The organism is Fictibacillus fluitans (genome assembly GCF_030418125.1).
Lineage (GTDB): Bacteria > Bacillota > Bacilli > Bacillales > Fictibacillaceae > Fictibacillus_C > Fictibacillus_C fluitans.
Window position 1 is genome coordinate 171,882 of the sequence record NZ_JAUHTR010000004.1, and the last position, 57,194, is coordinate 229,075.

Genomic DNA, 57,194 nt, shown 5'->3' on the forward strand with positions numbered 1-57,194 from the left:
GCCGGACTGACATTTAAAATTGCTTCGGCACCTTTTCATATGTGGGCGCCGGATGTTTATCAGGGGTCACCGCTTCCGGTCACTGCTTTTTTGAGCGTGGTCTCCAAGACCGCCGGTTTCGCGCTGATCCTGCGTTTCTTCCTGCTCGTTTTCAACTCGGCACCGGGAATTAAGGGAGATCCGCTGCTGTTTCAGGTTCAGCCCTACCTTGCGTTCCTTGCAGGGGCAACCATGATTGTGGGAAATCTTGTTGCCCTCCGCCAGCGGAACATTAAGCGGCTGTTTGCTTATTCATCCGTCGCACAGGCAGGATATATTCTCGTTCCGTTTGTTTCGGTCTCAGCGATGCTTTTTGAAACCACCTGGTTTTACCTGCTGGCCTACCTGTTTATGAACATAGGTGCATTTGCGGTGATCCAGGAAGTGACCGCGCAAAGCAAAACCCAGGATATTTCAGGGTTTGCAGGGCTTTTCCAGCGGTCGCCATGGCTTGCGGTCGCCATGACCATTTTTATTCTTTCTTTGGCAGGGATACCGGCCACCGCCGGGTTCATCGGGAAATTCGGCATCTTCATGAACGCGCTTGGCGCCTCACAAAGCCATTATATTCTTGCCGCAATTCTTGTGGGGACCACCGTTATTTCTTATTTTTACTACTTCAACATTATTGGACAAATGTTCTTCCGGCCGAAGCATGATAAAGAAAAATTACATCATAAAAAAGGGCTGCTTCTTGTGACGGTAGTCTGTGCAGCGGCAACTGTCCTGCTGGGAATCCTTCCCGGGACGGCATTGCATTTCTTTTATGAACAGTTTCAGCTGAGCGATTTTTTCCAGACAATGGAACAAAAATAAGGGCCTGCCCAAGCGGCAAGTCCTTATTTTTTTATTAAGCGCTTACATTATTGTCAGATTTGGGAACACCTTCAAAAATAGGACTTTTGTCTGTTCCTTTGTGGTAGAATACAGTTTATGCTACGTTCTATTGGTGCATGTGCTATCATGGCGGTTAGCTCTTAACCCCCAAATGGCAAGGAGGAAACCAAATGTTTGAACAGTCCGGGCAGCAGGCGCTGCTTGATATTCTTGTTCACCTGCTTTTCATTGGGATTACCTGGTGGGCCATGCAGGCATTAAATTTCGACACATTTATCAGAAAAGGCAAAGTGATTCAGGCCAGGGTGCTGTTTGTCCTCGTCACGATTGCTCTTGCCAGCCTCGTAAGCAACTTCTTTCTCGCATATTTGAATTATTCCACACAGCTTAAGTATTTATTTTAATAAACACAAAACAACCATATAGAGCCTATTCGAAGCAAAAGATTGTGCAATGTTTAACAAAATGAGCTGCGGGATGATGTCGGAATATGACTTCAACTTCCATGAATAACCTAACCTCCTCTGGCAAGAATGAGAAATAGAGGAGAGGACGGGTGGAAGATATGAAGAAAAGCATTATTTTGTTTTTTGTTATTTTATTTTTGTTTCACTCTTACCAGGTCATTCATGCACAGGAAATGAAAAGCTATTCCAAGCTTGCAGAAATGAAGGATGCCCTGGATCGAAGCAATGTTACTGTTAAAAATTGGTCCCTGTATACAAAAGGGAGTATAGGTTTTACGGAAGATGTAAATGGGTATCGTCAACAAGTGGCCTTATTAAAGAATGCCGCTCAAGGTTTTAAATGGAGCAGGATGAAAAGTAATGAGCACTTCAAAATAACCGGGGTGCGATTTTCAGCGTCAGGTCACGTAAAAGAGAGGATAACGCTGGTAGCCTACCCCCAAAAAGGAAAGCTGGCAACGTATCTTGTTTATGCGGCAAAAGGAAAGGGCTGGAATGAAAACGTAGTCCTTCCATTTATCCGCACGTACCATGATAGGGTCGCAACCTATTTTGAGGGAAAAAGTTCAACTTTCTCTTGTATCTCCGGGATACATAATGGTACAATGAATTTTGGTTTGTATAAACAAGCGCTTGAAATCATGACAACGTTCTCTGCTGTTCCGGTTGAGCAACTCAAGGAAGAGACGTTTGTATCAATCTCGGCATATACTAAGCAGTGGGATGAGAAAATTAACACAGCTCATAAAGCAATGAATCTGCAGATTGCAATCAGAAATCAAGGAATGGGCGGCCAAACTGCCGTCACAATTGGAACACCAATAATTACGTCTGAATATTAATATAGAAATTGGACGCGGAGGGGAATATCGTTGGAAAAAATCATTGTCCGTGGTGGTAGGCGGTTAGAAGGCTCTGTGAAAGTTGAAGGAGCAAAGAATGCCGTACTGCCTGTCATCGCAGCATCCATTTTAGCCAGTAAAGGCACAAGCACGATTAAAGATGTGCCGACCCTTGCTGATGTATATACGATTAACGAGGTCTTGCGTTATTTAAATATTGAAGTTAAGTTTGAGAATGGCCAAATCAAAGTGGACGCTTCAGGTTCTCTTAAAACAGAAGCTCCTTTTGAATATGTCCGAAAAATGCGCGCTTCTTTCCTTGTCATGGGGCCACTTCTTGCCCGTGTCGGGATTGCCAGAATTGCACTTCCTGGCGGTTGCGCCATCGGATCTCGTCCGATCGATCAGCATTTAAAAGGCTTTGAAGCCATGGGAGCTAACGTCAAGATTGGTAACGGGTTTATCGAAGCCAGCATTGATGGCCGCCTGCAGGGCGCAAAAATTTATTTGGATTTCCCAAGTGTAGGAGCTACCGAGAACATCATCATGGCTGCTGCCCTTGCTGAGGGAACTACCATTATCGAAAACGTTGCGAAAGAGCCTGAAATTGTCTGCCTGGCGAACTACATTAACTCCATGGGAGGAAAAGTAGTTGGTGCAGGAACAGGAACCATTCGCATTGAAGGCGTGGAAGAACTAAACGGAGCCGAGCACGCGGTTGTTCCTGACCGTATCGAAGCGGGTACGTACATGGTGGCCGCTGCGATTACCGGAGGCAACGTATTGGTAGAAGGCGCGATTTCCGAACACCTTCGTCCATTGATCGCAAAAATGGAAGAAATGGGAATCGACATTAAAGAAGAAGACAATGGCCTTCGTGTCATTGGACCAAAAGAACTAAAGCCTGTGGACATCAAAACGATGCCGCATCCTGGGTTCCCGACGGATATGCAATCACAAATGATGTCATTGCTCCTTCGGGCGAACGGTACAAGTGTCATTACAGAAACCGTTTTTGAAAACCGCTTTATGCACGTGGAGGAATTCCGCCGCATGAACGGAGATATCAAAATTGAAGGACGCTCAGCCGTAATCAATGGCCCTGTTTCATTACAGGGAGCTGAAGTTGCTGCAACAGACCTTCGTGCAGGAGCAGCCCTTGTTCTTGCCGGATTAGTGGCAGAAGGCTATACACGAGTGACCGAGTTGAAACACATTGACCGCGGTTACGTCAGATTTACAGAAAAGCTTCGTGATTTGGGCGCTGATATTGAGCGTGTAAATGAGGAAGCACCAAAAGTTGAAACAGAAGAAAAATCGGTATCATTAAAATCTAATCTTGCATAATTCATATTGAAAGCTTCCCGCCATCATGGCGGGAAGCTTTTTTGTGTCTGTCAATAGTCACAAAAACATATCTATCCCCTTGGATCAATGAAGTAATTTAGACCTAAATCAAGAGAGGGGAAATAGCCGGATAGTACAATATAATCAAAGTTTTCAAAATGTTTTGAATTTAAAAATAAATAGTGTACTATTAGTAGGGCAAGGCAATCTATCAGGTGGAGCGCCTTGTCATTCTACTTAGAAAAAGGGGATACGATTATGAAGAAAAAGGCTCTGGCAGTAGGGTTATCTTTGGGTATGGCGGCTTCTGTACTTTCTCCGGTCAGCTCGCTGGCTGCACCGAAAAATGTATTTTCAAGCTATAAGGTCAGCCAGGAAAAAGGAACGCCGGAATTTGTTTCAGGAAGTCTGACAAAAGCCTCAGGGAACCAGGCAGAAGCGGTTGTACTGGGCTATCTGAATCAGCAAAAGAGCTCCTATAAGCTTGGGTCGCAAAAAGCTGAAGATTCTTTTACTGTAGCCTCCAAGCAGAAGGACAAGCTGGGCTCAACGGTATTGCGCCTTCAGCAAGTGTATAAAGGGGTTCCGGTCTTTGGTTCTACACAGGCCGCAGTAGTGGACAAGGATGGCGTTTTAAAGGCCGTTTCCGGGTCGGTGGTCCCAAACCTTGATCAAAAAAGCAGCCTGAAGAATACAAAAAAGATTTCTGCCAAGAAAGCGATCGCTAAGGCTGTAAGCGATTTGGGCTACACACCTGATTATGAAAAAGCACCGACTGCCGATCTGGTTGTTTATACATCCGGCAATGAAGCGGTATATGCGTACCTTGTCAATTTAAATTTCCTTTCTCCAAAACCGGGGAACTATAATTATTTTGTGGAAGCAGCGACTGGTAAAGTTATTAATAAATATAACAATATTGATGAAGTTAACGGGCAGAAGGCTGCCGGCAAGCCGGGCGGCACATTGACAGGAACGAATGTGACCGGGACAGGAAAAGGAGTATTGGGTGATTCCAAAACACTGAGGACCTTAATGTCCGGTTCTACGTATTACCTGCAGGATAACACGAGGGGAAGCGGGATCTTTACATATGATGCCAAGAACCGCCAGTCACTGCCAGGCTCCTTATGGGCCGATGCGGACAATGCCTACAACGCCGCATATGATGCGCCTGCTGTAGATGCTCACTATTATGCCGGCGTCACGTACGACTATTATAAGAATGTTTTCGGAAGAAATTCCTATGACAATAAAGGCGCCGTTTTAAAATCAACCGTTCACTACAGCCGCAATTACAATAACGCCTTCTGGAACGGAGCTCAAATGGTTTACGGAGACGGGGATGGAACGACGTTTGTACCTCTTTCCGGCGGAATTGATGTTGTCGCCCATGAATTGACCCATGCGGTAACAGACACCAGCTCTGATCTTGTGTACCAAAATGAGTCAGGTGCCTTGAATGAAGCCATCTCTGATATCTTTGGCACACTCGTTGAATATTACGACAACCGCAATCCGGATTATGAAATCGGTGAAGATATCTATACACCAAAGGTTGCAAACGATGCACTCCGCTCCATGAGTGATCCGGCAAAGTATGGTGATCCGGATCATTACTCCAAGCGGTACACTGGTACAAGCGACAATGGAGGCGTACACACGAACAGCGGAATCATCAATAAACAAGCCTACTTGCTGGCTGCGGGAGGAACACACTATGGTGTAACCGTACCAGGCATCGGAAACAGCAAGCTGGGTGCGCTGTACTATCGTGCCAATACGGTTTACCTGACAGCCAATGCGACATTCAGCCAGGCAAGAGCGGCTCTTGTTCAATCAGCGGCCGATCTTTACGGTGCCGGGTCAGCTGAAGTCAACGCGGTAAACAAATCCTTCGATGCTGTAGGTATCTATTAAAATGAATGAAAACCCTGCGATGGCCGCAGGGTTTTTTCTATGAATCCAGGCGATAGAGTTAAAAACAAGTTCTAATAGGCTGCCGCTCTCCATAAATTATAGAGACTAATCAAATCAGTGGAGGCCAGCCTGAATGTTCATACGACTGAAGCCGATCAGCTTCTTCCTCTCTATTTTTGTACTCGTTCTTGTCCTGATTCCAGCCCTCGTCGTGCTTCCCTACTCTTCCAAAGCACCGCAATTGCTAGAAGCGAAGCCAAAGAAAATGCAGCCGAAATCAGTAGAAACACTTTCCTCCACGCTGGCTGTTCCGGTTTACCGGACAGCGGAAGAAAAGGTGGAGAAGGTGCCGCTCGAAGATTATGTAAAAGGGGTTGTTGCGTCAGAGATGCCTGCCGATTTTGAAATGGAAGCGCTGAAGGCACAGGCACTTACAGCGAGAACCTATATCGCCCGTATGCTCGCAAACAAGAAGGATGCGAACCTTCCCGGCGGGGCAGCGGTAACAGACTCCATCCTCTACCAGGTCTATAAGAGCGATGAGGAGCTGAAGAAGCTTTGGGGCAGTGATTACCAGAAGAAGATGCAGAAAATCACCAGAGCGGTAGCAGCGACCCGTGGAGACATTCTGACCTACGACGGGCAGCCCATTTTCGCCAGCTTTTTCTCAACCAGCAATGGATATACCGAGAATAGTGAGGAGTATTGGGGTACAAAATATCCTTATCTCAAAAGTGTGAAAAGCCCATGGGACAAAAGCACCCCCAAGTTTACTGAGAAGCAGGAGATTCCTCTGACAGAAGCAGAAAGCAAATTGGGAGTCAGAATCAAAGGCAATGGACCCATTGGCAAGGTTACAAATAAAACGGAGGGCAACAGAATAGCCACGATCATCATTGGCGGTAAAACCTTTACAGGAAAAGACGTGCGTGAAAAGCTCGGACTCCGTTCATCCGATTTCACCCTGACCAAAAAGGGCAGTAAGGTATTTGCGGCTACGAAAGGCTTTGGCCATGGCGTAGGCATGAGCCAGTATGGCGCCAACGGAATGGCAAAGGACGGCAAGAATTATAAGCAGATCGTTAAGTATTATTATAAGGGTGTCGCCATCACAGCCTATCATCCAGATGAAGAACGTTCCACTGTGAAAAATAACTAAACCCGGTCCAGGCGGCCGGGTTTTTTGCTGTAGATCTCCTGGAACGGAAGTCAACCTCTCCTTAAATATAGGACATGAATAATTTTCTTCCTTTTGTCGAAAAATAAATTCCCAAAATTTTTTCAAGCCAAAGTATATATTTTCTGAATTCTGTTCAGAATGGTTGCTGAGGTGATGATAAATGAAAGACGAAGAAAAACAAACCCAAAAAACTATTCCTCTAAAAGGGAGGAGAATGGGGAAATTCATGAAAAAACGCTGGGTATATCCCGCAATCTATCTTGCATTTGCTGCTGTCGTTCTTGCTTCTGTGCTTTGGTATCAAAACGATGCTTCCAATTCTAAAGATACGCAAAATGGTGCTTTCCAAAATAATGATAAGGCAGTACCGGTAAGCGTCTCCAAGGAAGTTTTCAAAATGCCGGCCAAGGATGCAAAAAACGTAGTGGTCAAAAAAGAATTCTTTAATCCTGATGCATCGGCAAAAGAACAAGAAGCTGCTCTCGTATTTTATAATAATATCTACTACCAAAACAAAGGAATCGACCTGGCTGCTGAGAGCGGAAAAACGTTTGATGTCACTGCTGCTATGAGTGGTAATGTTACAAAATCCGTGAAAGACCCTGAGCTTGGATATGTGGTAGAGGTTGAACATGCAAACGGCTTAATCACTCACTACTCTTCGCTCGCTTCCGTTAAGGTTAAAGAAGGCGACATGGTAAACCAAGGTGAAGTTGTCGGTGCTGCAGGCCAAAACCTGTACGACAAAGATGCCAAGATCCATGCTCACTTTGAAATCCGCAAAGACGGAATCGCTGTCGATCCTGTATCGGCATGGAACCAGTCCGCTTCCCAAATCGAGAAGCAAGTGGACAAGCAAGAAAAAGCAAGCAAAGCAGATGAAAAAGCATCCGTTGAACAAGATAAGTCTGACGCTGTTAAAGACAGCAGCGCAGCTCCTGAGAAAAACAAGGGAAAAGAATCTTCTTCAACCAGCGAAAATACAAAAGAATCCTCAGCTAAAGATAATTGAGGAATCGGAAAGCAGCCTGCCTGGTGCAGGCTGTTTTTTTGTTGTTCGGGAGTCGATCATTTCAGTCTTTTTCATAAAAGCCTTCCAATGCTGACCGCCTCTAAACGCCTGCTTCAGCTTTTCTCCTTGTCCCAGTTGAGATTTTGGCATATATGTCCGTTTGTCTTAATAAGATGTTACAAAACCTACAATTCTTTTGAGGGTGAGCGGTGAGAAGACGTAGTATGGCTGCGGTGAGAAGGGGACGGGACACTCTAAACATCATGAAAACTACACACAAGGACAGGTCGCGTAGCTTGAACATAGAAGTCTCTATCGCATCTCTCACATCCAATTTGGGGAGGCGAGTGGTGTGCACGATTACATCAAAGAACGAACCATCAAGATAGGAAGGTATATCGTGGAGACAAGAAAAACCGTGCGTATGATCGCAAAAGAATTTGGTGTCTCGAAAAGCACCGTTCATAAAGATCTGACGGAACGATTACCTGAGATTAATCCGGATTTGGCAAACAACGTGAAAGAGATCCTGGAGTATCACAAGTCCATCAGACATTTACGGGGTGGTGAGGCAACACGCGTGAAATACAAAAAAGGAGCGGAGGAAGTCGTTCAATAGAGCTCACCCGAAAGCGGCATGCATCTTGCATGCCGCTGAGCTATGCACAAGAAAATGTTCTAAAAAATTAACATATTTTTTAGCGGTTCAACAAAAGTTATGATAGAATGGTTTATTGGATAGAAATTCGAAAATTGACGAATTTTGTAAGATGTAACGGTTGAAACATACAGGGAGGATTTATGAATGTTTTCAAGGGATGTTGGTATTGATCTCGGTACGGCCAATGTATTGATATATGTAAAGGGCAAAGGCATCGTACTGGATGAGCCGTCCGTGGTTGCGATCGACACAAACACGGGGAAAGTGCTGGCGGTAGGAGAGGAAGCCCGAAGAATGGTGGGACGGACTCCTGCCAACATCGTGGCCATCCGCCCGCTGAAAGATGGCGTAATTGCCGATTTTGAAGTAACAGAGCAAATGTTAAGGCATTTTATTAATAAGATAAATGTAAAGGGCATGTTCACCAAACCGAGAATACTTATCTGCACCCCTGCAAACATTACCTCTGTAGAACAAAAGGCCATTCGTGAAGCAGCCGAAAAATGCGGCGGAAAAGCCATTTATCTGGAAGAGGAGCCAAAAGTGGCGGCTGTCGGTGCCGGCATGGACATCTTCCAGCCAAGCGGCAACATGGTTGTTGATATTGGCGGAGGAACAACGGATGTAGCTGTTCTGTCCATGGGCGATATCGTCACCGCTTCTTCTTTAAAAATGGCTGGGGACAAGCTTGACGGCGAAATCCTTAATTATATAAAGAAAGAATATAAGCTTCTTATTGGTGAAAGAACATCAGAAAATATTAAATTAAATGTGGCTACTGTTTTCCCCGGAGCGCGAAATGAAGAAATGGATATCCGGGGCCGGGATATGGTTACAGGCCTCCCGCGAACGATCACCATACATTCAGAAGAAATTACGCAAGCGCTGCTCGAACCGGTCATGATGATGGTCCAGGCGGCAAAAAGCGTGCTCGAACGGACACCTCCTGAATTGTCAGCGGATATTATTGACCGCGGTATTATTCTTACGGGCGGCGGGGCTTTGCTGCACGGAATTGATCAATTATTTGCACAAGAGTTAAGGGTTCCGATTTTTGTGGCGGAAGAGCCGATGAAAGCCGTAGCCAATGGAACGGGGCTTATGCTCGATCACATGGACAAATTGCCGAAACGAAGATTTAAATAATGGAAGACAGGTAAAGCCCGCCCAAAAAGGTGGGCTTTTGATTTTTCCGTACAGAAATTTCTATTGGACAAAACAGCAATCTTTCGGTAACGTTAGGTAATGGAAGGATCATCAACCGCTGCAATCAGCGCCGGTTGAAACGGTCCACCCCGGCAGTTTTTCGCTGCGGGGCATAATTTTAGAATTCCGGCTGGTGTAAATGCCAATCAAGTGCTGCGGGCCTCATAATGGGCCGACACTGACTTAAAGCAGGGCGCCCTTGATATGTCCAATGTGAGTGCAGGAAATGATGTGACTGGTCAACGGAATTCGTTAACAGGTGATGAAAAGATGGCTAACGAGCTCAGCAGGGAAGAGTACCGTAAAAATAAAATGGCAGAATCCACACAGAAGGAGGCGGTAAAGAAAAAGAAACCGGATCCTCAAGAAAGCAAAAAGCAGGAGACGGAAACCGGAACAGCGAGAAGATCGCGCTTTCCGATTTGGCTCCGATTGATTGTAATTATTGTTTTAATGGTGGTTTGCCTTGTGGTTGGAGCAATCATCGGTTATTCCGTGGTAGGCGACGGAAAAGCCGGGGATGTTTTCAAGAAGGAAACATGGACACATATTTCCGATTTGATTAACCAAAGAAAGTAATAGATGACAGAAAGAAGAGAGGGGGCCTATGAGCCCTCTTTTTTCAGGCCATTGGATTAACCTTTTTCATTCATGTATAATGTGCAGAGATACATAGAAAGCTAAGTACGTCATTAGAGGAAAAGGAGTCATTTCCATGAAATTAAACATTGAACAAATTAAAGAAATCATTCCCCACCGTTATCCTTTTTTACTGCTGGATACAATCGAAGAACTGGAGCCGGGAAAACGGGCGGTTGGCAAGAAAAACATAACGGCCAATGAGGAAGTCTTTAATGGCCATTTTCCTGACTACAATATCTTTCCTGGCGTGATGACATTGGAAGCGTGCGCGCAGACGGGTGCGGTTGCTCTTCTTTCCATGGAAGAATACAAGGGTAAGATTGCCATGTTCGCCGGTGCAGATAAAGTAAGATGGAAGCGTCAGGTAAGACCGGGAGATACACTGTTAATGGAAGTGGAGCTGCTTCAAATCCGCAGAGGAATCGGCAAAGGCAAAGTGACAGCGACGGTTGACGGAGAACTTGCCATGGATGCTGAAATTACGTTTGCAGTAGGAAGATAAGAGAAGATGGGCCTGTGAATTGTTGCTAAACAGCGGTTTACGGCCTTTTTTGTCGTCTTTTTTTAAGGGAGTATCAATAACTTTAATCTACTGTAAAGCCTGTGTAAGGTATTGGTAAATCGGGTTTATACCTCGTTTTTTCTTGATATAGTAAGGATAGAACCGCTGGTGATCAGGTGTAGCGGGGCGGTTCCAATCTGAACTGATCGAAGGGAGAACGATGGGATGAATAAAAGCTTTTTAATGAAAATTGGGGCTTCTCTTTTGGCGATTATGTTAATGACAGCTTGTAACAGCAACAGCGACACCGAAAAACAGGATTCCAGCACAGGAACCGAACAGAAGGTAGATGACGAGAAAAAGGCAGACCAGACAAGCACGGACAGCGAAACAAAAGAAACAGGCACAGATACTGAAAAGTCTGATCAATAAATGTAAAAAAGGCACGCCCCGCGAGGGCGTGCCTTTTACTGTTATACAAGCTTGATATGATAATCCTTCAGCCAGGTGTTGACATGAATCAAGTATTCCATCAGCTTGGTGGCCTGTCCTCCGCTGATTCCTGTTTTCCCCTCGGCAATCGCTCTGATTTTTGAAGCATCAACCAGAGAATTGACAGGTGCGTTGCTGTCATTTACAATGTCCAGCAGCCAGTTCTTGATTCCTCCAAAATAAACCGGATCCTGTGCGGTTGGATACGCACTCTTGCGGCGGTTCCTCACATCATCCGGAAGGTAGCTCTTTAATGCACGGCGCAGAATTCCCTTCTCGATGTTATCCACGCTTTTGACCTCCCATGGAACATTCCAAAGGTACTCCACCAAACGGTAGTCGCAGAATGGCACACGAACCTCAAAGCCCACGGCCATGCTCATGCGGTCTTTGCGGTCGAGCATGAACGGAAGGAAGCGGGTAATAAACTGGTAGGACATCTGGCGCTGTTTGGCGCCAATTTCACTTTCACCCTCCAGGGCCGGAACTTCGGCCAGCGCCTCCTGATAACGGCGGTCTGCATAAGCATCCGGCTGGATGGAACGAGCGGCTTCTTCCGAAAGAATGTTGGAGAAATAGCCTCTGCTCTGTCGCCACGGGAACGTGGTGCCATTCAGGAATTCATCCTGGTGGAACCAGGGATATCCGCTGAAGACCTCATCAGCGGACTCACCGGATAAAGCGACCGTTGCATCCTTTTTCATCTCTCTGAACAGCAAGTAGAGAGAGGTCTCCATCTCGCCCAGCCCCGGCAGATCCCTTGCATACATGGGCTTCAAAAAGTTATCCAGCAGTTCATTTGCGCCAAGGACGGTAGAATGGTGTTCTGTTCCCACATGCTCGGACACCCGCTGAACCCATGGTGCATCAAGGCCGAGGTGAAGCAGGTCCGTTTGGAAATGCTCTGCGCTGTTGGCAAAATCAATGGAATAAGTGTGAAGAATTTTGCCTGCCTCTTTGAAGTCCTTTCCGGCCATAGCGGTCAAACCACTGGAATCCAGTCCGCCTGAAAGCATGGAAACGAGGGGCAAATCCGCAATTAATTGCCGCTTTACCGTATCTTCTAAGAGAGCCTGGATTTTTTCAGTGGTTTGCTCCACCGTATCGGTATGCTCCTTGCTTTCGAGTTTCCAATAGTGGCGCACGGCGGTTTTATTGCTTGTAAAGGTGACGCTGTGGCCCGCACGCACCTCTTTTACATCTTTAAAGACACCAACTCCAGGTGTACGCATGGGACCGAGCGCAAACACTTCTGCAAGTCCTTCCTGATCAACCTCCGGCTCGATGTCCGGGTGGGCAAGAAGCACTTTCAGCTCGGAACCGAAAACAATGGAATTTCCTCTTTGGGCATAAAAGAGAGGCTTCACGCCAAGGTGATCCCTGCCCAAAAACAGTTTCTGTCTTTTCTCATCCCAGATGGCAAACGCAAAAATACCATTGAGATGATCTACGCACTCTTCTCCCCACTCCATGTAGGAATGCAGGAGAACTTCTGTATCGGATTGGGTGCGGAATGCGTGTCCGCGGCCCTCCAGTTCTTTTCTCAGCTCAAGAAAATTGTAAATTTCACCGTTATAGGTTAACGCGAGTGTCTGATCACCTTGCTCATGAAGCATCGGCTGCAATCCGCCCTTTGGATCGATAACAATCAGGCGGCGGTGGCCGAAAACGGCACGGGGTGAAAACCAATAACCATTTGCGTCAGGTCCGCGATGCTCAATCGCTCCTGTCATATCCCGCAAAATGGATTGTTGTTGAGAAATATCTTCTGACCAGTTAACCCAGCCTGCAATACCACACATACTAACATCTCCCTGCATGATTTAATGATGCAAGAGCAATGGTAACATCTATTAACGTTTACGTGAACGTGAGATATGACCTATTTTTATACAGGAAACCCGTGTTTGCCATACTTATACCGCGGTCCGCAATAGTCCGTTGTGAGGATAATAAAAAAAACCGCTCCTTAAAGCGGTTAATCCTTGGAATACTTGGCCAGGATTTCTTCACGGGCGTCAGCGCCTTGCACGCCGGCTCGCATGGCTGATACCAGCTGGTCATACTCTTCCTTGGTGATCTCGGCAACCGAATTTTTGGGAAAGATGTAAGGCTTGCCGATGTCCTTCGTATCCAGATCGTTCAATAACTCGATTTCATCTTCCTTTTCCCGGCATTGATCGGGATCATAAATATAGACTCTGCCAAATTCATCCTTAAATTCTCTGTTCATGTTGACAAAATAACGCAAATTTTCTTCTCCTTCCTGAAGACAGCATTGTCTTACTAGTCATACCCGTTATTTCCATTTTGGAGACATTAAAAAACTATAAAACTTTTTTTGAAATCAGGGATAAAATACGAGATTTCGGGAATGATAGAAGTACCCCCTTTTTTATATATCTTTTTGTCCCCGCTTCCTTTAAGAGGCGGCTTTTTTTTGTCATTTTTTCGCTCTTCCTGGGTGATTTCCCCATATATTTACCTATTCTTCATATTAAATAGGACTAAAGAACCATGTAATAAAAACGTAATAATTTATACTAGGATTAGGAAATAAAAACATATTCAGGAGGAACGAATGAAGAAGATTTTATTAAGCATGCTGGCTGTTCTCTTAACCTTTTACTTTGTGCCTGCAAATGCATTCGCAGCGGTAAAGGATACTGATCTTACAGCCTATCTGGCAGAAATCAGCAAGGAACGCGGCTATGAAATTAGCAAAGAAGACTATGAGAACTATCTTTCGGATTATGCCGACAGCAGTTTGTCGGACTTTAACACAGTTGATGAAATGAAAGAATTCTTAGGGCCTGTGATCAAGAGCAACAACAGCAACCTTACTGAAATCTACAGTGAATATGATTTGAACGAACAGCAGCTAAAGGAACTTTTGGCGAAAAACGGAGAACAGATTGAGGATTACATATATGTAGAAGACCTTAGTTTTGCTGTATCCGATTTTATGTATGATGACTCTGAGGAATCGGATGACCTTCCGAGTGAAGAGGATTTTGCAGCCATCGAAAAGGAAATGCAGGATGCGCTGGCAGAGATTGACCTGACTCCACAAGAGATTGATAATTTGATGAACCATCTGCTTTCCCTTGAAAAGGAACTTAATAATCCGGCAACTGAAAAACAGTTGATGGATATTCTGAACCGCATGGAAGGCATAGACCCGGAGAATCCGACAAAGGCACAGATCCAGCAGGTTGGACAGGCGTTTGAAGATTTGCTCTCCATCTTCCAAATGAAAGCTAAGTTTTATATTGTTGACGGTAGCAAGAAAACACCTGTGACAGCAGCAGAACTTATGCAAATGACCGTGCTCGAAGGGGATTACCTTTTAATCGAGCTTTATGACCTGAAAGGCAACCTTTTGGCGGATTTGAAAATTACTTCAGATGAAATTGCCGGAAGCTCAGGAACAGTGGGCGAGGTAACAAAAACAGTAGAAAATGCAATGGGCGCAGCACCGCAAAAGCCGGTTAAAAAACCAAGCCCGAAAACACCGCGTACCGAAAACGGCGGGGAATTGCCGAAAACGGCTTCCAACAACCTGGATGGCGCGCTGGCAGGCGCAGCGATCATTGGAGCGGGATTATTTCTATACCGAAGAGCAAGGATGTCATAAATGGCAGAGCGAAGCCAAATGGAAAGAAGACGCCGCAAAAAAGGGCTTCTTCTTTCTTTTTCAATCATTGTGATTTTGCTGGGCGCCGTCATTTTTTCGAAAAATATCATGGAGTATTCCAGAGGGTTTTTTGCCGGCGAAAAGGTGGAACCCAAAGCGTTTGCCCAGCATAAGAAGGAACCAGCCAGGGATAAAGAACCGGCCAAGGAAAAGGACGAGAAACCCGCTGTGGCGGCAAAGAAAGATCCGGTCCCTGTTAAGAGTGAACCGCTATACAGTAAGCGGCCTGAAATTGGGGAGAAGATGGGCACTCTTTATATCCCGAAGCTCGGAGCCAGGCTTCCGATTTACCATGGAACAAACGAGGATGAACTGGCCAAGGGAGTGGGGCATTACAAGGGAAGTGTTCTTCCGGGAGAAAAAGATAATTCGGTTCTGTCCGGACACCGTGACACCGTCTTCCGCAGCCTGGGCAAGGTGGGCAAAGGGGATACGATGGAAGTGACAACGTCTGCCGGAACCTTTACCTATAAGGTAAGAAAGGTCAGGATTGTGGATAAAGACGACCGGACGATCATTGTACCGAAACCCCGCGCCATCCTGACAGTCAGCACCTGCTATCCGTTTGATTATATTGGTGCAGCGCCAAAGCGCTATATTTTGGAAGCTTTTTTAATCTCATCAAGAGTGAACAAATCGTAAGTCATGCGAAGGGGGGATCCCTTCGCTTTTTATTTTTTGTTAAAGTAATAGAGATGCAGAAGTTTTTACACAGGAGGATATACCATGGTACAAATTCGAGATGCCCATCTTGGCGATTTGCCCGCGTTGCTGGATATTTATAATGAAGCCATCCGGACATTGACGGCAACCTTTGATCTTGAGGAGCAAACATTGGCGCAGCGGAAAAAGTGGTTTGAAAAATACGGAGGAGCTTTCCCGCTGATCGTTGCCGAGGTGGATGGAAAGGCTGCCGGCTATGGCTCTCTCAGTCCGTTCAGGGACAAGGAAGCCTATGCCCGTACAACAGAAGTGTCGCTGTATATTTCGTCCGAATTCAGGGGCCGGGGAATAGGGAAGAAATTAATGAAGGAAATCCTTCAAAGAGCCAGGGATCTTGATTATCATACAGTAATCGGAAGCATTACAGGAGGAAACGAATCAAGCGTCTCCCTGCACAAAAGTTTTGGCTTTGAATTTGCCGGCTGCTTAAAAGAAGTTGGATTTAAATTTGGCCAGTGGCAGGATGTCCACTATTATCAGCTTATATTGGATAAAGAAAAAACGAAGGGATAGCACCCTTCGTTTTTTGTGTGTTTAGTATTTCAGTTTTCCGGCACGAATGTCGTCAGTCATTCCTTCGTATGGAGCTTGAGCTACCACGTTCTCATTGTTTACGCCGGCATTTTCAATAAAGGTAATATCCGCAAATTCAGGAACCACGTATTTTGGATAGGTTTCATACTTCTCTCGGGATTCATGCATAAGGTCAATGTGGTCGTTTTGGTAGCGGACCGTAATCTCGGGATGCTCATGAACCCATTTTGGAAAGAAGATCACGCCATGCATGCGTTTTTCCTTTGGCATGAAGTTCAACGAAACGTCTGTGCCTGTCGGCTCTGTCCATGACACTTTGTAGACATCCTCTGTTAATTTAACGATGTCAACTTCCTGATCGCGCACCCAGCGGCCGCCTACCATTCCGCTATGAATGCGGTAGTCGATCGTGTTTTCATTTTTTATATACATTTCATATTCCCACCCGTTTTCATACGTGTAGATCATATGACTTCCAATAAAGTTATCCATGTAATAGCACTCCTTTATCATGTTTTAATAAACATGTAACTATTTACATATTAAATATAACACTATGGTATAATAGTGTCAATCATTCAAGTGGAGGCTAATATGAGAGTGCTAAAATACGCCATATTGGGTTTGTTGGATAAAGGTCAGTTAAGCGGATATGACATTACGAGTAAGTTTAAAGAAGAAATTGGACATTTCTGGAGCGCCAAGCACAGCCAGATTTACCCTGAGTTAAAAAAGCTGACGGAAGAGGGCTTTGTAGAATATCAAATCGTCATCCAGGGAACCAAGCTGGAAAAGAAAGTGTATTCCATTACCGAACTTGGCAAGAAGGAATTGCATGAGTGGATGAACCGGTACAGCCCCATTCCTGATACGCAAAAAGATGAATTCATGCTCAAGGCTTATTTTGTGTCGTCGCTCTCACAGGAAGAGGCAAAACAGCTCTTCAAAGATCAATTGGAAAAGAGGGGCCAGGCGATAGCCTTCCTGGAAGAACGGCTTCAGGAATTGGAAGGGAAAGAGGAACCGGTATCCTTTTCTTCTCCCGATTTTGGCCATTACCTCGTTCTCAGCCGGGCGCTTGAACGGGAAAAAGGCTATATCTCCTGGCTTGAGCGGATGATCGCAAAAATTGGGGGGTGATGGCACGCAAAAAACGAAAGGCATAAGCGCCTTTCGTTTTTTTGCTACTGCTGATTCACGATGTCCTTCAGTTTGTTTTGCCATTTGTTATCATCCAAAATGATCTGGAAGGAGATCCGGCGGTTTTTTTTCAGGGCGGCAGGTGAATTGCCCTTGGCGATCGGTTTGTATTCGCTATAGCCCGTAGCTGCAAGATACTGGGCATAAGGAAGGCGTGAAAGCTTCGGGTTGGCTTTTGCCAGATATTTCACGACAGCGACAGCGCGTTCCGTAGAGAGGGACCAGTTGTCATAAGGAACGGAATCGGTATGGCCCTCTACGAGGATGATGTAAAGGTACTTGCTCATGTCCTTTTCATCGATCATTGCCGCGAGCGCATTAGCCAGGGGATTGAGCACTTTCTTCCCTTGATTGCTGACTTCTGCGCTTCCTGTATCAAAAAGAATATTACCCTCGACCGAAATCGTATTGTTCGGTCCCCGGATCACTTTGTCTTTACCGACATTTTTTTCAAGCTGTTTTTCGATCAGATCCGAAATGTGCTTTTTCACGTCTGCCACCTGATGCAGCTCCTGTTTGATCTGTGATTGATCATAGGCATTATAGATGCTCTGGACATAGGCAAGAATGGCGATGAAAATCATGATAAGCACCATCATGGCCATCATGTCGGTAAAGCTGGGCCAATAGATTTCCTCATGGTGCTGTTCAGCAAACACATCTTTTCGGGCACGGCGCATGCTTCATCACCGCCTTCTTGGTTCGTGCGAGCTGATGAGCCTTGCTTCATGTTCCCGGTTATCATAGGCTGCCTGATTCTCCACGGCTGCCTGATACATGCGCTGAAGCAGATGGTACATGTCTCCAAGCGTCCGGTTGCCCGCCGTGAAGTCGCGCGATAATCCATGGAAAAGGTTCTCCAGTGTCCGGGCAAGCTCCCGCATATCGTCGTTGCGCTCGGGTCTGGCTTGCTGGCTGAGCTGCCTTTCCCTTTCCAGTACGTGGCGGATCTGTTCCACAAAATCCCGTTTTATATGTTCAACCGCGTTATAAAATCCTTTTTCAAGCTGCTGGACGGACGAAGCAAAATCGGCGGCGGCCCTGCCGTATTCTCCCTGCTTTTCAGCATAGCGGTAGTGCCATTCTTCCTGCTTCTGGCCCAGCCTGTTTTCCAGGTTTTCATGCTGGCTGGCATAATGCTGAAGCTGCTCCTGCATCACTCTGATAAGATTGCCGGCAAACTCCTCCGAACGGCGCTGGGATTCGGCGAGCATTTTATCCGACCGCTGGATGAGCAGCTCGAATTTTTGCTGCCCGGCATTTTGGCGTTCGGCCCCTTTTTGGAACTGCTGTTCAAATGCTTTAATTTGCGAGGTAAGAACACCGATGCTTTGATCCACTGCTTGATGCATGCTGCCCTGTTTGTCTATGGTCTTTTGAAGCTGATGGCCGAATTGCTCCAGTGTGCCGGTGGATGCGGCAAACGACTCGCTGTGCAGCCGCTGCGCATGCAAAATCCCTTTTACATCCTCCATGGCCGTTTTCAGTCCTGCTGTAAATTCGGTCATGGAGCTGCCGAAATCCCCGACACTTTTTTGAAAGCTTTCTTCGATTTTCACCGCAAGGCGGTCGAGCAGCCGTTCAGCTGAATCCTGCGGCTTTTCCTGCAATAAAAGGCTGTTGAAGGCATGATCGAGGTAAACCTCACAGTCGGACATCACCTTTCCCTGAAGGTACGTAAGGGAAGAGCCACGGGAGAGAAAACCGGTTTGAAGGATATTGAGAACGAGAGCCCCGCCGATTCCTGCGATACTCGTAATAAAAGCAACGCTCATTCCCTCAAAGGGAGCCGTTAATGAGGAAATGATTGAGTTCATGGTCATGGACGGTCCATTGGCGGAGCTTCCCAGCCGGAAAAGCGTATCCTGCATGGAAAGCAGGGAAAGCGTGAGCCCAATAAAGGTACCCAGCACCCCGAGTATGATGGTAAACGCGGGAAGCTGTTGCATCACCTTTTGAATGTTGCCGACAGGAACACGCATCAATCCTAGCAGGGGAATGCGCTCCTGGAAAAGATGTTTTTCGATCAAGGCCTGTGTATTCAAGGAAGCTACGCCTGACAAATGATACTGCCTGTAATCAGAGCAAACTCGCTGGATCCAGCGGGAACGGGGCTGCACTGCAGTCTGGGTTTCGAGCTCCTGCAGCTCCCTGATCCACTTCTTCAGCCGGTACCCTGTCTGGGCGTAACCGATCAATCCGGTAAGAACCAAAATACCAATCAATCCAACAACGGCACTTGTTAACCAATCCATGCTGTCCACCCCTCCGTTTCCATACAAGCATATGAAGGGCAGGCCATGACTAGTACACATGAATACATGCAAAAGCCCGTTATCTTTGCTTGAAAGGTAACGGGCATTTTGCCATTTATTTTACAGAGAAAAGCTCCGAAAGCAGGAGGGAAACCGCGCCTAGAGCAGTGGCTTTATTTCCAAGACCCGAGAGCCGGATATCGGTTTGCTTTGCGCTTTCTGTCAGCGTCATTTTTGCGATGGTTTCTTTTACCCCGTCCAGCAGGAAATCACCGGCATTGGATACGCCACCGGCAATAATGATCCGTTCGGGGTTGAGAAGGTGGATCAGGTTCGTTAAGCCGATTCCGAGGTAAATGCCTGCTGAACGCAAAATGTCCCGGCTCAATTGGTCTCCCTCCAGCGCGGCTTTGTGAACGAGGCGGCCACTGATGTGTTCGAGATGTCCGCCCGACAGTTCAGTTAAGATGCTTTCTTTTCCGATAGCCACTTCTTTTTTTGCTCTTTCAGCAATGGCAGGGCCCGCAGCCAGTGTCTGCAAACAGCCGTAATTCCCGCAGCTGCACTGCTTTCCGCCAATATCTATGGTCATATGACCAATTTCTCCAGCAATAAAATGTTCCCCGTGAAACAATTGTCCATTTATGACGATTCCTGCGCCAATTCCGCTGCCCACATTAATAGCGACCACACTGGATGCACCGCTTCCGCTGCCGAACCAAACCTCACCGAGGGCGATCGCTTTTGCGTCATTTTCAACTTTTACAGGCAGTTTAAAAGACGCCTCCAGTTCCTCTTTTATAGGAATGTTTCTTAAATGAAGGTTCGGGGCATAGAGCGACATCCCGCGTTCAACATCCACCACACCGTGCATGGCAACACCGATGCCGATTATTTTATCTTCTTCCTCTTTGTACTGATCCAAAAGACCCTGTATCTCTGATTTCATCATTTTTAATAGATCATCTGCCGTCACAGGAAGCGAAAGGGGGCTTTCCCTGAAGTGGAGCACACCGCCATTTAAGTCAGTCAGTATGATTTTAATATCCTTTGGACCGGCATCAAGTCCGATGACATAAAAGCTTTTTTCATTGATTACCAGCATCGTCGGCTTTCGCCCGCCCTGTGAAGCGCCCTGAACGCTTTCTTTTATCAGACCGGAATCGATCAATTCTTTTACGATCGAACTGACCGTTGGAGGCGTCAGCTTTGTATCCTTGGCAATCTGCGCCCGTGAGATCGGTCCCTCCAAACGGATCCGGTTTAAAATAATGCTTCGATTCAATGATTTCATAAATTGAAACGTACCACGCTGCATGGTTATGACACCTCAAGTTAATTTAATTAATTAAGATATAGTATACCTTCTTTTTTTCAATATGGATAGAAAGAGATGTGTTTGATAGAATTCCCTTAACACCCTATTAATGAAATGGAGGGCTCAATTTGAACATTCAACGGCTGGATCATCTCGTTTTGACGGTAAAAGATATAGAGAAAACCTGCGATTTTTATTCCGAGGTTTTAGGCATGAAGGTGGAAACGTTTCGCCAGGGAAGAAAAGCGCTGAAGTTTGGAGATCAGAAAATCAATCTTCATCAGGCAGGCCATGAATTCGAACCGAAAGCAGCGATTCCTATACCCGGCTCTGCTGACTTGTGCTTCATTACGGATGTCCCTTTAAACCAGGTGGTAAAGCACCTGGAAAATCATAAAGTTCCGCTGCTCGAAGGACCTGTGGAACGAACGGGAGCACAAGGGCTAATCCTTTCCGTCTATATCCGCGATCCGGATGAGAACCTGATTGAAATCTCTAATTACATCGAAGATTGAACATGGGGTAGCTTTCCGGATGCATTTATTGTTAAAAATGGTGCGTCCGGGTATGCAAACCTTTTCACTTATGGTAATCTGGTATCAACTTAATAATTTAATTTAACAAAGTTTGTTAACTTGTACTTAATAAATGATCCTACAGGAGGAAATACAATGGCTGAGTTACGTTATAATCCTTTATTAAAAGACTGGACGATGGTAGCGGCAAGCAGGCAGAACCGCCCGCACATGCCGAAGGACTTTTGCCCGTTTTGCCCGGGTTCCGGAAAGGTTCCTGAGAATTACGACGTTCACTTGTATCACAATGATTTCCCGGTGCTGTCACCGAATCCTCCGCAGCCGGATGCCGTTGGGGGAAGCCTGTATCAAACAAAAGAAGCGTACGGAAAATGTGAAGTGGTTCTGTATTCACCCGGCCACTATGACACCATTCCGGATCTTTCCCGCGAGCATATGAAGAAGCTGATGGATCTGTGGGAGGAAACCTTTGTAAAGCTTGAACAGGATCCAAACCATGAATATGTTATGATTTTTGAAAACCGGGGAGAGGAAGTCGGGGTAACAATGCCTCACCCTCATGGACAGGTATATGCTTACCCTTTCATCCCGCTAAAGGTAAAAACTGAGCTCAATGCCTGTAAAGAGTATACTGAAGAGAACAAACGCAACATGTTCGACGATATGATCGCTGAGGAAAAAAGGTTCGGCGAGCGGGTCGTATTGGAAACCGAGCATTTTATCGCGTTCATTCCATTTTTTACAGACTATCCATATGGCGTGTATGTTGTCAGCAAAGATAAAAAGACTGCCATTACTGAGTTTTCCGAAGACGAAAAACTGGAACTTGGCGATTTGCTGCAGGAACTTGTTGGCGGCATGGATATGATTTACGATAAATTATTTCCATATATGATGGTGATGCACCAGAGGCCTTCTGACGGAAAGGATGACTATAACGATTTTTACCGGTTCCATATTGAATTTTATCCTCCGCTTCGTGCAAGTGATAAAATCAAATATAATTCTTCCTCAGAAACAGGGGGATGGGCAGCGGCCAATCCGACAAAAGTAGAAGACAACGCAGAGAATTTGCGGAAGTGTATCGAGCGATATCATGAAAAGAGGGGGAAATAAGAATGGAGCAACAGCTAAAAGAGAAATTTCTAAACTATTTTCCGGGAAATAACGACGAGGTTCGACTTTTCTTTGCCCCTGGACGGGTCAATTTGATTGGTGAGCATACCGATTACAATGGAGGATACGTTTTTCCGGCGGCATTGTCGATCGGCACATATATGGCCGTAAGAAAAAGACAGGACGGAATTTACCGGCTGAAGAGTGAGAATTTCCCGCTGGAAGTAACCGTGGATGCCAATGAGCCCATTGTATTTAGCGGTGACGATGACTGGGCCAACTATCCAAAGGGCATTCTTCTGCAGCTGCAGAAAAGCGGAATCTCTATTTCCGGGGCTGATGTATTATTTGACGGCAATATTCCAAATGGCGCGGGTCTTTCTTCTTCCGCCTCAATTGGAATGGTCAGTGCGTTTGCTTTTTCAGCCATTGAAAACAGGGAAGTGGAGATGCTTGAGCTTGCCAAGCTGTGCCAGCGCATGGAAAATGAGTTTATCGGGGTAAACAGCGGGATTATGGACCAGTTTGCCGTTGGATTTGGCAAAAGAAATGAAGCTGTATTCCTCAATTGCCAAACCTATGAATTTGAGATGATTCCGCTTGAAATAGAAGGTTACAAGCTGGTGATTACCAACACCAATAAACGCAGGGGGCTGGCCGATTCCAAGTATAACGAACGAAGAACCCAGTGCGAACAGGGATTGGGAGTCATTCAGCAGCATTTGAAAGATATAGAGATCCTTGGTGAGCTGACTCCTCTTCAATTCAAAAAAGTGGAACAGTACCTTGAGGATGAAACCATCAGGAGAAGAGTAAGACACGTGGTAACTGAAGACGACAGAGTGCAAAAGGCTGTCGCTGCGCTTGAAAACAGGGACATCACTGCCTTTGGCTTATATATGAAAGAATCCCACGTATCACTTAGAGATGATTATGAAGTGACAGGTACAGAGCTCGATACCCTTTTTGATCTTCAAAAAGAGCAGCCTGGCTGCATTGGAACAAGAATGACTGGAGCCGGATTCGGCGGCTGTACCATTTCGATTGTAAAAGAGGAAGAAGTTGAAAACTTCAAAGAAAACGTAGCGGGCCGATATACTGAACGTACAGGCTTGGTGGCTGATTTTTATGTGTGTGAAATTGGAGACGGAGTAAAAGAATTTAACGGGGTGAAACGATAATGGCAATTTTAGTCACAGGCGGTGCAGGCTACATCGGAAGTCATACGGTGCTGCATCTGCTGAATAAAGGGGAAAAAGTGGTTGTATTCGATAACCTGCAAAAAGGCCACCAGGAAGCGGTGATGGAAGGCGTTTCGTTTTATAAGGGAGACCTTCATGACAGTGATCTGCTTGACACTGTGTTTGCAGAAAATGAAATTGAAGCAGTCATCCATTTTGCAGCCAATTCACTGGTAGGAGAAAGTGTGGAAAACCCGATCTCTTACTATCAAAATAACGTGGCGGGATCTTTGAATCTGGTAGACCGCATGGTGGAAAATGGTGTGAAAAAGATCGTTTTTTCATCCACGGCAGCGGTTTACGGTGAACCTGAAACAGTTCCTATCTCGGAAAGTGACCGTACGGTTCCGGGAAATCCTTATGGTGAAACCAAGCTGGCCATTGAGAAACTTCTTTTTTGGGCAGACCAGGCGTATGGGCTGAAGTCTGTTGCCCTTCGTTATTTTAATGCCGCAGGAGCAGATCCAGAAGGCAGAATTGGTGAGGATCATACACCGGAATCCCATCTGATTCCGATCGTGCTGGAAGCCGCCCTCGGCAAGCGGCCGCATGTTTCAATTTTCGGAGAAGATTACAAGACAGAAGACGGGACATGCATCCGTGATTACATTCACGTGATGGATTTGGCGGAGGCTCATTATCTGGCCCTTGAAAAGCTCAAGCGCACAGAGGAGAGCGGAGTTTATAATCTTGGCAATGGTACAGGGTTTTCGGTGAAGGAAGTGATTGAAACGTGCCGTGAAGTGACCGGACGGGACATTCATGCGGTCGCATCCCCAAGAAGGGCAGGCGATCCGGCGGTCCTGATCGCGTCGTCACAAAAGGCCAAGGATGAACTGGGATGGATGCCTCAGTATCCGGACCTGAAGGAAATCGTCAAGCATGCATGGAATTGGCATGTGAACCACCCGGATGGTTATTCCGCTCAATAGGGGTTCATCGGACGCAAAACGGGTATTCTACAACTGAAGGAAGACAGACATTCAGGGGACATGAAAAAATCATGTCTCCTTTTTTAAAAAGGAGCGATTCAGCTTGTATTTAGGAGTGGATTATTACCCTGAACAATGGCCGAAATCCAGGTGGCCGGAAGACGTCAGGCTGATGAAGGAGCTTGGCGTTAATGTCGTGCGGATGGCGGAATACGGCTGGCATTTGATTGAGCCGGAAGAAGGAAGTTATGATTTCAGTGTTTTGGATGAAATCATTGACAGATTGACCGAAAATGGAATGAAGATTGTACTGGGCACACCGACAGCCGCACCTCCTTCCTGGATGGTGCAGAACTACCCGGATATCCTGCCGACGGACCGTGACGGCCATTCAATTTCGTTTGGGGGGCGCAGGCACTATACGGTAAACAGCGCAACCTTTCAAAGATTTACAGAAAAAGTGGTACGTAAGCTCGCAGAAAAATACGGAAATCATCCCAATATCATCGGTTGGCAGATTGATAATGAGTTTGGCCATGAGAAGTCAGACCGAAGTTATGGGAATGAGGATCATACCGCTTTTTTATTTTGGCTTCAAAACCGTTATGAAAGCCTCGATGCTGTAAACGAAGCGTGGGGAACGGCCTTTTGGGGCCAGACCTATACCGATTGGAAACAGATTCCCTTGCCGCTGAACGTGTATCAGCAGCATAACCCCGGATTGCTTCTTGATTTTGACCGGTTTTGTGCGGATGGCTATACGGACTACAGCAAACTGCAGGCTGACCTGTTGCGGGGGAATACTTCCGGCCATCAATTTATTACCCACAATTTCGTTTTTAATGAACAGGCCATCAACCAGCGGGATATTGCAGAAAATCTGGACTTTGTGTCCTATGGCAATTATCCGGTGTGGGGAAGCAGCACGGAACCGGCCACTCCGGCTGCCATCGCGCTTCAGCACGACATTTGCCGTTCAACAAAGGATGAAAAGGGCTTCTGGGTGATGGAAGAAATTACAGGCGCTCAAGGGTGGAATCATACCGGCTATCTTCCGCGTCCCGGGCAGATCAGGCTTTGGACGTATCAGGCGATTGCCCGCGGGGCCGAAGCGATTCTGTATTTTCAATGGCGCTCTTCCCGGTTTGGTACCGAACAGTTCAGCCAGGGTATTCTGGGCCATGACGGCAAACCAAAGCGGAAATTTGAAGAGGTTAAAGAAACCATTGCCGCGCTCAATACGTTTGGAGACGATTGGATCGCTTCCGAGTACATTCCGGAAGTAGGAATGTACTATGAGGTGGAAAATGCCTGGGCCTGGAGCATTCAGCCGCAAAGCAAGGCGTTTGATTACAAGCAGGAACTTCATCGGTTTTACTATGGTGCTTATCATCTCAACAGTACAACCTGCATCATTTCACCGGAAAGCTCGCTTGATGGCTTGAAAGTGGTAATTGTACCGATATACTTCCTGACTGATTCTGCATTTACGGAGAAATTGAAAAAATTTGCGGCCGATGGGGGAACAGTGATCCTTTCCTACCGCTCGGGTGTAAAAGAACCCAACAATGCATTGACAGAGCTGACGCTGCCCGGGGAACTCGCGGAACTTGCGGGCATTAATGTCGATGAGTTTGAGGCACTTCAGCCCGGCCAGCAAACGCGGGTACGGGGAACCACCGGAAATATTAAAGATGTGTTGTCCCCGGCAACCGTATGGTGTGACGTGATTAAGTGTGTATCGGCGGATGTAATCGGTGTCTACCGCGATGCGTATTATGAAGGCGAGCCGGCCATCACCAGGAACAGATATGGCAAAGGCGTTGTCTACTACATCGGCACTGCTGTTGAAGAATACTTTTTGATGCGCCTTTATAAAGATATTTTCAAAGAGGCGGGCGTGAAGATGCTTGAACTGCCGGATGATGTGGAAATGGTGCTCCGAACCGATGCTGGCGGCAGAAAGTATTTATGCTTATTGAATCATTCCACCACGGCGAGCCACAGGCTGACACTTCCTAAGGGCGACTGGAAGGATGTTATGACAGGGGACATTTTTAATGGAATGGTACGGCTGCCTTCACTGGGCTCCTATGTTCTGTTGCAATAGGATAAAACACAACTTTTCCTCCTTTTTGCAGGCTGTGCAAGAAGGGGGTTTTTTATTTGGAGAAGACCTGAAACTTCTGTTCCTGTTGACCCGTATTAGATAGTGTAATATGTTAGTATTTGGAAAAGTTGTAAAGACTGTAACAAAGCTAAAGGAGGAAGTATGGAAACTGTACATACCCTGGAGTTAAGAAATGTTACGAAAAAGATGAAAGGGAAAAACGTGGTGGACCACCTGTCCTTTGAAGTAAGGAAGGGGGAGATCTTCGGGCTTCTCGGACCAAATGGTGCAGGGAAAACAACCACCATCCGCATGATTGTGGGTTTGATCTCCATGAATGGCGGCGAAATTCTTGTAAACGGACTGGATATTCGCAAAAACTATGAAAAGGCAATGGAGCAGATTGGGGCTATTGTTGAAAACCCGCAGATGTACGATTATCTGACCGGCTACAAAAACCTCATGCAATATGCGCGTATCATGCCCGGCGTCACAAGGAAGCGGATTGATGAAGTCGTTAAGCTGGTGGAGCTGGAGCAGGCGATTCACAAAAAAGTGAAGACCTACTCTCTCGGCATGAGACAGCGGCTGGGTGTTGCGCAGGCTTTGCTCCATCGTCCCTCCCTCCTTATCCTGGATGAACCGACGAATGGACTGGATCCGCAGGGCATGCACGACCTCAGAAACTATATGCGTACACTTGCCGACCAGGGAACCTCTATCGTTGTCTCCAGCCATATTCTGGCCGAGATGGAGTTGATGTGTGACAGAGTGGCTGTTATTCAACATGGCAAGCTCATCCGCATTGACAATGTGACGAATGTGACAGATCAAGCGCAGGCAAGGGTGCACTTCCTGATTGAAGGCGGCCTGCCGGAAGCGAAACTCCTGCTTTCTGAATATGCTCCGGAAAAAGCAGTGGAGGTGTCGGGTAAAGAGCTGATCATAGAGGCAAGCACGTCTCAGGAGATCGCTGACATCAACAAAAGACTCATCGAAGCAGGGTTTTTAGTGTATGGAATCCAGCTGAAAAAGAAAACGCTGGAAGAGCGCTTCCTTGAAATGACCGGAAAGGGAGGTGGCGTGAATGAAGTTTCTATCGCTGGTCAGTAATGAATGGATCAAGATTTTCAGCAGAACCCGTACGTGGGTATTTATCGCGCTTCCTATTCTGATCGTATTGGGTGTGGCCATCTACGGAAAAGTGACGGCTGACGAGGATGTTAAATCCAATTGGAAGCAGGAAGTTACCGAGCAAAACAAAGAGTTAAAGAGTCAGATTGCCGAAGCCAAAAAGGACAATAGTCCAAAATTTGTCGCAGAATCGCTCGAAAACGAGTATAGACAAAATCAATATGCATTAAAAAATGAGATTTCACCCTATGAAACAACAAGCTGGAAATTCATGAAAGACATGGCTCCTATCTCCTCACTGCTCGGTTTGTTTGTCATCGTGGTGGCCAGTGATATTGTGGCAGGAGAATTTGCCAAAGGGACCATCAAGATGCTGCTCATCCGCCCGTACAGCAGGTGGAAGATTCTTCTTTCCAAGCTGATCGCCACATTGGCCTTCGCCTTTTTTCTCTGGGTGATCCTGGTCGCAGCCACATGGCTCTTTGGCAGCATTTTCTACGGCTTTGGCGGGATGGATCAGCCATATTTATCAGTAACTGATGGCAAAATTCATGAAAAGCTCATCTCGGAATATGTGCTTGCCAACATGGGATTGGAATTTATCGAGTTTGCGGTAACGGTATTTCTTGCCTTTATGGTTTCAACCCTTTTCTACAGCAGTTCTGTAGCTATTGGAATATCATTGTTTCTCACGTTTGCCGGAAATGCGCTCGTCCTCTTTATCAGCAGCAAATCCTGGGCGAAATACACGCTGTTTCCGAACATGGATCTTACCCAGTACCTGGATGAAGGGCTTCAAGTAGTAAAGGGAATGTCATTGTCCTTTTCACTTGGGATGCTTGCCATTTATTCCGCTCTCTTTTTGATCATTACCTTTGCCGTCTTTCAAAAGCGCGACGTCAAAGCGTAAACATAAAAGAGCCAGTCCCTTATGCTTTAGGGGTACTGGCTCTTTGCTGTTAATCAGCATTCTTCTTCCTCTTCATCCGGGTGAGCCAGATGATGAACGATGCCGCTGATCACCGCCTGATCAGAAAACTCCACTTCTTCGTACACCTCATCAGGCGATACCTCCTGCCGGTTACCTTCAGATGGCTGCCCAATTCCTTCTTTTCTCTCATCCATGGTCTACGCCTCCTTTTTCTTATCCTTTCCCTGAGTGGCACTTTTATTAAAGTGTTTTTTCTGAAGAAATTGGCTATCGGGAATTTTGTATAGTTCCTCTTTGGCAAGTTGATTGCAGTGCAAGGTGCGAGACTCCAGCGGGGAAAGCGGGACAGGTGAGACCCCGCAGGAACTTGCGACGAGGGGGCTCACGCCCGCCCGCGGAAAGCGAGCTACCTGAAACGAAAATCAACCCTCCGGAGCAACCAATAGTCAGTATCTTAAATCTTTTCAAATTATTCCATTTCTTATATAATGACCACCATATACAACAGAGGAAGTGACAAGTCATGAAGGAGTTATCCGCAGTGAAAGAAAGCAAAGAACTGAAGGATCAGGTCATCGAATGGCGACGGCATCTGCATAGAAATCCCGAGCTGTCATTCCACGAGGAACAGACTTCACAATTTATATACGAAACCCTTGAGTCATTTGGAAACATGGAGCTCTCACGCCCCACAAAAAACAGCGTCATGGCAAAATTGACCGGGAGCGAAAAGGGCCGGGTGCTTGCCATTCGGGCAGATATTGATGCACTGCCCATTACAGAGGAAAACGATTTTGATTTTATCTCCCAAAATTCAGGGGTGATGCACGCTTGCGGCCATGATGGCCATTCGGCGATGCTTTTAGGTGCGGCCAAAATTCTTTCGCAAAGAAAGGATGAGCTGAAAGGAGAAATCCGGTTTATCTTTCAGCATGCAGAGGAAGTTTTCCCCGGCGGTGCCGAAGAAATGGTACAGGCTGGTGTGATGGATGGAGTGGATGCGGTCATTGGAACCCATCTATGGTCACCGCTTGAGGTTGGCAAAATAGGAGTCGTATATGGGCCGATGATGGCTGCGCCGGATACCTTTTTCCTGACCATTACAGGAAAGGGGGGACATGCAGCGCTTCCGCATCAGACGATTGACAGCATCGCGGTCGCTTCACAGGTGGTCACCAACCTGCAGCACATTGTATCGCGCAACATTGATCCTCTCGAGCAACTGGTGGTATCCGTTACCAAGTTCCAGGGCGGAACCACTCATAATGTCATCCCGGGCGCTGTGGAACTGTGCGGCACCGTCAGAAGCTTTGATCCTGAAATCCGGGACCAGGCTCCCCTTCTTATGGAACGGGTCATTAAAGGAATTACAGAAGCACACGGCGCATCCTATGAATTTAACTATGAAAAAGGCTACCGTGCGGTCATCAATGAAGACTCGGTGACAAAGATGCTGCATGAAACGGCAGAAGAGCTTTACGGCGGTGAAAACGTGGAACAGATGAAACCGACAATGGTGGGAGAGGACTTCTCTGCCTTCCTGCAGCAAACCGACGGCTGCTTTTTCTTTACAGGTGCCAGAAATGAAGAGAAGGGCATTACTTATCCGCACCATCATGCCCGTTTTACTATTGATGAGGACGCCCTTGAGCGGGGAGTCGCCATGTTTGTCAGGACAGCGGAAAAGATGCTCGGCATGAAGAATGAAATAAACGTATAGAAAAATACACGGGCGGCAATGTAAACAGCATTGCTGCCTTTTTACGAGAAGGAGGAAAACCATGTTTGCATTTGATCACCTGGTATACTTTACCGGCAGGCAGCTGGAAGTCCACATGGAAGAATTAAAGAGTCAGAGTCTTCATCCGGTTCTCGGGGGAAGCCATGAGAGCTGGGGAACACATAATGCCTTATGTTATTTTGGATTGAGCTATGTTGAATACTTAGCGGTAAAAGAGGAAAAGGTGGCACAGCAGGCAACAGAAAATCCGTTGATCGGCCAGTTGGTACGTGACCTTCCGCATCAACCGGGCCCTGGCCAGTTTGCCATTCGCACGGACAGAATTGAAGAGGTGAAAAAGCAGTTTGAGGAACAAGGTTTAAAAACTCATCTGTTTCCCGGAAGCAGGAAGAGAGAGGACGGTTCTCTTCTGGAATGGAAGCTGCTTTTCTTGCAGCATGAGGCGGGAGATGGTACATTAGTTCCTCCCTTTTTCATAGATTGGCTGAAGCCTGATGAGGTGAGGGAAAAGGAACTGAGAAAGAGTGGAATGATTGGGAATCATCCTGCCGGGGAATTGACTATGGAGCATCTGAAAATTATTGTAGAGAACAGTAAGGCATCTTCTTCACTGTGGCAGGAGCGGCTTAACCAGCCTGTCGGGGAATCCTATTACGATTCTGATTTGAAAGCGGATTGCTGTGTACTGCAACTGAAGGGCTGCGAGCTTCACTTTTGTTCGCCCGCGTCTGCGGGTTCTGCACAGCGCTTGTTGGAAGAGAGGGGAGAGCGGCCCTGTCAGCTGGTGCTCTCTAACGGGCTGGCGATCTAAGGAAGGGGGGAGTCTCATGCGCAATGGCCCGGTTTTATTGTTTGACGGTGTGTGCAACTTCTGCAACAGCATCGTTAACTTTTTAATCAGACAGGATAAAAAGGGGAGCATATCGTATGGTTCATTGCAGTCAGAGGGCGGGCAGCAAATTCTGCACCAATTCCATCTTCCTGCCGAAAATTTCGAAAGCGTCGTTTATATAAAAAACGGACAATCCTACCAAAAGTCAGATGCCGCCCTGGAGATTGCAAAAGACCTCGGAGGACTGTGGAAGTTAGCAGTTCTTGCGAAGATCATCCCGTGCCGTGTCCGTGATGCGCTTTACGAATGGATCGCCAGGAACCGGTATAAATGGTTCGGAAAAAAAGACCAGTGCATGATTCCTTCACCTGAGGTGCGCCAGCGGTTTATCGATTAAAAAAGCTGCCCCAAACAAAGGGACAGCTTTAAGCGCATTTGTGAAGTTCGTTTAGTTTTTGGTCTAGCAGCTGGCTTAACTGTACAAGCAGCGGGTCTGCGAGGCTGGTTACCTTGGTGCTCATGACGTACATCGTTAAGCGGATGGCATCGATCTCAAGTTTTAACGTAACCGTGTTTTGCTGAGTCATATCCATTCCCCCTATACAGAAAAATGTTTTATAACTGCACACCCCAAGTATGTATCACTATATATTACCATTTTATACTAGATATAGAATGATGTCTATTTAATTTTCACAATATATAGTATATTTTTATGCTTTTTTCATAGTTTTTACGTAAAAATTCACGGTTTGATAGCTTTTGTAAAAAAATGTATGGTAATTCCTCGGGAAATACGCAATTTTTTATAAAAGCTAGATAAATAAACAAGCCTCTTTTCCATTCCGGAATATACTGTCAATAGCTATCGGAAAGGAGTGGTTGGATTGTTGTTAAAACATTTTTTATGCAGGCTAAAGGGCGACAATGAAGTTTCGCCTGTTCATACCCGGGCAACCGGCACTACCGAATTTGTCCTAAGCTCCAACGGCAATAAACTGCATTACCGGATTCAAATCAGCAATGTTAGAAAGCTGACCCAGGTGCGTATTCATATTGGGCCGGCTGGAAAAAATGGTCCAGTGGCTGCGTACTTATTTGGATATATCAAGCCGGGAATCAGCATCAATACCGGAATTGTCACAGGCAATATCACAAGCAAGGATTTAATTGGGCCACTTCAAGGTATGCCATTATCCAAACTTATTGAAGAGATCAACGCGGGAAACGCATATGTGAATGTATATTCCGAATTCTGCACTGGCGGGGAGCTGCGCGGCCAGATTGATCCAATTAAATAAAAATATCAACGGCGTAGCTACACTCGGCTAGGCTGTTTTATTTTTCCATATTTAGATTTTGTACATGATCTTATGTATAATAAACACCATGATAAGTTATAGTGACGGTGTGAAAGGAGCTGTTTCGATGGATCCCCGTTTTAAAGTATCCAATCGTGAAGCACTCATGGGCATTGGCCTTGCAGTTCTGAATTTTATCTGGTGGTACGCGTTTGCCTATGGACTGGGAGGAAAGCCCGTTAAAGAATATCAGTACATATGGGGATTGCCTGCATGGTTTTTCTACAGCTGTGTGGCCGGTTTCGTGGTCTTTTCCATTCTTGTATACGTTATGGTAAAGGTTTTCTTTAAAGAGGTTCCTTTTGAAGAAGATCACTTTCAAGAGACAAAGGGGGAGGAAAAATGAGCTGGGATGTACTCCTCCCCTTGCTTGGGTTTTTGCTGCTCATGTTTTTGGCAGGAATTTATACCGCACGCCAGGTGAATGAAGGCCCTGGATTTCTTAAGGATTACTTTTTAGGAGGCCGCCAATTGGGCGGATTTGTTCTGGCGCTGACGATGGTCGCTACCTATGGAAGTGCCAGCAGCTTTATCGGCGGGCCGGGCATCGCATACAATATGGGCCTTGGCTGGGTGCTTCTTTCCATGGCCCAGCTGGTTACGGGGTATTTTACCCTTGCTGTTCTCGGTAAGAAGTTTGCGATTGTGGCCCGCAAAATCGATGCGGTCACTCTGATCGACTTTTTGAAAGCCCGCTATGAAAATAAATGGGTGGTGATTTTTGCCGCTGCAAGCATCAGCATCTTTTTATTTTCAGCGACTGCTGCGCAGTGGGTAGGCGGCGGCCGGCTGATTGAATCATTTACAGGTGTATCCTATCCAACAGCTTTAATTATCTTTTCGTTCTCGGTTCTTGTATATGTGGTTGCCGGGGGATTCAGGGCTGTCGTAATTACCGATACGCTGATGGGGATCGTTATGTTCATCGGGACATTGATCATTCTTGCGGCAACGATTATGGCCGGCGGTGGTGTTCCGCATATTATTTCAACGCTTTCAGCTGAGAACCCGAATTTAATAACGCCGTTTGGAGCTGACCGATCGTTAACGCCACTGTACGTTTCTTCCTTCTGGCTTCTGGTCGGGGTCGGAGTTGTCGGACTGCCGCAAATCACGGTCAGGGCAATGTCCTACCGGAATTCGAAAGCGATGCATCAGGCCATGATCATTGGCACGTTCGTCGTAGGATTTATTATGCTCGGCATGCATTTGACGGGGGTATTCGCACGCGTTGTCATCCCAGGTATTAAGGTTGGCGACACAGTCATGCCGCTTCTGGCATTGAAAGTCCTGCCCGGGTGGCTCGCGGGCGTTGTGCTGGCGGCACCGCTCGCGGCAGTTATGTCCACGGTGAATTCGATTCTGTTGATCGTCAGTTCTTCCATCGTGAAGGATGTATATATCAATTACATTAAACCGGATGCCAGCCAGCAATCCGTAAAGCGTCTCAGTTTTTCCGTGACGACCATTATCGGAGTGCTTGTCTTTTTGATGGCCCTTCATCCGCCTGATCTTCTGATTTGGCTGAACCTGTTTTCATTCGGAGGACTCGAAGCGGCCTTTATCTGGCCTGTGGTTCTTGGACTTTATTGGAAAAAAGGAAATGCCGCCGGTGCCGGTGGATCGATTGTCGGCGGTGTTGTGTCCTACATTCTTCTCGACCAGCTTGCTCCCAACTTGTGGGGAATGCATACGGTCGTTTTGCCGGTGGCAATATCACTGGCTGCCTATATCGTGCTTAGTCTGCTGTTCCAGAAAAATACGGAAAACGAGCTTTCCAGGCAAAATATTATCTAGTTTTTGTTGGCAGTGCCTCAGAGAGGTACTGCTTTTTTTCTCGATATTTATGAAAATGACGTGATATGCAACTATTCTTTGTCGAACCGCAATTAAATCGTGTCGAACCGCAAGTAAATCACAGGAAAGCGCAACTATTTCATGTCGAACCGCAAGTATTTGCCCCCATACCGCAAGTAAATGTTTTTTACACCTTTTCCCATTAGTATTTTCGCTGCTTTCCAGCAAGCTAATAGATATATCATGTTAGCTTTCGGGAGGTTTTCCATTGAATCGTTACAAAATCCTTTTAATCGTTGGTATGTTCTTGATCAGCATAGTGGTGCTGGTGGACCGTCCGTTTGAAAAAGCGGCGGCATCCCCGGTTTTCCAGATCCCTTTTCCGCCGGGACAAGCGTGGATCGGCCAGACACGGATGAACCATAATCCCCAGAATGCGGTGGATTTGAATCGCCTTTATGACGAAGGGGACGAGGTGATTGCGTCGGCACCTGGAAAAGTCGTAAAAGTCAGGAACCTCGGAAATCGAAGCTACGGAAAGTATGTTGTGATTTCGCACGGCGGCAGGTGGGAGACGCTCTATGCCCATTTGAGCAACGTCCAGGTTAAGATCGGGCAGCAGGTAAGAAGAGGCGAGAGAATAGGAGCCGTGGGGAGCAGCGGGGCAAGCACAGGGGCGCATCTTCATTACGAACAGCGGTACAACGGCAAAGCCCAGCAGATCAGGTGGAAGGGACGCAGCATCTTTTACTGGGGAAGCAGGACGTACCGAAGCTAAAGAAATATTCCTTGTTAAGCAAAATTTTTGAAATTTTGCCACAAAAGATTCTGTTGTTCACGGTTTCACTATCTTATGGTAATAAGGTAAAATAGAAGCTGTATCTTTTGTATTGGATGAAAACAATGAGGGGATGTTGGTATGTACGCGGAACCAATTTTTTTGCAGCCTGTATTCAAAGACCGGATTTGGGGAGGAACGAAGCTGAGAGATGTTTTCGGCTATGATATTCCATCAGAAACTACTGGGGAGTGCTGGGGAATTTCAGCCCATCCAAACGGTCCAAGCACGATACTTAATGGTCCGCTTCAAGGGATGACACTTGACGAAGCATGGCAAAAGCACAGAGGGCTTTTTGCGGGACAGGAAGGAAACGACTTTCCATTGCTTGTTAAAATCCTGGATGCCAAGACCAATCTGTCTGTTCAGGTTCACCCTGATGATGACTATGCCCAACAGGAAGAGGACGAACCATTTGGAAAAACCGAATGCTGGTATGTTATAGATTGCGAGGAGGGTGCTGAACTCGTATACGGACACCATGCGAAGTCAAAAAGTGAATTTCAGCGCATGGTTGATGACGGAGAATGGGACAAGCTTCTCCGTAAAGTGAAAATTCAGCCCGGGGATTTTGTGTATGTTCCAAACGGCACCATTCATGCGATTGGTGCGGGGACGATGATCCTGGAAACTCAGCAGAGCTCGGACGTTACGTACCGTGTCTACGATTATGACCGCAAGGATGATCAGGGCAATACGAGGGAGCTTCATATTAAGCAGTCCATTGAGGTTGCGATGATTCCTCACCAGGATGCCGATTTTCAGCCGGTTGAACATAAACAGGACGGCTTGGAAATTCAGAAGCTGATCAAGGAATCCTATTTTACCGTCTACCACTGGAACCTGAACGGAAAAGCAGAAAACCTGGAAAACTCCATGTATCTTCTGGTGAGCGTTCTTGACGGTGAAGGCGAAATTGAAACGCAAAGCGGTGCGTCATCATTCAAAAAGGGAGATCATTTCATTATCCCGTCCACGGTAAAGAAGTTTTCTTTAACTGGAAAGGCATCCTTCATTGCCTCACACAGCACCAAATAAATGATGCAGTCTCTTTTAGGGGGACTGCATTTTTTTTATTGTGAAAAAGTACCATTGGCAGGCGGCGAATATGGTACATTAAACAAGAAAAGAACTGAATGCGAGGAGGAACTTGGCGTGAAGCTTGGGGCAATAGAAGCAGGAGGAACAAAATTTATTTGCGGCATTGGAGATGAGGACGGTCAGGTACTGGAGCGGATCAGTATACCGACGACTACACCGGATGAAACGATCGGACAGGTAGTGGAGTTTTTCCGCGGCAAAGAAATCAGCGCAATGGGAATCGGTTCGTTTGGACCTGTGGATTTGGATAAAAACAGCGACACATACGGATATATTACGAGCACGCCAAAGCCGCACTGGGCGCAGTGCAACCTGGTGGGAGAAATCCAAAAGCACATTCATGTGCCGGTTGCTTTTGATACAGATGTAAATGCTGCCGCGCTCGGGGAAATGGAATGGGGAGCGGCGAAAGGGCTTGAGAGCTGTATCTATATGACAGTCGGAACAGGAATCGGCGTAGGAGCGATCACCGAAGGCAAATTGCTGCATGGCTTAACGCATCCGGAAATGGGCCATATTCTTGTCAGACGCCATCCCCAGGACAGCTTTGAAGGAAACTGCCCGTACCATAAAGACTGCCTTGAGGGCATGGCAGCCGGCCCGGCACTAGAAAAGCGCTGGGGGCAGAAGGGGATTGAGCTTGCAGACAAACCCGAAGTCTGGGAAATGCAGGCGTACTATCTGGCTCAGGCTCTGGTCAATTATATTCTCATCCTGTCACCGAAAAAAATGGTGATTGGCGGAGGGGTCATGAAACAGGAACACCTTTTCCCGATGGTACGCAGGCAGGTGCTCAGCCAGCTGAACGGCTATGTGCAGCACAGCCAGCTGACTGAAGAAAACATCGCGAATTACATTGTCCCTCCGGGTCTTGGAGACAATGCAGGCCTGTGCGGTGCACTGGCTCTTGCCAAAACGCTCAAACACTAAAAAATTATTGGGGCTGTCCGGGAAGTCAATTTTACTGACTTTCTGGCCAGCCCCTTTTTTTGATTTTGCTATCGTTGGATCCGTTCGGCCAGCGACAGGATCGAGTGGTTCAATGTATCGAGTTTGCCTTCGATGCGGTGCAGCAGATACAGCGTTACCACAACCGGAAAGCCGACATCGCTTACAAAAGAGAGCCATGTTTCCATTTTCGCTTCCTCCTTTATAAAAAGGGCTGCTGACAAATGAAGGTCAACAGCCCTTTTGGATGTTATTTTTTATTACAGAAGGACAATGTCACTGCTGGAGCGCTCTGTGATGCGTGCTCCTTTTTTGCTTACAAAATCACCGCCTGAGGAAATAAAGATGTTCTGGGCGATTACAGCGTCCATTGCCGCTTTAACCGCTGCTGCGTTCACCGGTTCTGCCGGAGCATCAAGGGAGATGGTGACCGTTTTGTCCTGCTCATTAATAAACTGCAGTTCCAACGTTTTTGCCATGGGTAGGGACCTCCTTTCGTTTTAAATTTTGGCATTGTGGATTAGGCATAGATGCTGTAGGAATCGTTGCGCTCCACCGAGAGCAAAGACAGCTGCTGCAGAGGAGCGAGCGCATTGGCTACCGCATAAAGCTGTTCAGCGGTTGCGCCTGTTTTTACATTGGAGAAATTTTTGTTTTTGTAAATCTGCTTGTCGCCATCCATTCCTCCGTCAAAAACCAATCGAAGCTGTGTATTCAGAATTGCTGTTGTGGCCATGTTGTTCACCTCCTTTCACTATATAAGTAGGATTTTTCGTGTAAAAGGAGGCGTCCTGGCAAAAAAAAGATTCCTTTTTTATTTTTTCTTTGCCAGCAGGCGGTCATAACTCATGTTTCATGGAGTGAAAACGAGTTTTCAGGGGGCATTGATCCCTTTGTTTTCCGGTTTTGGCGAAATGACAAGTCCTTTATCAGCCAGTAGCTTTAAGGTACCGGCGGAATAAAAGCAAGGCACGTGTTTTGATAAGGGATTAATGGAAGATGCACATTCAGTTTGAAGAATTGGCTCGTCAGTTTGAGCCGCTGATCAAGTCGCAGATCAATGCACTGGGGGTGTACAGCCATTTTGATGAGTACTATCAGGCAGGTTTGATTGGCCTGTGGGAAGCAAGTCTGAGGTTTGAGGAGGGCAAGGGTGAATTTGCTCCCTTTGCCTATAGAACGGTGCGGGGAAGAATGCTGGAACAATTGAAAAAAGAAATGAAATTCAAGACCGTCCATGTCGGCTTCTCTTTGGAACTGGTGGAAACCATCCCCTATGAAGGCGGTGTTCTGCCTCTTGAACAGGAAGTATTGGATATCTATCTGTCTCACCTTACCGCAAAGCAGAAAATATGGGTGGTGAAGAAACTGTTTTATCAAATGAAAGAGACCGAAATTGCGGATGAGGAAGGGGTAAGCCTCACCGCCGTTAAATCCTGGAGGAGGCAGGCACTGGCAAAGCTCCGTATGCTGCAAGCAGAGAATATTTTTTAATCTTGCCTGAGCCGAGAAAGAAAAAACCATGAAAAAAAGGGATGCGTCCACTGCATCCCTTTTTGGTTTCTATTATTAAGCTGTCTTTCGTTCCAACGCCCGGCTCCATGCGGTTAGCAGAACAGCGCCGACGACCATCAGGCCGCCCACCCATGGGGTGTGAATTAAGCCAATGGAGTCTACGACAAGTCCGCCTACATAAGCGCCGATCGCAATCCCTACATTAAATGCGGCAATATTGATGGCCGAAGCGACATCAACCGCGGAGGGCACGTATTTTTCAGCAAGCTGAACGACATACACCTGAAGTCCCGGAACGTTCATAAAGGCAAACAGCCCCATGATCACAATTGTGATTGTACCCATTGCTTTCATAGGAGCAGTAAAGTAAAGGATGAAAAGGACGATCGCCTGAACCACGAACATCCAGAACAACGCCTTGATCGGGTTTTTGTTGGCTGCTTTTCCCCCAATGGTGTTGCCGATCGCAATCGCAGCTCCATACACAAGCAGAATGATGCTGACGGTCTTAGGCTGGTACCCGGTAATGTTCTCCAGTATCGGTGCCAGGAAGGTGAAGGCGACAAACGTTCCGCCATAGCCAAGAGCAGTAATCGCAAAGGCAAGAAGCAGTCTGCCGTTTGTCACAAGTTTCACCTGGTCACGGAAGGAAGACTTTGCTCCCATTTTTAAGTTGTTTGGTATGAGAAACAGGCTGGCGAAAAAGGCGATAACGCCCAATAAGGCCACTGCTGCAAACGTCGCTCTCCAGCCGAAGGTCTGTCCGACAAATGTTCCAAGAGGCACACCGGTGACAGTTGCGACGGTAAGGCCGGTAAACATAATGGCAATCGCACTCGCTCTTTTGTTTTCAGGCACGAGATCAGCAGCGATTGTTGATCCAATGGAAAAGAAAACACCATGGGAAAAGGCGGTGATTACGCGTGCGACCAGCAGCAAGGCAAAGCTGTGGCTAAGCGATGCGACCGTGTTTCCGACGATAAAAACAATCATTAGAAGCAATAATAGCGTTTTTCGGTTCAGCCGGCTTGTGAGTGCTGTTAGCACGGGTGCACCAAAAGCAACACCAAGCGCGTAGCCTGAAATAAGCAGGCCGGCAAGGGTAATGGAAACCGATAAGTCATCTGCCAAAGAGGAGAGGAGGCCGACCGGAACAAATTCTGTCGTGCCGATGCCAAATGCACTGATCGCCAGTGCCAGGAGGGCAAGCGTTCCTTTCTTCTCTGCAGGTTTTGTTTGTTTTGCAAATGTATGTGAAGACATAAGAATTCTCCTTTCAAAGTGGGTATTTCAGAATAGATCAGCTCAATCAGCACATGGGCCCGGATATCTGTGCTGCTGACTAGGGTTATTATGGGACACAACAGACGCCTTGAGAAGTACGTACTTTAAAGTGCTGCAGACACTCCCGGGTTCTATAGGAACCGCCAAGTGCAATAGGTACTTTAAAGTGCCTGTCTCCCTGATATTGAAACAACGCGGATCTTATGGTATGATGTGTTAGGTTTTATACGGTTGTTAAAAATATATAGAGTCGATATTGATATATAGGTACTAAAAAGTAACTGTAAGGGGGAAACAAAGTGAAGAAGTACAATATTCCTGTAGAGGCTGCGTTGGAAGTCATCGGCGGAAAGTGGAAAGTCGTAATTTTATGCCATCTTATTAAAGGAACGAAAAGAACAAGCGAGCTAAAGCGCTCCATGCCTACGATTACACAGAAAATGCTGACCCAGCAGCTTCGAGAGCTTGAGGCGGACGGCGTAATCGAACGCAAGATCTATCAGCAGATTCCTCCAAAAGTGGAATACTCGCTTACCGATTATGGCTGGTCGCTTAAAGAAATTCTTGATTCTCTCTGTGCATGGGGAGAAAAACACATCGAACGGAATTATGAAGATAAATCCCTTGTTTTGATGGAGGGATAAAAAACGGCAGACGTTTCAGGTTAAACAAGCCTGGTGAGTCTGCCGTTTTTTTATTAATATTTTGTATCCAGCCATCAGGAAATTATTGGTCCTCCTCTGTGATGGGGGTGTTATAATGAATGCAACTATTATATAGAGGATGAAGACCATGGAATTGCTGGGGATATTGCTGCCGGTTTTTTTTATTTTCGGCATCGGGTTTGTCGGGCAGAAAACGCTTGGGCTGGATCCCAAGTCCCTGTCCAAAGTGTCGGTGTATTTACTGTCGCCCTTTCTTGTATTTCGGACATTTTATGAAACGCATTTTACCCATACACATGCCTATATGTTCATCTTTACCTTCGCCTTGTGCTTTGCGTTGATCGGCGCGGCTTATCTTGTCAGTTTTATCCGCGGATACAGCCAGTGCCAGGCGTGTGGAATGATTCTCGCATCGGCGTTTATGAACAATGGAAACTACGGTACTCCGGTTGCACTGTTTGCCTTTGGTGCAGCGGGGCTGGACTATGCGATTGTGCTCATGGTCGCCCAGCAGCTCGTTATGTGTACAGTAGGGGTCTATTTTGCGGCTAAAGGAAGCCCGGACAGTGACGGGTTCCGCTCTGCGTTAAGGGCTGTCGTCCGTTTGCCGATTGTGTATGGAGCACTTGCCGGTTTCATCCTGCAATCGCTGCCTTTTTCATTAAGTAAAACGATGTCAGATGCAATTGATCTTGTGGCGAATGCCACGATTCCTATGATCATGATTGTTCTCGGCATGACACTGGCCAACATTTCGATTAAAAAGCTGCCGATGGAAAAAATCTCGCTGTCGATTATCATCAAGCTCGGATTGTCGCCGCTTGTTGCGTTTTTGATCACCCTTGCTCTTCCCGTTGACAATCTGCTGAAATCAATCATGATTCTGATGGCTGCCATGCCGACAGCTGCCAACACGACCATCTATGCGCTTCAATATGGCACCGAACCCGAATTTGTTTCGAGTGCCACCCTCGTCAGCACGCTTTTAAGCCTTGTCACCCTGCCGTTTTTTCTGTATTTCATGATTTAGCCAACCTGTTGGGGGATGGTCCGGTTATAACCTCCATCGGATTTAAGCTATACTAAACATACGAATTTAAAAACAGCGGGTGTAACCTAATGAAAATCAAAACTCTGTTTGTGGCTCCGTATGCCACCATGAAAAATTTAATAGAAAGCTGTGCCGGCGAGCAGGGTGAGCTGGATGTACGTATTGAAATCGGGAACCTGCAAGAAGGTGTGGAAATCGCCAGGAAGGCGGAAAAGGAAGGCTTTGAGGTGATCATCAGCCGTGGAGGCACGGCGAAACTGATTCAGGATCAAGTAGGGATTCCTGTCATTGATGTTCATGTTTCCGGTTATGACATGCTTCGCGTGTTAACGCTGGCCAATGATTTTAACGGTAAAAAAGCCATCGTCGGCTTCCCTAACATTACGCTTGGTGCCCGGGCAATCACGGATGTACTGGATATTTCGATTGAAGTATTCACCATTGAAACGGAAAAGGAGACCATCCCTCTTGTGCAGAAGCTGAAGCGGGAAGGCTATGAGCTTATTATGGGGGACGTAGTAACAGTGGATGCGGCTTCACATAACGGAATAACCGGGATTCTGATCCAGTCGGGTAAGGAAGCCATCATAGATGCTTTCGGACGGGCCGGCACGATGCATCACGTGCTGCAGAACAAAATAAAGGAAACAAAGCTGCAGCGGGAAATTCTTAGACTGGCCGCTCCAGATTCAATGGTCCTCTCAAGAGAAGGCGACGTCTTATATGAAAACTGGGAAACATTTTCTGGCCGCCCGCTGAGCGATCAGCAGCTTGAAAACCTGCAGGCGCCAGAATATTCCCCGGGGAAAACATATCATCATATGATCGGTCATGATCAGCTGCATGTTTCGGTACATTCCATATCGATCGAAGAGGAAGAATACCTTCTCTTTTTGATGAAACGGACAAAGCATGCGGGTGATCAAAACGAGCTGGAGGTTCAAACCGTTGCACAACGTCCTTTCCTCATTCATCAAAGCCAGATGATGAAAGAATGTGTGGATCAAGCCTCTTCCTATACTTCTTCCCATCCCCTTCTGCTGCTTGGGGAAAGAGGAACGGGCAAGAGGCTGCTGGCCCGGTATGTCCATTACCGGCAGTTTGGTTCTCATGGATTGTTTGCTTCCATTTCGGCAAGTGATGTTTTGAATACCCAGGATTTTTCGCTGGACCAGGCCATAACAACTCTCTATATCCATTCTCTTCATACTCTTGATGAAAAACAGTCTGAAGCTTTTGTCCAAAAGATCATGGAGGTCAGCAAATCAGGGGTTCTTGTTATTGCTTCCCTGGCTGCGAATGAAGATCGATGGAGCAGCCTGCTGTATCATGAAAGCATCAACAGAATAAGGGTGCCTGCCTTAATGGAACGCAGAGAGGATATACCGGAGCTCGTTTCCTATTTTATGGCCCGTTTCCACCAGAGAATGGGTACGACAGCCATCAGAATCAAAGAAGATGCCCTCTCTCAGCTGGTGCACTATGACTGGCCGGGAAATGTGGCACAGCTTAAAGCGCTGATCAAGGATGCGGCTGTTAAAGAAAAAGGCTACAGTCTGGAAAAGCAGGCAGTTATCGGACTGATGAAGCAAAATGAAGCTAGTATAGAAAAGGATATATCCCATCTCCTGCAGGGAACACTGAATGAAATTGAAGAGAAGATTATTCATCTCGTTTTAAAAGAAGAAGAATATAACCAGACACGGGCAGCCAAGCGTCTTGGAATTACCCGTGCCACCTTATGGAGGAAGCTGAAGAAATAGTTCAGCTTCTTTTTTATGTTTAAAATTTAAACTATTTACACTAAATTCAAACTTTTATATTGCGTTATTTAATACATAAGGTTTATTATCATAGGTGAAAACGTTTTCTGTAAATAATAAGTGTTTAATATTTAAACATAAAAAGGCGGGTTACAACATGAAGATAAAACAAACGATTGAACGCATTCCCGGCGGCATGATGTTGATTCCATTGCTGATTGGTGCCTTGATAAAAACATTTTTCCCGGAACTGTTCGATTTGCCGGAATTCAAAAGCTCCTTTACGGGCGGGTTGTTAACCGGAACTTCGGCATTGCTGGCAGCATTTTATGTGTGTCTCGGTTCGACCATTCGATTTGAGGCCACTGGCTATATATTGAAAAAGGGAGTTTCCTTATGGGTTGGTAAAATTGGAACCGCTCTTATTGTAGCGCTGCTGATCAAAGCCCTTGCTCCCGATCAAAATCATTTAATTCTTGGACTTTCCGCGCTTGCGGTTGTAGCCGCTTTCTCGGATACAAATGGCGGACTGTACATGGCACTGATGGGACAGCTCGGCAAGAAAAATGAAGACGTCGCAGCCTATTCCATTATGTCACTGGAGTCAGGACCATTTTTTACAATGTTGATTCTTGGGGTGGCAGGCCTTGCCAGCTTCCCGTTACTGGCTTTTGTCTTTGCGATCCTTCCGTTGATTCTCGGTATGATCCTTGGAAACCTGGACGAAGACATGCGCGCATTCTTAAGCAAGGCCTCAGATGTTATCATTCCGCTGTTTGCCCTTGCACTGGGTGCGGGTATTGATTTAACCAAGGTTGTTCAAGCTGGGGCTTCCGGAATCATCCTTGGGCTGGGTGTCGTTCTTATCACAGGAATTGTCCTTTTCACGGCAGACCGTCTGACTGGAGGCGACGGTGTCGCAGGAGTGGCAGCCGCATCCACAGCCGGAAACGCTTCTGCGGTGCCATTGGCAGTGGCAGCTGTTTTTACAGGTTATAAAGAGGTCGCAGCGGTAGCGACATTGCAGGTGACGGCAGCGGTAGTAGTGACAGCTATTCTTACGCCGATCCTCACCGCATGGCTGGCCAAACGAACACAAAAGAAAAACACCCGTGGAGAAGTCAACGTCTCACATTAACGATTAAAAAGTTTATAAAAAGGGGTTTTCTTACATGCAATTATTTATACTGGCGGATGATCTTACGGGCGCAAATGATTCCGGTGTGCAATTGTCCAAACAGGGCTTTCGCTCCAACGTTTGGTTTGACGCCTCCCGGGGAGAAGAGGAAGCTGCTGATGTCGTCATTTATGATACAGACAGCCGGGCTGCACAAGAAGAAACAGCGTATGAACGGGCCCGGCAGGCGGTTTCCTTTCTTGAAAACAGGGCGGATGTTCACCTTTATAAAAAGATGGATTCTACCCTCCGGGGGAACATCGGTAGCGAGCTGAGGGCCGCAAGTGACGGCTACAGGCCAGAACTGGTAGTTGTTTCTCCGGCCTTTCCAAAGCTCAAAAGACAGACCATCAACGGAACACTCTTTGTTGACAGACAGCCTGTGGAACAGACGGAATTTGGGAGAGACCCAAAAACGCCGGTGACCGAGAGCCATATTCCCACCCTTCTTAAGGGGCATGCTGCTGGTCAAATTCAAACAGTCGATACCCATCTGCTTTCCCTCTCCATGCCGGAAGTCAAAGCGGCTGTCGCTCAAGCGCTGGATGAGGGGAAAACATGGTTTGTCTGTGATGCCGAAACGGAAGAGCATCTCAGGAAAACGGCTGCTGTCTTTTCATCACTCCATAAAAGAACGCTGTGGGCAGGCTCGGCAGGATTGATTGAATACCTGCCGGATGCGCTTGGCCTTAAGCCTCCAAAGGAAACAGAGGAAGAGCGAAGGGAAATCAGGCAAACCCTGACCGTATCTGCAAGCCTGTCCGGTACAACCAAAAAACAGCTTGCGAGGGTAAAGGAAATGAACGATGTCTGCATGCTTGAAATGGATCCCGCCGATCTTATCCAAAAAACGTATAATGTACAGGATATTCTTGATGAGGTGAAGCAAAAGAAGGATCAAAAGCATTTTCTTCTTTACGTGGACAGCTGCGAGGAAAACAGAAAAGCGGCAGAAAAGCTCAGTGTTCAGCTCAACCTGGACAAAAACCAGATCGGTGAGTCCATCTCCCGGGAGCTTGGCTCCATTGCCCGAAGCCTTTTAGGTGAGTTTCCTGATATACAGGGACTCGTTTTGACCGGAGGAGATACGGCCAAGGCGGTATGCTCTGAGCTGGGCATGGACAGGATGGAGCTCCGGTCCGAAATAGAGACAGGATTGCCCATCGGAAAATTAAGCAATGAAAACAGTGAATATTGGGCGGTCACCAAGGCGGGCGGTTTCGGAAATGAACAGTCGCTGGTGAACGCATTGAACTACATGACAGGAGAGGTGCTGGAATATGAGTCAAAATCATAAAAGTATTGTCGGAATTACCATGGGAGACGCTGCCGGGGTTGGACCTGAGATTATCTTAAAAAGTCTCGCCCATCAGGAAATCTATGATCTTTGTGCACCGTTCGTGATCGGTGATGCAAAAATACTGGAGCGTGCAAAAAGCTATGTGAACAGCGAGCTTGCCGTTCAGACGATCACAGAGGAAGAGCTGGACAACCCTGAATTTAAGTTTGGGACCGTCTATTGCCTTGATCTGAATCTTGTACCTGAAGATCTTCCGGTAGGAGAGGTTTCATCCATCGCGGGACATGCGGCGTTCGAATATTTAAGCAAGGCGATTGATCTTGCCAACCAAAAGAGAATCGATGCCATCTGTACCGCTCCTCTTAATAAAGAGGCATTGCACAAGGGCGGCCACAAGTATCCCGGCCACACGGAAATCCTCGCCGAATTAACCAACACCGACGAGTTTTCCATGATGCTTTCTGCACCCAATTTAAAAGTGATTCATGTCACCACCCATGTTGGGATTATAGACGCGGTGAAGATGATTAATCCTGAACGAGTGTATCGTGTCATCAAACTGGCTCATGAAACATTGAAAAAGTCAGGAATTGAAACACCAAGAATTGCCGTCTGCGGCATTAACCCACACGCCGGTGAAAATGGATTGTTCGGCTATGGAGAAGAAGAGGAAAAAGTAATCCCAGGCGTCCGAAAAGCACAGGAAGAAGGCATTAAAGTGGTTGGCCCGCTTCCTGCTGACACCCTGTTTTTCCGCACCGTACGCGGTGACTTTGATATCGTTGTCGCCATGTACCATGACCAGGGCCACGGACCCGTTAAGGTGCTCGGACTTGATGCCGGCGTGAACATTACCGTCGGACTTCCAATTATCCGCACAAGCGTGGACCACGGAACCGCGTTCGACATCGCCGGAAAAGGCATTGCCGAAGAAAAAAGTATGACCGAGGCGCTTCGCCAGGCCGTTGAGCTTGCTCCAAAAAGAGTTTAATCAAATGATGAAAGAGAAGGCTTCGTGGCCTTCTCTTTTTTTTATGAAAATGACGTGATATGCAACTATTCTTTGTCGAACCGCAAGTAAATCGTGTCGAAGCGCAACTAAATGAGCCAACGCCGCAAGTAAATCGTGTCGAACCGCAACTAAATCCCTTCCACGCCGCAACTAACCGCCCACCCTGGTTCCAACTTACCATGCTAACCTGCAACCTCACTCCTTACCACCTCAGAACACCCACGACCTTTTCCTCATTTTGGAAAAATTAAGTCTATATGATTGAATTTTCAGAATACCACCCATACAATGAACGCAAAGTTAGGAATCTTTACTAACCAACCCATTTTATTATCCCCACTTTTATTCCACACCAAGAAGCTTCATCATCCCATTTATAAAAAGAAAACGAAATAAAAGGAGAGAAGTGATGAAATCCAATCACAAGGGCGGGATTGCCTTTATGAAGGAAAAAAACAAACGATGTGTTCTTCGATGTGTAAAAGAAGAAGGACCGATCTCCCGCTCTGAAGTTGCCGATCAGCTCCAGCTGTCCAAACCGACCGTTTCTGCCCTTGTGGAGGAGCTTCTTCAGGAAAATTGGCTGAAGGAGGTCGGACCGGGAAGCGCTAGCCTGGCCGGCGGACGAAAGCCTATCCAGCTCCTATTTAATTCTAAGGCGGCTTATGTGATCGGAATTGATATGGGAGGCACGAAGGTGCGGGCCGGTATCTGCGATCTTGATGGACACCTGCTTGCTGTTAATGAGTTTCCAACACAAATCCAAAAGAAAACACTTTTAGAAACTTTAAAGCATAACGTGGAAAAGCTTTTGAAGCAAACCTCCCTTCAGCCTGCAGACATCCTTGGAATGGGCACCCGGAATGACGGATGCGGAAAGAGGAGTAGTTATTGATGCTCCTAGTCTGAGCTGGATCCAGTATCCCTTAAAAAAAGAGGCAGAGGCTTTATTTTCGTGGCCCGTTATGGTGGATAACGATGTGAATGTGGCGGTCCTTGGCGAGCAATGGCTTGGCGCGGCCAAAGGAAAGAAGCATGTAGTGCTGATCTCCATTGGTACTGGAGTCGGGTGCGGCATGCTGATCAATGGCCAGCTTTACCGCGGAGCCACCTGGGCAGCCGGCGAAATCGGCTACATGGTCACGGATATGGTGAAAGCGAGACGTGCCGACCTCCCGCCGCCGCATGAGGGCTACGGCTTTTTAGAGCAATATGTGGGAGGCGCCGGCATCGTCCAGAGCATGAAGCAGGAGTTGAAAGGCCATTCCCAATTGAATTTTTCCGCAAAGGACGTTTTTCAAAACGCAAAGGATGGAGACAGAGCGGCGGTTAAGGTTATTGACGAGGTAGTTGATCATATTGGCTTCGCTGTAGCCAACATGATTTCAATTATAAATCCTGAAGTTGTTCTTTTAGGAGGTGGCATTTCAAGAAGTGCAGATTGGTTTTTGCCCAGAATGGAAAGGACCATCCAAGATTTTGCTTCGGTACCGGCCCCGGTGCTTCCCACAGCTTTGGGAGAAAACCTCGGGGTTGTCGGTGCTGTGTCGCTTGTGCTTAGGGAAACGGAAAGTGTACTTAAAGAGCTGTAAAAAGGAGATGGATTCATGAAACGTTTCATGGCTGTTATGATGTCTGTCCTGTTGACCTCCACCCTGATGGTTCCTGCCAGTGCACAGGAACAAACAGCAGATGAAAAGCCGAAAGACCTCTGGAGTGCGTTAAAGCCTCTTGAAACGATCATCAGCTTCCTCAATACCGGCGCCCATCCTGATGATGAGCGGAGCGATCTGCTTGCCTACCTGTCCCGCGGGAAAGGGGTAAGGACGGCGAGCCTGATCGCGAACCGGGGGGAAGGGGGGCAAAATGAAATCGGCAGCGAGCTCGGAAATGCGCTCGGCATTATCCGATCCAGGGAACTGATTGAAGCCTCAAAAGTAACAGGGGTGACGGTGTACCACCTCAGCCGCAAACCAAGCGATGAAATTTACGATTTCGGGTTCTCCAAATCGAAGGAAGAGACACTGTCGAAATGGGGAGAACAAACCGCCTATGAACGGGTCATCCGCATGATTCGTACATACCGCCCGGATATTGTGATGCCATCGTTTCTCGATGTGGAAACGGAGCATGGCCATCACAGAACGATGAATTACCTGACGATCAAGGCCTACCAGGATGCTGCCAATCCCAAGGTGTTTCCGGAGCAGCTGAAGGAAGGTCTCAAGCCATGGGCCATCAAGAAGCTTTATTTGCCATCTGATCAGAAAAATGCGACCACTTCCTTTGAGATTGGCATGATGGATGACGTATACGGCAAAACCTATCCGCAAATTGGTGAGGAATCCCGTTTTCTTCACAAAAGCCAGGGGATGGGCCAGGACATTCCTGCTGCGCCAAGGACCATCAATCTGAAGCTTGAAAAATCCAGAGTGGGAACGCCGGGAAAAGAACAAACCCTATTTGACCAGATTCCTTACGACTTTAAAGCGTATGCGGACAAGGTCAGCGATAAAAAAGTGAAAAAGAAACTGACGAAGCTGCAGGAAGAGTTTGATGGAATGATCGAGGAATATCCGAATCGGGACGCGATTGCAGACGATGTTTATCCAGCCATCAAGCATACCAATAAGCTGGAGAAGCTTGTGACAAGCAGCTCGCTGCCAACAGACACTAAGAGTGATCTTCTTTTCCGTCTCGGTATTAAAGAAAAACAGCTCATGAATCTGGCAGCAGAGGCTTCCAATGTGGATGTGCGTGTGGATCTTAACCAGCCTGAGCTCGTTCAGGGCGGAACAGGAAGAGTCACCATCACTGTAAAAAATAACGGAAAACACACGCTCAAACATGTAAAGCCTGCACTTCACCTGCCAAAAGGCTGGAAGCAGGTGGGTCATGTTCCAAAAACGAAGCTGAAGCAGGGACAATCGCAAAAATTCACGTATGGCGTCAAGGTTGCGAAGAATGCTTCCTATTACCAGCCGTATGATCCTTCAGTCATCACGGCGAGTATTGCCTATAAGGTTCATGGAACAAAAGCACAAAAAACGTATGAACCCGAACAGACAGCAGCGGTCCTGCCTGATGTATCGGTCACCAATGACCCCGAGAGCCTGGTGGTCAACACAGCGGATCTAAAAGATTCCGTTCAGGTGAAGGTGGAAGCGAAAAACCATACCGCCGGAAAAGAAAGTGCAGTGATTCATCTGAATGCGCCAGAAGGCTGGAATGTGACCAACAATGATCAGGAGATTAACTTCCAGAAGAAGGGTGAAGTGAAAAGCGTTCAGTTTACCGTAGATCTTCCTCAATCGGTAAAAGAGGGCGATTACAGCCTGAAGCCGGAGGCCAGGGTGAATGGAAAGCAGCTGAGCACATCGGTTCAGTATATTTCGTATCCTCACATCGGCACCTTCTATTACTTGTACGATGCCGGAACGAAAGCAACCGCATTTCCGCTGCATTTTGATAGTGATAAAAAAATCGGCTATGTGGAAAGCGGATTTGACAGCGTGTCCGATAAGCTGCGCGCGGTCGGAATGAACGTCGTCTCCCTTGAAAAAGGCGAGCTGGCATCTGCGGACCTTTCCCAATTCGACACGATTGTGATCGGAATCCGGGCATATCTCTCCAGGGAAGATTTGCTTCAAAACAACAGCAAGCTGCTGGATTTTGTGCAGAACGGCGGTCATCTGGTGGTTCAGTACCATAAGCCCGAAGACAAGTGGGATGCCAATCAATCAGCGCCGTACAAGCTTGTGATCGGAAGCCCATCCATCCGCTGGAGGGTGACAGACGAGAATGCAAAGGTAACGATGACAAAGCCGGAACACCCTTTGTTCAATACGCCAAACAAGATTACGGACAATGACTGGGATCACTGGATACAGGAGCGGGGCCTCTATTACCCAAGTGACTGGGACAGCCATTTTGAAACGTTCGTCAGCATGGCTGATCCAGGCGAGCAGCCGTTTACCGGAGGCATTCTGATGGCGGACTATGGAAAAGGAAGCTACCTGTATACCAATCTCGTATGGTACCGCCAGATTCAAAGCAATGTGCCGGGCGGATACCGGATCTTCACGAATTTAATTGATTATTCAAGAGAGCAGTAAGCAACAGAAACAGGAGAGATGAGCCTCTCCTGTTTTCCCTAATTCATTTTGGAGGAGTGAACGTTATGGCCGGAAAAAAAGCATTATCCTGTACGGCAGGTGCTGTTCTCGGTTTATCGCTGCTTTTAAGCGGATGTATGGCAGGCAGCCAGAGCGACAAAGCGAGCGGGGATAAAGCCAAAAGCAATATGGAGGAGAAGGTTGTCATCTATTCGCCGCACGGCAAGGATATTCTGCAGGAATTTGAAAAAAAGTTTGAAAAGAAGAACCCGAATGTTGATGTGGAATGGCTCGACATCGGGTCCCAGGAAGTGCTTGACCGGGTCCGCTCGGAAAAGAAAAACCCGCAGGCCGATGTGTGGTGGGGCGCTCCTTCTGTCATGTTTAACCAGGCGAAGGGCGAGGGGCTGCTTGAGCCGTATAAGCCAACGTACGCCAAGTCACTTGAAGACCAGTTTCATGACAAAGACTGGGCATGGAGCGGAACGAGCCAGACGCCCGAGGTCATCATGTACAATAGCAAGAAGCTGTCAAAAGACGAAGCGCCAAAGGACTGGGATGACCTCCTGGATCCCAAATGGAAGGATAAAATTATCATCCGCTATCCCCTGGCGTCAGGAACGATGAATACCATCTTCTCATCCATGATCTACCGTGATTACAAAGATTCAAAGGATCCTAAGAAGGGCTATGAATGGCTGCAAAAGCTTGATGCCAACACGAAGGAATACTCTGCCAACCCTGAAATCATGTACAGCAAAGTGGCCAAAGGGGAAGGTACGGTTTCCGTATGGGATATGCCGGACGTAGTCATGCTGAAGGAGGAAAAGAATTATCCGTTTGACTTTGTCATTCCCGAGAGCGGCACGCCTGTGTTGACCGAGGGCATCGCTCTTGTGAAAAATGCCAAGCATCCAAAAGCGGCGAAGGCATTCTATGAGTTTGTAAACTCCAAGGAAGCCAACAAAATTCTGGCCGAAAAGCATTACCGCATTCCGACCCGTACAGACATTGATAACCTGCCAAAATGGATTGAAGAAACGAAAATCAAGCCGATGGACATCGACTGGAAGGTCTTTGAAAGCAAGTCCAACGGCTGGATGGAATATTGGGATAACAATATTAAAAGCAAAGAGAAAGAACAAAAAGAGTAGTTTGTCGAGGAGAGGGGGAGCTGTACATGTCATCCGTATCGCTGAAAAACATCACAAAGTCATTTAAAGCCGTTCAGGCGGTAAAAGAACTCAGCCTGGACATTCAAAAAGGAGAATTCTTTACCTTTTTGGGTCCGAGCGGCTGCGGAAAAACGACGACCCTCCGGATGATTGCCGGGTTTTATTACCCCACAACGGGTTCAATTTTCTTTGGGGACCGGGAGATGACGAAAGTTGCGCCGGAAAAGCGCAACACCGGCATGGTTTTTCAAAACTATGCCCTGTTTCCGCACATGACCGTTTTTGAAAATGTGGCATTCGGCCTGAAGGTCAGGAAGCTGGCATCAGCCGAGGTCAAAAAGAGAGTGGAGGAAGCGCTGGCCAAAGTCCGGCTGGATGCTTTTATCAAGCGGCAGGTGAGCCAGCTGAGCGGGGGCCAGCAGCAGCGGGTGGCCCTCGCCCGCTCTCTCGTTATTCAGCCAGAGATTCTGCTGCTCGATGAGCCGCTGAGCAATCTCGATGCCAGGCTGAGAGACGAGATGAGAACTGAAATTTTGCGGCTGCAGCGGGAATACGGTATCACTACCATCTACGTTACGCATGACCAGATCGAAGCGCTCTCGATGAGCGACCGGATCGCTGTGTTTAACGCGGGGGAATGCCAGCAAATCGGCACGCCAAAAGAGATTTACAACGAACCGGCCAATGATTTTGTGGCCTCTTTTATCGGGGAAACAAACCTGATTCCGGTTCAGCTGGAGGGAGTGGAAGGGAACACCCTGCAGTTTTGCTGGGACGGTGACAGCAGCAGGAAGCTTGTGGCAGAGCAGCCTGTCGCTTTTTCTAAGGAAGAGGCATTGTCCGTTTCCATCCGTCCAGAAGCTGTAGAGGTATATGAGGAAGCACCTGTTAATCTGCAAAATGTGTATGAGGGAACCATCGAGCTGGCTCAGTTTACCGGGGCTGCTCTTAATCTCTTTATCTCACTCGGTGAAAAAGTGATTCAGGCGATGCTGCTCAATACGATGGCACAGCCTGAGCCTGAGCCTGGGGACCGCGTGTGGGTAAGACTTCCGGAATCCCGCGTGCGCGTAGTGCCGCGTGTGCTGGAGCCAAAGGAAGGACGGAGGATTTCATGAAAAACCGGGACCAGCGTTTCACCCTTCTCCTGCTGATTCCTGTTGTTCTTGTTCTGGTGGCCTACGTTCTCTATCCATCGCTGCGCACCCTGATTGAAAGCTTTCAAAGCAAAGAAGGCTTGAGCAGCGCAAATTACAAAGACTTCTTCGGCTCTGAAAGCCGGTCCAACCTGCAGGCGCTGTGGAATTCGGTCTATATCTCCCTTTTGAGTGTTTTCTTTTCCGCCCTCATCGGTGTGCCGCTTGCCTTTATTTTTAACAAGTACGAATTTCCTGGCAGGAGCTTCTTCTCGAGCGCTGCGATCCTTCCGATTGTCCTTCCGTCACTTGTCGGGGTCATGGCGTTCATGTTTTTGTACGGAGAGTCTGGGCTGATTCCCAATGCGATTAAAGACCTGTTTGGATTGAAAAATGTGCCGTTTAAAATTGGCGGTGTGTCCGGCATTTTAATTGTTCATGCATATACGATGTATGTTTACTTTTATATGACCGTATCCAGCACCATCCGGAGCATTGACCCGTCTCTGGAGGAAGCGGCGTATAACCTGGGCGCCAGCCGCTTGACCGTGTTCAGAAAGGTGACGCTTCCCCTTTTGACGCCAGCGATTGTGGGAGCTTCGCTGCTGGTGTTTATGACCTCCATGGCTTCCTTCAGCGCTCCTTTCCTGCTGGCGGGAGGCTTCCGGGTGCTCAGTCTGCAAATCTATTTTTCAAAAGTAAATGGCAACCTGTCCATGGCTGCCACGCAATCTGTTATTTTATCAATCGTCTCCATCTCCTTTCTGCTGTTCATGAGATGGTATCAGAACCGGCGCGATTACAGGATGGCCACGAAAGGAATCGGTGCTCACCGCAGTGAGATCAAAAATCCTCTTTTAAAGGGATTGATGGTTGCGGTCGGCATTGTGGGAGTCATCATTCTCCTTCTTCCGCACATGACCATTTTGATTCTGTCGCTCGTCCCGGACGGTACCTGGACGTATCAAACCTATCCTTCCATTTTTAATGGAGAAAACTATTTATTTTTATTTACGGAACCGAAAATATGGGACCCGGTGCGGAACAGCTTGATCCTGGCGTTTCTGGCCACGCTCGGCAATCTGGTGTTTGGTGTGCTGACATCCTATGTGCTCGTGAAACGAAAGTTCGTCGGCAAGAATATGGTGGATATTATGGTGATGCTGCCGTGGGCATTGCCTGCCACGGTGGTGGGGATGAACCTTGTGCTGGCGTTCAATGAATCTTCCATATTCACCTTCGGCCACATCCTGGTGGGGACGTTTTGGATTTTGCCGCTGGCCTACTTTATCCGGCATATTCCGCTCGTTGTACGCTCCACTAACGCTACGCTCGAACAACTGGATGACTCGCTTGAAGAAGCGGCCCGCAACCTTGGGGCGAAATGGTTTTACCTGTTCCGGAGAGTTGTGCTGCCGCTCGTGATGCCCGGGGTAATGGCCGGCACATTGCTCGCCTTTGTGGAAGCGGTCGGTGAATTCCCTACCTCGGTTTTGCTGTATACGCTGAGCAACCGGCCCATCTCGATTGAAATTATGAACCAGCTCCGCATGTTCAACATGGGGCAGGCGGCCGCCTACGGAATGATCCAAATCAGCCTGATCGGCCTGGTGCTGTTCATCTCGAACAAGTTTTTCGGCATCAAAGCCGAGCGGTCCCTCTAATGCAGAAGGAGGACACTGAACATGAAGTTTAAGGAAGCTTTTATAAAGGAAGAAGGGAATACATTTCCGGGAAAAACGTATGAAGAACACCTGCTGAAGCATGTGTTCAACGACCAGCGTGACTACCTGTTTACGGAGATGTTTGCCATCCATCGGGCGCATGTGGTGATGCTTGCCGAGCAAAGCATCATTAAGCAGGAGGAAGCGGCGGAGATTCTTGCCGGCGTGGAAAAAGTCAGGCAGATTGATTACAGCCAGCTGATGTATGATCCTCTTTTTGAAGATTTGTTTTTTATGATGGAAAGCAGGCTTGCGGATGAAATCGGTCCGGACCTTGCCGGGAAAGTCCATATCGCGAGAAGTCGGAATGATATGGGCGTCGCAATGTACCGGCTTGTGCTGAGGCGCCATATTTTAACGTTGATTGACCATGCGCTCGGTCTTGGCGAGGCGCTGCTCGAACAGTCCGGTGAGCATACCAGAACCGTGATGACCGCCTATACACATACCCAGCCGGCCCAGCCGACCACGCTTGGCCATTACTTGCTGGCCATCTACGACATACTGAACCGGGACATCACCCGGCTTTGGTCCGCTTATCAAACGGTTAACGCTTCTCCCATGGGCGCGGCTGCGCTCTCGACGACCAGCTTTCCCATCAGCAGGAACCGGGTCCGTGAACTTCTTGGATTTAGGAGTCTTGTTGAGAACTCCTATGATGCAATTGCGGGAGGAGACTATTTATTGGAAACAGCGTCTGCTGTTATGATCCTCATGACCGATACCGGACGATGGATTCAGGATTTGCTGCAGCAGGCAACAAGGGAGTTCGGCGTCATCACAGTAGCCGATCCTTACGTGCAAATATCAAGCATCATGCCGCAAAAACGTAATCCGGTATCGATCGAGCACTCCCGGTCTTTGGCCAGCTCGGCCGCTGCTGAAGCGATGTCGGCTATGCACATGATCCACAATACACCGTTTGGCGATATCGTGGATACAGAGGATGACCTGCAGCCTCACTTATACCGAAGCTATGAAAAAGCCTCCCGTGTTCTCAAGCTCATGAAAGCTGTGATCACGACGATGGAAGTGAATGAGGAGAAAATGAAGGAGCGGGCAAGCCAGTCCTTCATTACAATCACCGAGCTTTCAGATGTGCTGGCGCGGGATAAGAAAGTGCCTTTCCGTACAGCACATAAAATAGCGAGTGTCGTTTCTAAAAACTGCGCTGCAGCCGGGAAAGAACTCAATGAAGTTTCGGCAGACACGGTAAACGGGTGGATCAAACCGTTCTTTGATGTGGCGTTAACAACCCAAGAGTGGACGGCAATCACCGATCCGCTGGAATTTGTCCGGCGGCGAAGGATTCAGGGAGGCACCAATCCTGAGGAAGTGAGCCGAATGCTTTCCGAACGAAAAAAGACCCATACTGAGCTGATGCAAAGACTTACAGACGAACAGTCCTATTTAAATCAATGCAGCCAGCTGCTCGATACGGCCGTCGGGGACAGGATTGCAGGCAAATAAGATTCAGGGCTTAAGCAAATGATGCATCATCCGGTCACGGTCATCAAAAAATTGCTTCATCACCTGATAATGCTGGGTTTCCTCCAGATTCACCTCTTGCATCCCGTCCTCAGTCAGTTCCACGATTTTGGCGGAAGGGTACGCCATCATAATGGGCGAGTGGGTGGCAATGATAAATTGTGAATGGTCATAAACGAGCTCGTGAATCCTGGAAACTATCGAAAGCTGCCTGAGAGGAGAAAGGGCAGCTTCCGGCTCGTCGAGAATATAAATCCCTTTTCCCCTGAACCGGTTCTGGAAAGTGGAGAAAAAGGA

Annotated in this window: 59 protein-coding genes (2 of these 59 cut by a window edge); 46 read left to right on the plus strand and 13 right to left on the minus strand. The window is 47.2% G+C overall.

Going from position 1 to position 57,194, the window contains the following annotated elements:
• The 12 genes from nuoN to QYB97_RS10110 all read left to right on the plus strand — a co-directional run.
• A protein-coding gene (gene nuoN, locus QYB97_RS10055) for an NADH-quinone oxidoreductase subunit NuoN (RefSeq protein WP_301165864.1) crosses the window boundary here: on the plus strand, window positions 1-855 show its 3' portion. Its footprint begins 663 nt before the window's first position; only the last 855 of its 1,518 coding nucleotides appear in the window; the start codon falls outside the window, past its left edge; the stop codon is at window positions 853-855.
• Between the two features lie 191 nt (window positions 856-1,046).
• Window positions 1,047-1,280, plus strand: coding sequence for a DUF1146 family protein (locus tag QYB97_RS10060; protein WP_301165865.1), 234 nt, complete (start codon window positions 1,047-1,049; stop codon window positions 1,278-1,280).
• A gap of 161 nt (window positions 1,281-1,441) precedes the next feature.
• Window positions 1,442-2,185 (plus strand): YwmB family TATA-box binding protein, encoded by a 744-nt coding sequence (locus tag QYB97_RS10065; RefSeq protein ID WP_301165866.1) that lies wholly within the window; start codon window positions 1,442-1,444, stop codon window positions 2,183-2,185.
• Between the two features lie 30 nt (window positions 2,186-2,215).
• On the plus strand, window positions 2,216-3,532 hold the full coding sequence (gene murA, locus QYB97_RS10070) for a UDP-N-acetylglucosamine 1-carboxyvinyltransferase (protein WP_301165867.1): 1,317 nt from the start codon (window positions 2,216-2,218) through the stop codon (window positions 3,530-3,532).
• A 258-nt stretch (window positions 3,533-3,790) separates the two neighbouring features.
• On the plus strand, window positions 3,791-5,452 hold the full coding sequence (locus tag QYB97_RS10075) for a M4 family metallopeptidase (RefSeq protein WP_301165868.1): 1,662 nt from the start codon (window positions 3,791-3,793) through the stop codon (window positions 5,450-5,452).
• Between the two features lie 133 nt (window positions 5,453-5,585).
• A complete protein-coding gene (spoIID, locus tag QYB97_RS10080) occupies window positions 5,586-6,611 on the plus strand; it encodes a stage II sporulation protein D (RefSeq protein ID WP_301165869.1) in 1,026 nt (341 codons plus the stop codon).
• A gap of 181 nt (window positions 6,612-6,792) precedes the next feature.
• The gene (spoIIQ, locus tag QYB97_RS10085) at window positions 6,793-7,644 is read left to right on the plus strand and encodes a stage II sporulation protein SpoIIQ (protein WP_486599097.1); all 852 of its coding nucleotides are present in this window, start codon (window positions 6,793-6,795) and stop codon (window positions 7,642-7,644) included.
• Between the two features lie 352 nt (window positions 7,645-7,996).
• Window positions 7,997-8,263: a sporulation transcriptional regulator SpoIIID gene (gene spoIIID, locus QYB97_RS10090; RefSeq protein WP_026677325.1), complete on the plus strand. Its 267-nt coding sequence runs from the start codon at window positions 7,997-7,999 to the stop codon at window positions 8,261-8,263.
• Window positions 8,264-8,449: 186 nt separating this feature from the next.
• Complete coding sequence (gene mreB, locus QYB97_RS10095) at window positions 8,450-9,451, plus strand: rod shape-determining protein (protein ID WP_301165871.1); 1,002 nt, start codon at window positions 8,450-8,452, stop codon at window positions 9,449-9,451.
• 264 nt (window positions 9,452-9,715) lie between these two features.
• Entirely contained in the window at window positions 9,716-10,090 is a 375-nt protein-coding gene (locus tag QYB97_RS10100; protein WP_301165872.1) for a DNA-directed RNA polymerase subunit beta, read from the plus strand.
• A gap of 136 nt (window positions 10,091-10,226) precedes the next feature.
• The gene (fabZ, locus tag QYB97_RS10105; RefSeq protein WP_090236549.1) at window positions 10,227-10,655 is read left to right on the plus strand and encodes a 3-hydroxyacyl-ACP dehydratase FabZ; all 429 of its coding nucleotides are present in this window, start codon (window positions 10,227-10,229) and stop codon (window positions 10,653-10,655) included.
• Between the two features lie 225 nt (window positions 10,656-10,880).
• Window positions 10,881-11,087, plus strand: a complete 207-nt coding sequence (locus QYB97_RS10110) for a hypothetical protein (RefSeq protein WP_283891408.1) — start codon at window positions 10,881-10,883, stop codon at window positions 11,085-11,087.
• Window positions 11,088-11,128: 41 nt separating this feature from the next.
• Here QYB97_RS10110 and asnB read toward each other — a convergent pair whose 3' ends face one another.
• Window positions 11,129-12,949 carry an asparagine synthase (glutamine-hydrolyzing) gene (gene asnB, locus QYB97_RS10115; protein WP_301165873.1) on the minus strand — a complete coding sequence of 607 codons (1,821 nt, stop codon included), beginning with the start codon at window positions 12,947-12,949 and terminating at the stop codon, window positions 11,129-11,131.
• Window positions 12,950-13,125: 176 nt separating this feature from the next.
• Window positions 13,126-13,398: a hypothetical protein gene (locus tag QYB97_RS10120; protein ID WP_301165874.1), complete on the minus strand. Its 273-nt coding sequence runs from the start codon at window positions 13,396-13,398 to the stop codon at window positions 13,126-13,128.
• Between the two features lie 330 nt (window positions 13,399-13,728).
• Between QYB97_RS10120 and QYB97_RS10125 the strand changes: the two genes are divergently transcribed.
• The 3 genes from QYB97_RS10125 to QYB97_RS10135 all read left to right on the plus strand — a co-directional run bounded on the left by QYB97_RS10125 (window position 13,729) and on the right by QYB97_RS10135 (window position 16,080).
• Window positions 13,729-14,784 (plus strand): processed acidic surface protein, encoded by a 1,056-nt coding sequence (locus QYB97_RS10125; protein WP_301165875.1) that lies wholly within the window; start codon window positions 13,729-13,731, stop codon window positions 14,782-14,784.
• Window positions 14,785-15,486 (plus strand): class D sortase, encoded by a 702-nt coding sequence (locus tag QYB97_RS10130; RefSeq protein ID WP_301165876.1) that lies wholly within the window; start codon window positions 14,785-14,787, stop codon window positions 15,484-15,486.
• An 84-nt stretch (window positions 15,487-15,570) separates the two neighbouring features.
• Window positions 15,571-16,080: a GNAT family N-acetyltransferase gene (locus QYB97_RS10135; RefSeq protein ID WP_301165877.1), complete on the plus strand. Its 510-nt coding sequence runs from the start codon at window positions 15,571-15,573 to the stop codon at window positions 16,078-16,080.
• A 21-nt stretch (window positions 16,081-16,101) separates the two neighbouring features.
• On the opposite strand, the gene QYB97_RS10140 is transcribed toward QYB97_RS10135, so the two are convergent.
• Window positions 16,102-16,593: a phenolic acid decarboxylase gene (locus tag QYB97_RS10140; RefSeq protein ID WP_301165878.1), complete on the minus strand. Its 492-nt coding sequence runs from the start codon at window positions 16,591-16,593 to the stop codon at window positions 16,102-16,104.
• Window positions 16,594-16,695: 102 nt separating this feature from the next.
• Here QYB97_RS10140 and QYB97_RS10145 point away from each other — a divergent pair, with 102 nt between their 5' ends.
• On the plus strand, window positions 16,696-17,241 hold the full coding sequence (locus tag QYB97_RS10145) for a PadR family transcriptional regulator (RefSeq protein ID WP_301165879.1): 546 nt from the start codon (window positions 16,696-16,698) through the stop codon (window positions 17,239-17,241).
• A 44-nt stretch (window positions 17,242-17,285) separates the two neighbouring features.
• Here the strand turns inward: QYB97_RS10145 and QYB97_RS10150 are convergent, their stop codons facing one another.
• The 3 genes from QYB97_RS10150 to QYB97_RS10160 form a co-directional block, all read right to left on the minus strand.
• Window positions 17,286-17,981 carry an OmpA/MotB family protein gene (locus QYB97_RS10150; protein ID WP_301165880.1) on the minus strand — a complete coding sequence of 232 codons (696 nt, stop codon included), beginning with the start codon at window positions 17,979-17,981 and terminating at the stop codon, window positions 17,286-17,288.
• A 6-nt stretch (window positions 17,982-17,987) separates the two neighbouring features.
• Window positions 17,988-19,556, minus strand: coding sequence for a hypothetical protein (locus QYB97_RS10155; protein WP_301165881.1), 1,569 nt, complete (start codon window positions 19,554-19,556; stop codon window positions 17,988-17,990).
• 115 nt (window positions 19,557-19,671) lie between these two features.
• Window positions 19,672-20,874, minus strand: coding sequence for an ROK family transcriptional regulator (locus tag QYB97_RS10160; RefSeq protein ID WP_301165882.1), 1,203 nt, complete (start codon window positions 20,872-20,874; stop codon window positions 19,672-19,674).
• Window positions 20,875-21,002: 128 nt separating this feature from the next.
• On the opposite strand from QYB97_RS10160, the gene QYB97_RS10165 reads away from it, so the two are divergent.
• The 7 genes from QYB97_RS10165 (at window position 21,003) to QYB97_RS10195 (ending at window position 28,853) form a co-directional block, all read left to right on the plus strand.
• On the plus strand, window positions 21,003-21,389 hold the full coding sequence (locus QYB97_RS10165) for a VOC family protein (RefSeq protein WP_301165883.1): 387 nt from the start codon (window positions 21,003-21,005) through the stop codon (window positions 21,387-21,389).
• Between the two features lie 156 nt (window positions 21,390-21,545).
• Entirely contained in the window at window positions 21,546-22,526 is a 981-nt protein-coding gene (gene galT / locus QYB97_RS10170) for a galactose-1-phosphate uridylyltransferase (protein WP_301165884.1), read from the plus strand.
• A gap of 2 nt (window positions 22,527-22,528) precedes the next feature.
• Window positions 22,529-23,707, plus strand: a complete 1,179-nt coding sequence (locus QYB97_RS10175) for a galactokinase (RefSeq protein ID WP_301165885.1) — start codon at window positions 22,529-22,531, stop codon at window positions 23,705-23,707.
• Window positions 23,707-24,699: a UDP-glucose 4-epimerase GalE gene (galE, locus tag QYB97_RS10180; protein WP_301165886.1), complete on the plus strand. Its 993-nt coding sequence runs from the start codon at window positions 23,707-23,709 to the stop codon at window positions 24,697-24,699. The genes QYB97_RS10175 and galE overlap by 1 nt, the downstream gene beginning before the upstream one ends.
• Window positions 24,700-24,802: 103 nt before the next feature.
• Entirely contained in the window at window positions 24,803-26,809 is a 2,007-nt protein-coding gene (locus tag QYB97_RS10185) for a beta-galactosidase (RefSeq protein WP_301165887.1), read from the plus strand.
• A gap of 162 nt (window positions 26,810-26,971) precedes the next feature.
• Window positions 26,972-27,922 carry an ABC transporter ATP-binding protein gene (locus tag QYB97_RS10190; protein WP_301165888.1) on the plus strand — a complete coding sequence of 317 codons (951 nt, stop codon included), beginning with the start codon at window positions 26,972-26,974 and terminating at the stop codon, window positions 27,920-27,922.
• Complete coding sequence (locus tag QYB97_RS10195) at window positions 27,897-28,853, plus strand: ABC transporter permease (RefSeq protein WP_301165889.1); 957 nt, start codon at window positions 27,897-27,899, stop codon at window positions 28,851-28,853. Before QYB97_RS10190 ends, QYB97_RS10195 begins: the two co-directional genes overlap by 26 nt.
• Before the next feature lie 53 nt (window positions 28,854-28,906).
• On the opposite strand, the gene QYB97_RS10200 is transcribed toward QYB97_RS10195, so the two are convergent.
• Window positions 28,907-29,068, minus strand: coding sequence for a hypothetical protein (locus QYB97_RS10200; RefSeq protein ID WP_301165890.1), 162 nt, complete (start codon window positions 29,066-29,068; stop codon window positions 28,907-28,909).
• Window positions 29,069-29,397: 329 nt separating this feature from the next.
• Here QYB97_RS10200 and QYB97_RS10205 point away from each other — a divergent pair, with 329 nt between their 5' ends.
• The 3 genes from QYB97_RS10205 to QYB97_RS10215 all read left to right on the plus strand — a co-directional run bounded on the left by QYB97_RS10205 (window position 29,398) and on the right by QYB97_RS10215 (window position 31,844).
• The gene (locus QYB97_RS10205; protein ID WP_301165891.1) at window positions 29,398-30,594 is read left to right on the plus strand and encodes a M20 family metallopeptidase; all 1,197 of its coding nucleotides are present in this window, start codon (window positions 29,398-29,400) and stop codon (window positions 30,592-30,594) included.
• 61 nt (window positions 30,595-30,655) lie between these two features.
• A complete protein-coding gene (locus QYB97_RS10210; RefSeq protein WP_301165892.1) occupies window positions 30,656-31,426 on the plus strand; it encodes a VOC family protein in 771 nt (256 codons plus the stop codon).
• A 16-nt stretch (window positions 31,427-31,442) separates the two neighbouring features.
• Complete coding sequence (locus QYB97_RS10215; RefSeq protein WP_301165893.1) at window positions 31,443-31,844, plus strand: thiol-disulfide oxidoreductase DCC family protein; 402 nt, start codon at window positions 31,443-31,445, stop codon at window positions 31,842-31,844.
• A 28-nt stretch (window positions 31,845-31,872) separates the two neighbouring features.
• Here QYB97_RS10215 and QYB97_RS10220 read toward each other — a convergent pair whose 3' ends face one another.
• Window positions 31,873-32,034, minus strand: coding sequence for a Spo0E family sporulation regulatory protein-aspartic acid phosphatase (locus tag QYB97_RS10220; RefSeq protein ID WP_301165894.1), 162 nt, complete (start codon window positions 32,032-32,034; stop codon window positions 31,873-31,875).
• A gap of 300 nt (window positions 32,035-32,334) precedes the next feature.
• On the opposite strand from QYB97_RS10220, the gene QYB97_RS10225 reads away from it, so the two are divergent.
• From QYB97_RS10225 to QYB97_RS10250, 6 genes are all read left to right on the plus strand, one after another.
• Entirely contained in the window at window positions 32,335-32,748 is a 414-nt protein-coding gene (locus QYB97_RS10225; protein WP_301165895.1) for a CHRD domain-containing protein, read from the plus strand.
• 127 nt (window positions 32,749-32,875) lie between these two features.
• Window positions 32,876-33,154 carry a YhdT family protein gene (locus QYB97_RS10230; protein ID WP_301165896.1) on the plus strand — a complete coding sequence of 93 codons (279 nt, stop codon included), beginning with the start codon at window positions 32,876-32,878 and terminating at the stop codon, window positions 33,152-33,154.
• A complete protein-coding gene (gene panF, locus QYB97_RS10235) occupies window positions 33,151-34,605 on the plus strand; it encodes a sodium/pantothenate symporter (protein WP_301165897.1) in 1,455 nt (484 codons plus the stop codon). The genes QYB97_RS10230 and panF overlap by 4 nt, the downstream gene beginning before the upstream one ends.
• A 268-nt stretch (window positions 34,606-34,873) precedes the next feature.
• Entirely contained in the window at window positions 34,874-35,383 is a 510-nt protein-coding gene (locus tag QYB97_RS10240; RefSeq protein WP_301165898.1) for a M23 family metallopeptidase, read from the plus strand.
• A gap of 141 nt (window positions 35,384-35,524) precedes the next feature.
• Window positions 35,525-36,481: a mannose-6-phosphate isomerase, class I gene (gene manA / locus QYB97_RS10245; RefSeq protein ID WP_301165899.1), complete on the plus strand. Its 957-nt coding sequence runs from the start codon at window positions 35,525-35,527 to the stop codon at window positions 36,479-36,481.
• Window positions 36,482-36,598: 117 nt separating this feature from the next.
• Complete coding sequence (locus QYB97_RS10250) at window positions 36,599-37,474, plus strand: ROK family protein (RefSeq protein WP_301165900.1); 876 nt, start codon at window positions 36,599-36,601, stop codon at window positions 37,472-37,474.
• 68 nt (window positions 37,475-37,542) lie between these two features.
• Here QYB97_RS10250 and QYB97_RS10255 read toward each other — a convergent pair whose 3' ends face one another.
• The 3 genes from QYB97_RS10255 to QYB97_RS10265 form a co-directional block, all read right to left on the minus strand.
• A complete protein-coding gene (locus tag QYB97_RS10255) occupies window positions 37,543-37,680 on the minus strand; it encodes a YvrJ family protein (RefSeq protein WP_061973680.1) in 138 nt (45 codons plus the stop codon).
• A 72-nt stretch (window positions 37,681-37,752) separates the two neighbouring features.
• Complete coding sequence (locus QYB97_RS10260; protein WP_301165901.1) at window positions 37,753-37,971, minus strand: DUF2922 domain-containing protein; 219 nt, start codon at window positions 37,969-37,971, stop codon at window positions 37,753-37,755.
• A gap of 41 nt (window positions 37,972-38,012) precedes the next feature.
• Window positions 38,013-38,228, minus strand: coding sequence for a DUF1659 domain-containing protein (locus tag QYB97_RS10265; protein WP_301165902.1), 216 nt, complete (start codon window positions 38,226-38,228; stop codon window positions 38,013-38,015).
• A gap of 263 nt (window positions 38,229-38,491) precedes the next feature.
• On the opposite strand from QYB97_RS10265, the gene QYB97_RS10270 reads away from it, so the two are divergent.
• Window positions 38,492-38,986 carry a sigma-70 family RNA polymerase sigma factor gene (locus QYB97_RS10270; RefSeq protein ID WP_301165903.1) on the plus strand — a complete coding sequence of 165 codons (495 nt, stop codon included), beginning with the start codon at window positions 38,492-38,494 and terminating at the stop codon, window positions 38,984-38,986.
• A 75-nt stretch (window positions 38,987-39,061) separates the two neighbouring features.
• Here the strand turns inward: QYB97_RS10270 and QYB97_RS10275 are convergent, their stop codons facing one another.
• Window positions 39,062-40,270 carry an MFS transporter gene (locus QYB97_RS10275; RefSeq protein WP_301165904.1) on the minus strand — a complete coding sequence of 403 codons (1,209 nt, stop codon included), beginning with the start codon at window positions 40,268-40,270 and terminating at the stop codon, window positions 39,062-39,064.
• A gap of 320 nt (window positions 40,271-40,590) precedes the next feature.
• Between QYB97_RS10275 and QYB97_RS10280 the strand changes: the two genes are divergently transcribed.
• The 13 genes from QYB97_RS10280 (at window position 40,591) to argH (ending at window position 56,879) form a co-directional block, all read left to right on the plus strand.
• The gene (locus QYB97_RS10280; protein WP_301165905.1) at window positions 40,591-40,935 is read left to right on the plus strand and encodes a winged helix-turn-helix transcriptional regulator; all 345 of its coding nucleotides are present in this window, start codon (window positions 40,591-40,593) and stop codon (window positions 40,933-40,935) included.
• A gap of 148 nt (window positions 40,936-41,083) precedes the next feature.
• Window positions 41,084-41,986, plus strand: coding sequence for an AEC family transporter (locus tag QYB97_RS10285; protein WP_301165906.1), 903 nt, complete (start codon window positions 41,084-41,086; stop codon window positions 41,984-41,986).
• Between the two features lie 89 nt (window positions 41,987-42,075).
• Window positions 42,076-43,770 carry a sigma-54-dependent Fis family transcriptional regulator gene (locus QYB97_RS10290; RefSeq protein WP_301165907.1) on the plus strand — a complete coding sequence of 565 codons (1,695 nt, stop codon included), beginning with the start codon at window positions 42,076-42,078 and terminating at the stop codon, window positions 43,768-43,770.
• Window positions 43,771-43,927: 157 nt separating this feature from the next.
• Window positions 43,928-44,908 carry a 2-keto-3-deoxygluconate permease gene (locus tag QYB97_RS10295; RefSeq protein ID WP_301165908.1) on the plus strand — a complete coding sequence of 327 codons (981 nt, stop codon included), beginning with the start codon at window positions 43,928-43,930 and terminating at the stop codon, window positions 44,906-44,908.
• 34 nt (window positions 44,909-44,942) lie between these two features.
• Window positions 44,943-46,244, plus strand: coding sequence for a four-carbon acid sugar kinase family protein (locus tag QYB97_RS10300; RefSeq protein WP_301165909.1), 1,302 nt, complete (start codon window positions 44,943-44,945; stop codon window positions 46,242-46,244).
• Window positions 46,228-47,238 (plus strand): 4-hydroxythreonine-4-phosphate dehydrogenase PdxA, encoded by a 1,011-nt coding sequence (gene pdxA / locus QYB97_RS10305; protein ID WP_301165910.1) that lies wholly within the window; start codon window positions 46,228-46,230, stop codon window positions 47,236-47,238. Before QYB97_RS10300 ends, pdxA begins: the two co-directional genes overlap by 17 nt.
• A gap of 430 nt (window positions 47,239-47,668) precedes the next feature.
• Window positions 47,669-48,154 carry an ROK family protein gene (locus tag QYB97_RS10310; RefSeq protein WP_301165911.1) on the plus strand — a complete coding sequence of 162 codons (486 nt, stop codon included), beginning with the start codon at window positions 47,669-47,671 and terminating at the stop codon, window positions 48,152-48,154.
• Window positions 48,123-48,851 (plus strand): ROK family protein, encoded by a 729-nt coding sequence (locus tag QYB97_RS10315; protein WP_301165912.1) that lies wholly within the window; start codon window positions 48,123-48,125, stop codon window positions 48,849-48,851. The genes QYB97_RS10310 and QYB97_RS10315 overlap by 32 nt, the downstream gene beginning before the upstream one ends.
• 15 nt (window positions 48,852-48,866) lie before the next feature.
• Window positions 48,867-51,374, plus strand: coding sequence for an NEW3 domain-containing protein (locus tag QYB97_RS10320; RefSeq protein ID WP_301165913.1), 2,508 nt, complete (start codon window positions 48,867-48,869; stop codon window positions 51,372-51,374).
• Window positions 51,375-51,439: 65 nt separating this feature from the next.
• A complete protein-coding gene (locus QYB97_RS10325) occupies window positions 51,440-52,528 on the plus strand; it encodes an extracellular solute-binding protein (protein ID WP_301165914.1) in 1,089 nt (362 codons plus the stop codon).
• Between the two features lie 26 nt (window positions 52,529-52,554).
• Entirely contained in the window at window positions 52,555-53,667 is a 1,113-nt protein-coding gene (locus QYB97_RS10330) for an ABC transporter ATP-binding protein (RefSeq protein ID WP_301165915.1), read from the plus strand.
• A complete protein-coding gene (locus tag QYB97_RS10335; RefSeq protein WP_301165916.1) occupies window positions 53,664-55,349 on the plus strand; it encodes an ABC transporter permease in 1,686 nt (561 codons plus the stop codon). Before QYB97_RS10330 ends, QYB97_RS10335 begins: the two co-directional genes overlap by 4 nt.
• Before the next feature lie 21 nt (window positions 55,350-55,370).
• The gene (gene argH / locus QYB97_RS10340; protein ID WP_301165917.1) at window positions 55,371-56,879 is read left to right on the plus strand and encodes an argininosuccinate lyase; all 1,509 of its coding nucleotides are present in this window, start codon (window positions 55,371-55,373) and stop codon (window positions 56,877-56,879) included.
• A gap of 3 nt (window positions 56,880-56,882) precedes the next feature.
• On the opposite strand, the gene QYB97_RS10345 is transcribed toward argH, so the two are convergent.
• Window positions 56,883-57,194: the end of an AAA family ATPase gene (locus QYB97_RS10345; RefSeq protein WP_301165918.1), read on the minus strand. 417 nt of this gene lie beyond the right edge of the window; the window shows 312 of its 729 coding nt (coding positions 418-729); its start codon lies off the right edge, out of view; it ends in the stop codon at window positions 56,883-56,885.

Excerpts from the sequence above, each read along its gene's own strand:
- QYB97_RS10060 (WP_301165865.1), top strand. The coding sequence starts at position 1,047 with ATGTTTGAACAGTCCGGGCAGCAGGCGCTGCTTGATATTCTTGTTCAC.
- QYB97_RS10065 (WP_301165866.1), top strand. The coding sequence starts at position 1,442 with ATGAAGAAAAGCATTATTTTGTTTTTTGTTATTTTATTTTTGTTTCAC.
- QYB97_RS10075 (WP_301165868.1), top strand. The coding sequence starts at position 3,791 with ATGAAGAAAAAGGCTCTGGCAGTAGGGTTATCTTTGGGTATGGCGGCT.
- spoIID (WP_301165869.1), top strand. The coding sequence starts at position 5,586 with ATGTTCATACGACTGAAGCCGATCAGCTTCTTCCTCTCTATTTTTGTA.
- spoIIQ (WP_486599097.1), top strand. The coding sequence starts at position 6,793 with ATGAAAGACGAAGAAAAACAAACCCAAAAAACTATTCCTCTAAAAGGG.
- mreB (WP_301165871.1), top strand. The coding sequence starts at position 8,450 with ATGTTTTCAAGGGATGTTGGTATTGATCTCGGTACGGCCAATGTATTG.
- QYB97_RS10100 (WP_301165872.1), top strand. The coding sequence starts at position 9,716 with ATGTCCAATGTGAGTGCAGGAAATGATGTGACTGGTCAACGGAATTCG.
- fabZ (WP_090236549.1), top strand. The coding sequence starts at position 10,227 with ATGAAATTAAACATTGAACAAATTAAAGAAATCATTCCCCACCGTTAT.
- QYB97_RS10110 (WP_283891408.1), top strand. The coding sequence starts at position 10,881 with ATGAATAAAAGCTTTTTAATGAAAATTGGGGCTTCTCTTTTGGCGATT.
- asnB (WP_301165873.1), bottom strand. The coding sequence starts at position 12,949 with ATGTGTGGTATTGCAGGCTGGGTTAACTGGTCAGAAGATATTTCTCAA.
- QYB97_RS10125 (WP_301165875.1), top strand. The coding sequence starts at position 13,729 with ATGAAGAAGATTTTATTAAGCATGCTGGCTGTTCTCTTAACCTTTTAC.
- QYB97_RS10130 (WP_301165876.1), top strand. The coding sequence starts at position 14,785 with ATGGCAGAGCGAAGCCAAATGGAAAGAAGACGCCGCAAAAAAGGGCTT.
- QYB97_RS10135 (WP_301165877.1), top strand. The coding sequence starts at position 15,571 with ATGGTACAAATTCGAGATGCCCATCTTGGCGATTTGCCCGCGTTGCTG.
- QYB97_RS10140 (WP_301165878.1), bottom strand. The coding sequence starts at position 16,593 with ATGGATAACTTTATTGGAAGTCATATGATCTACACGTATGAAAACGGG.
- QYB97_RS10145 (WP_301165879.1), top strand. The coding sequence starts at position 16,696 with ATGAGAGTGCTAAAATACGCCATATTGGGTTTGTTGGATAAAGGTCAG.
- QYB97_RS10150 (WP_301165880.1), bottom strand. The coding sequence starts at position 17,981 with ATGCGCCGTGCCCGAAAAGATGTGTTTGCTGAACAGCACCATGAGGAA.
- QYB97_RS10155 (WP_301165881.1), bottom strand. The coding sequence starts at position 19,556 with ATGGATTGGTTAACAAGTGCCGTTGTTGGATTGATTGGTATTTTGGTT.
- QYB97_RS10160 (WP_301165882.1), bottom strand. The coding sequence starts at position 20,874 with ATGCAGCGTGGTACGTTTCAATTTATGAAATCATTGAATCGAAGCATT.
- galT (WP_301165884.1), top strand. The coding sequence starts at position 21,546 with ATGGCTGAGTTACGTTATAATCCTTTATTAAAAGACTGGACGATGGTA.
- QYB97_RS10175 (WP_301165885.1), top strand. The coding sequence starts at position 22,529 with ATGGAGCAACAGCTAAAAGAGAAATTTCTAAACTATTTTCCGGGAAAT.
- galE (WP_301165886.1), top strand. The coding sequence starts at position 23,707 with ATGGCAATTTTAGTCACAGGCGGTGCAGGCTACATCGGAAGTCATACG.
- QYB97_RS10190 (WP_301165888.1), top strand. The coding sequence starts at position 26,972 with ATGGAAACTGTACATACCCTGGAGTTAAGAAATGTTACGAAAAAGATG.
- QYB97_RS10195 (WP_301165889.1), top strand. The coding sequence starts at position 27,897 with ATGAAGTTTCTATCGCTGGTCAGTAATGAATGGATCAAGATTTTCAGC.
- QYB97_RS10200 (WP_301165890.1), bottom strand. The coding sequence starts at position 29,068 with ATGGATGAGAGAAAAGAAGGAATTGGGCAGCCATCTGAAGGTAACCGG.
- QYB97_RS10205 (WP_301165891.1), top strand. The coding sequence starts at position 29,398 with ATGAAGGAGTTATCCGCAGTGAAAGAAAGCAAAGAACTGAAGGATCAG.
- QYB97_RS10210 (WP_301165892.1), top strand. The coding sequence starts at position 30,656 with ATGTTTGCATTTGATCACCTGGTATACTTTACCGGCAGGCAGCTGGAA.
- QYB97_RS10215 (WP_301165893.1), top strand. The coding sequence starts at position 31,443 with ATGCGCAATGGCCCGGTTTTATTGTTTGACGGTGTGTGCAACTTCTGC.
- QYB97_RS10220 (WP_301165894.1), bottom strand. The coding sequence starts at position 32,034 with ATGACTCAGCAAAACACGGTTACGTTAAAACTTGAGATCGATGCCATC.
- QYB97_RS10230 (WP_301165896.1), top strand. The coding sequence starts at position 32,876 with ATGGATCCCCGTTTTAAAGTATCCAATCGTGAAGCACTCATGGGCATT.
- panF (WP_301165897.1), top strand. The coding sequence starts at position 33,151 with ATGAGCTGGGATGTACTCCTCCCCTTGCTTGGGTTTTTGCTGCTCATG.
- manA (WP_301165899.1), top strand. The coding sequence starts at position 35,525 with ATGTACGCGGAACCAATTTTTTTGCAGCCTGTATTCAAAGACCGGATT.
- QYB97_RS10255 (WP_061973680.1), bottom strand. The coding sequence starts at position 37,680 with ATGGAAACATGGCTCTCTTTTGTAAGCGATGTCGGCTTTCCGGTTGTG.
- QYB97_RS10260 (WP_301165901.1), bottom strand. The coding sequence starts at position 37,971 with ATGGCAAAAACGTTGGAACTGCAGTTTATTAATGAGCAGGACAAAACG.
- QYB97_RS10265 (WP_301165902.1), bottom strand. The coding sequence starts at position 38,228 with ATGGCCACAACAGCAATTCTGAATACACAGCTTCGATTGGTTTTTGAC.
- QYB97_RS10270 (WP_301165903.1), top strand. The coding sequence starts at position 38,492 with ATGCACATTCAGTTTGAAGAATTGGCTCGTCAGTTTGAGCCGCTGATC.
- QYB97_RS10275 (WP_301165904.1), bottom strand. The coding sequence starts at position 40,270 with ATGTCTTCACATACATTTGCAAAACAAACAAAACCTGCAGAGAAGAAA.
- QYB97_RS10285 (WP_301165906.1), top strand. The coding sequence starts at position 41,084 with ATGGAATTGCTGGGGATATTGCTGCCGGTTTTTTTTATTTTCGGCATC.
- QYB97_RS10290 (WP_301165907.1), top strand. The coding sequence starts at position 42,076 with ATGAAAATCAAAACTCTGTTTGTGGCTCCGTATGCCACCATGAAAAAT.
- QYB97_RS10295 (WP_301165908.1), top strand. The coding sequence starts at position 43,928 with ATGAAGATAAAACAAACGATTGAACGCATTCCCGGCGGCATGATGTTG.
- QYB97_RS10300 (WP_301165909.1), top strand. The coding sequence starts at position 44,943 with ATGCAATTATTTATACTGGCGGATGATCTTACGGGCGCAAATGATTCC.
- pdxA (WP_301165910.1), top strand. The coding sequence starts at position 46,228 with ATGAGTCAAAATCATAAAAGTATTGTCGGAATTACCATGGGAGACGCT.
- QYB97_RS10310 (WP_301165911.1), top strand. The coding sequence starts at position 47,669 with ATGAAATCCAATCACAAGGGCGGGATTGCCTTTATGAAGGAAAAAAAC.
- QYB97_RS10315 (WP_301165912.1), top strand. The coding sequence starts at position 48,123 with ATGACGGATGCGGAAAGAGGAGTAGTTATTGATGCTCCTAGTCTGAGC.
- QYB97_RS10320 (WP_301165913.1), top strand. The coding sequence starts at position 48,867 with ATGAAACGTTTCATGGCTGTTATGATGTCTGTCCTGTTGACCTCCACC.
- QYB97_RS10325 (WP_301165914.1), top strand. The coding sequence starts at position 51,440 with ATGGCCGGAAAAAAAGCATTATCCTGTACGGCAGGTGCTGTTCTCGGT.
- QYB97_RS10330 (WP_301165915.1), top strand. The coding sequence starts at position 52,555 with ATGTCATCCGTATCGCTGAAAAACATCACAAAGTCATTTAAAGCCGTT.
- QYB97_RS10335 (WP_301165916.1), top strand. The coding sequence starts at position 53,664 with ATGAAAAACCGGGACCAGCGTTTCACCCTTCTCCTGCTGATTCCTGTT.
- argH (WP_301165917.1), top strand. The coding sequence starts at position 55,371 with ATGAAGTTTAAGGAAGCTTTTATAAAGGAAGAAGGGAATACATTTCCG.